Consider the following 54,697-nt stretch of genomic DNA (forward strand, 5'->3'; position numbering starts at 1 on the left):
GGGCGTCGGCCACGGCGTTTTATGAGCGGTTTGGCTTTGTGGTGGACGGGGAGCGGTTTTACAAGCATCGGGTGGCGTATTACCGCATGAGCATGGTGTTGTGAGGTTTTTGAGTTTTTATTTTACATAAAGTTTGGTGGTGTGAAGTTTTTTGTCCCAATAAATTGGGGCCTACAGGCGGATCAACAGCTCATAGAGGAGGGTGCGGGGTATCTGCTTCACGACCGATCAAATGCCATGGCCGAAAATTGCTCCTGCATTTTCGGCATTCCCACCATCCATGGCGGTCAGATGCATTTGCCGAGCGACCCAGGGAGGGGCTTGAAGCGTGTCGTGAAGTAGTGCCCCGTGCCCGACGATGTGGCACGGCTTTGCAGCTCATCATCAGCAGGCTTGCGAGCAACGGGGGAGTGTGGAGCAAAGACGGGTTGCCGCGCTGCGGCAAGTTGCGGGCGGGCCGCCCGCGCTCCAGTGATTGGCGTTACTTTTATGGCTGGTGTGCATTCCCACGCGGAGCGTGGGAACGAGGAGAGGTTACCGCGTTGCGGCAAGTTGCGGGCTGGCAGCCCGCGCTCCAAACTGGCTTATTTACTGTGGCGCTCTTTGAGTTTGGCCATCACGTCGGTCAGTTCCAGGCCTTCCTGTTGCAGCAGCACGGTGAGGTGGTAAAGCAGGTCGGCAGACTCATTTACCAGCTCGTCGTGGTCGTGCACGGTGGCGGCCAGGGCCGTTTCCACGCCTTCTTCACCCACCTTTTGCGCAATGCGCTTGGTGCCCTTGGCATACAGGCTGGCGGTGTAGCTGGATTTGGGGTCTGCGCCCTTACGGCTGGCGATCACCTGTTCCAGCTCGGCGAAAAAGGTCAGCGCCGGGGCCTGTTGCTCGTTAAAGCAGGACACGGTGCCCAAATGGCAGGTGGGGCCCACCGGCTCGGCCATCACCAGCAGGGTGTCGTTATCGCAGTCGGTGGAGATGTCTTTCAGCTTCAGCACATGGCCGGAGCTTTCGCCCTTGGTCCACAGCCGGTTTTTGGTGCGGCTGAAAAAGGTCACATGCCCGGTTTCCTGGGTTTTGGCCAGGGCATCCTGGTTCATGTAGCCCAGCATCAGCACCCGGCCGCTGCGGCAGTCTTGCACAATGGCCGGCATCAGGCCGTCTACCTTGCTCCAGTCCAGTTTGGCGGCATCAATCACGGATCACGACTCCTTCCTGCTTGAGATATTGCTTGAGCTCACCAATGTTGATGATGCCCTTGTGAAACACGGAGGCGGCCAGGGCGCCGTCCACGTCCGCGTCCAGAAACGCATCGCGAAAATGCACCATTTCGCCGGCACCGCCCGAGGCGATCAGCGGCACATTGCAAATGGCCCGCACCCGCTGCAGCTGCTCCAGGTCATAGCCCTGGCGCACGCCGTCCTGGTTCATCACGTTCAGCACAATCTCGCCGGCGCCGCGCCGCTGCACTTCTTCCACCCAGTCAAAGGTGTTCCAGCGGGTTACCTGGGTGCGGCTTTCGTCACCGGTAAACTGGTGCACCTGATACTGGCCGGTGGCCTCATCAAAGTAGGAGTCAATGCCCACCACGATGCACTGCACGCCAAAGGTGTCGGCCAGCTCGGTAATGAGCGCCGGATTGGCCAGGGCGGGGGAGTTGATGGAAATCTTGTCGGCGCCGAATTCCAGAATGCGGGCCGCGTCTTCCACCGATTTAATGCCGCCGGCCACGCAGAAGGGAATGTCGATCACCTGCGCCACCCGGCTCACCCAGCTCTTGTCCACCACCCGGTCCTGGCTGGAGGCGGTGATGTCGTAAAACACCAGCTCGTCGGCGCCCTCGGCGGCGTAACGCTCCGCCAGCGGGACTATGTCGCCGATGATTTCGTGGTTGCGGAATTTCACACCTTTAACCACCTGGCCGTCTTTCACGTCCAGGCAGGGGATTATGCGTCTTGCCAGCATGCGATAGCCTCCTTGACGGTGAATTTGCCTTCCAGCAGCGAGCGGCCGAGGATCACGCCGGCCACGCCGGTGCTCTTGAGCGCCTCAATGTCGCCGATGTTGCCGATGCCGCCGGAGGCCTGCCACAAAATGGTGGGGTAGCGGGCGGCCAGCTCACGATACAGCGCCACGTTGGAGCCGGTGAGAGTGCCGTCCTTGGAGATGTCGGTGCACAGCACATGGCACAGGCCTGCGGGCAGGTAGTGCTCGAGCAGGGCCTCAATGGTGATGCCGCTGTCTTCCTGCCAGCCGGCGATGGCGATTTTTTTCTCGCCGTCGGCGGTGATGTTGATGTCCAGCGCCAGCACAATGCGATCAGGGCCGTACTGTTTGATCCAGCCGGCCACCATTTCCGGGTTCTTCACCGCGGTGGAGCCAATCACCACCCGCTGGGCACCGATGTCGAGCAGGTCTTTCACGTCCTGCTCGGTACGGATGCCGCCGCCAATCTGTACCGGCACCGGGGTGTTTTCAATCAGGCTTTTAATCACGTCCAGCTGGCGCTCGCTGCTGTTCTTGGCGCCGTCCAGATCCACCAGGTGCAGCTGGGTGGCGCCCTCGGCCACATAGAGGTCAAACCGCTCCTGGGGGGAGGCGGTGTATTCGGTTTTCTGCTGGTAGTCGCCCTGATACAGGCGCACCACCTTTCCACCGATAAGGTCTATCGCAGGAATGATCATTACAGCTCCAGAAAGTTTTTCAGCAGTTGGGCGCCGGCGGCACCGGAGCGCTCCGGGTGAAATTGCACGCCAAAGAAGTTTTCCTGGCCAATGGCGGCACTGAAGGCCTGGCCATGCTGGCTGGTGGCCAGGGTATATTCGCCCACCGGCACCGCGTAGGAGTGCACGAAATAGAAGAAGCTGCCTTCGGGAATGTCCTTGAACAGCGGGTGGCCGGGCATGGGGGTGATTTGGTTCCAGCCCATGTGGGGCAGGCGGATGCCGTCGCCCCCTTCCAGGTGCACACAGTCGGCGTCCACCTTGCCCAGGCAGTCCACGTCGCCCTCATCCGAGTGCTTCACCAGCATCTGCATGCCAAGGCAAATGCCCAGCACCGGCTGGTGCAGCTGGTCAATCAGCTCCACCAGGCCGCGCTCGTGCAGGTTTTTCATCGCCTCTTTGGCGGTGCCCACCCCGGGCAGCAGCAGCTTGTCGGCGGCCAGCACCACCTCCGGGTCGCGGCTCACGGTCACCTCATAGCCCAGGCGCTCAATGGCGTAGCGCACGGAAGAAAGGTTGGCGCAGCCGGTATCAATAATCACAACCTTCACAAAACCCCCTTGCTCGACGGCAGCTCATTGCCTTCCACCCGCACGGCCTGGCGCAGGGCGCGGCCAAAGCTCTTGAACACGCTTTCCACCATGTGGTGGGTGTTGTCGCCGGTCACCTTGAGGTGAATGTTGGCGGCCAGGCTGTCGCTCAAACTGCGGAAGAAGTGGGGCACCATTTCCACGGTAAGGTCGCCGGCCTTGGGCTGTTTGAACTCGCCTTCAAACTTCATGTAGGGCCGGCCGGAGAGATCCAGGGTCACCGCCGCTTCGCATTCGTCCATGGGCAGCACAAAGCCAAAGCGGCCAATGCCGCGCTTGTTGCCGAGTGCCTTGCGCAATGCCTCGCCCAGGGCCAGGGCGGTGTCTTCCACGGTGTGGTGATCGTCAATGTGCAGATCGCCGTCCACCTTTACGGTCAGGCGAAAACCGCCGTGAGTGGCGATTTGATCCAGCATGTGGTCGAAAAAGTGCAGGCCGGTGCTGATCTGGCTGCCGCCGGTCTGATCCAGATCCACACTCACGCGAATATCGGTTTCCTTGGTGGTGCGGGTGACTTCGGCAATGCGGCCACGGCTGGTGAGCCGGGCCACGATTTCATCCCAGCCCAGATCGTTATGGCCGTAGTGCAGGCCGGGCAGGCCCATGTTCTCCGCCAGCTGCATGTCGGTGTGGCGGTCGCCAATTACCCAGGAGTCGGTAAAGTCGATTTTGCCCTGCTGCAGGTAGTCTTTTACCAGGCCGAGGCGCGGCTTGCGGCAGGCGCAGTCGTCGTGCTGAAAGTGGGGGCAGATCAGCACATCGTCAAAGCGCACGCCCTGAGAGGTAAGGATCTGCATCATCAGGTTGTGGGGGGCGTCGAAGTCTTCCTGAGGGAAGCTGTCGGTGCCCAGACCGTCCTGGTTGGTGACCATCACCAGCCGGTAGCCGGCGTTTTGCAGGGTCAACAGGGCTGGGATCACGTTGGGCAGAAAGGCCAGCTTGTCGAGCCGGTCCAGCTGTTTGTCCACCGGCGGCTCTTCCACCATGGTGCCATCACGGTCAATAAAAAGAATGCGTTCCTTAGACACTTATTGCTCCTTTTGCAGTACGTCGCGTACCGCGTCCATTTCGGCACGGCTGCCGATAGTGATGCGAATGCAGTCGGCCAGTCCCGGCCTGCTGGCAAAGTCGCGCAATATAATACCGGCCCGGCTCATGCGGGCAAACATGTCGCTGCCCGGGGTAAAGCGCACCAGCAGGTAGTTGCCGTTAGGGGCGAACACTTCGTTCACCTGGGGGTGCTGCAAAAGCTCCTCGGCCAACTCCGCCTTCAGCTGGTTGATTTCATCCACGCGTTGGCGCATCAGCAGCAGGCCTTCTTCGCTTAAGGCCTGGGCGGCAATCTGGGCCACCGGATCCGGCACCGGATAGGGGGCAATCACCTTCAGCAGCAGGCCAATCACCTCGGGGCAGGCAAGGGTAAAGCCGCAGCGAATGCCCGCCAGGCCAAAGGCCTTGGACAGGGTGCGAATGATCACCAGCTCGTCAAACTCGGCCAGCAGGTCGGCCTGGCTGTGCTCGGGGCAAAATTCGATGTAGGCCTCGTCCACCACCACCAGGGCGCGGCCCTTGGCGGCGTTCAGCAAACGCAGCAAGCCGGCTCTGTCCACCAGATCCCCGGTGGGGTTGTTGGGGGAGCACAAAAACACCAGTTTCACCTCGCCGAGGCGGGCAATGATGGCGTCGAAGTCGGGCTGGCGGCTGTCGGTGAGCGGCACTTCCACCACGTTCACGCCATTGGTTTCGGCGCTGATGGCATACATGCCGTAGGTGGGCGGGCAAATCAGAATGCTGTCGCGACCGGGTTCACAAAAGGTGCGAATAAGCAGTTCAATGCCCTCGTCGCCGCCCCGGCTCACCAGCACCTGCTCGGGGGCCAGGCCAGCATAGGCGGCGTAGCGTTCAATCACCTGGGGCGGCTGGCATTCCGGGTAGCGGTTCAGCCGCTCGCAGTTCAGGCTGAACTGGCCGCTGTCGGCGGCTTCGTTGGCGTTCAGCCAGACGTGGCCCTGGCCACCGATGCGCCGGGCGGACTGATAGGGAGTCAGTTGCTGTACCCGGGTGCGGGCCAGTTGGGTAAGGCTCATGCTTGTTTCTCCAATTTTGCCAGGCGCAGGCTGACGGCATTCTTGTGGGCATCCAGGGTTTCGGTGGCGGCCAGCAGCTCCACCGCCGGGCCAATGGCGCGCAGGCCTTCGGGGCTCAGCTCCTGCACCGTGTAGCGGCGCTGGTAGTCGGCCAGCCCCAGGCTGGAATAGGTGCGCGCATAGCCGTAGGTGGGCAGGGTGTGGTTGGTGCCGCTGGCGTAATCCCCCACCGACTCCGGGGTCCAGGCGCCCAAAAAGATGGAGCCGGCGTTTTTCAGGCGCGGCAGCAGGGCGCGGGGGTGTTCGGTCTGCACAATCAAGTGCTCGGGGGCGTAGGCATTGGAAATGGCGGCGGCCTGCTCCAGATCCCGGCAGATAAAGGTGCGGCTCTCGGCCAGGGCCTGGCGGGCAATGTCGGCCCGGGAGAGGGCACTGAGCTGGCGCGCCAGCGCTTCGTCCACCTTGCCGGCAAAATCCCGGCTCGGGGTCACCAGGATCACCTGGGAGTCCGGGCCGTGCTCGGCCTGAGACAGCAGATCGGCGGCAATAAAGTCGGCGTCGGCAAATTCGTCGGCAATCACCAGCACTTCCGAGGGGCCGGCGGGCATGTCGATTGCCGCTCCGTCCACGTCGCCGGACACCTGCTGCTTGGCCTCGGTCACCCAGGCGTTGCCCGGGCCGAAGATTTTGTCCACCTTGGTCACGGTCTCGCTGCCGTAGGCCATGGCGGCAATGGCCTGGGCGCCCCCAAGAGTGTAAATGGCGTCCACGCCGCAACGCTTGGCGGTGTAGACAATGGCGTCGTTGATGGGGGGCGGGGAGCACAGCACTACCCGGGCGCAACCGGCGAGGCGCGCCGGAATGGCCAGCATCATCACGGTCGACACCAGGGGCGCACTGCCGCCGGGCACGTACAGGCCCACTTTTTCAATGGGCTGAAAGTGCAGCTCGCAGCGCACGCCGGGGCTGGTGTCCTGGATCACGGCTTCGGGCAGCTGGGCCCGGTGAAAGGCCTCGATGTTGCCGATGGCCAGCTCAATGGCGGCTTTCAGCTCGGGGCTGACTCGCTCAGCGGCGGCGGCAATTTCGGCGTCGGTGAGTTCAAGGCAGTCGCGCTCGGCGCGGTCCAGGGTGCGGGTGAGATCCAGCAGGGCGGCGTCGCCGCCATCGCGCACACGAGCGATAATATCGGCCACCTGGGCCTCGCGGCCGCTTTGCGCAAGGGCCGGGCGGCGCAGGGCGGCGGCCTGCTCGGCGGCACTCAGTTGGTTCCAGTCCAGGGTGTTCATGGTTTACTCCATCATCTTCTCAATGGGCAGCACCAGAATGGATGACGCGCCCAGGCTCTTCAGGCCTTCCATGGTTTCCCAGAACATGTCTTCGCTGCTCACCATGTGAATGGCCACCTGATTGGTGTCGCCGGCCAGCTGCATGATGGTGGGGCGCTCGGCGCCGGGCAGCAGGTCAATCACGTCTTCCAGCTTGTCTTTGGGGGCGTGCAGCATGATGTATTTGCTTTCCCGCGCCTGTTGCAGGCCCTGAATGCGGGGCAGCAGTTTGTCGACGATTTGCTGCTTGCCGGCGGGCAGGGCGTTGCCGCTTTGAATGAGCACCGCCTTGGAGCGGAAAATCACGTCGGTTTCCACCAGGCCGTTGGCTTCCAGGGTGGCGCCGGTGGAGACCAGATCACAGATGGCGTCGGCCACGCCGGCGCGGGGTGCGACTTCCACCGAGCCGTTCAGCATCACGCTTTTGAACTTCACGCCCTGGTTGTCCATGTAGCGCTTCAGCAGCCAGGGGTAGGAGGTGGCGATGCGCTTTCCTTCCAGGCTTTGCGGGCCCTGGTAGTCGAAGTCGTCGGCCACCGCCAGCGACAGCCGGCAGCCGCCGAAGTCCAGGCGCTTGAGCACGCTGTAATCGGCGGCCTCGCCCTGGGCCTGGCGGTCCATCAGGGTTTCTTCCAGCACGTTTTCACCCACCACGCCCAGATCCACCACGCCGTCCATCACCAGGCCGGGAATGTCGTCGTCACGCACCAGCAGCAGATCGATGGGCATGTTCTCGGCGTGGGCGATCAGCCGCTGCTCGCGCAGGTTGAGCTTGACGCCGCAGCCCTTGAGCAGCTGCTGGCACTCGGTGCTGAGGCGGCCGGATTTTTGGATGGCGATGCGCAGGCGGTTTTTATCTAGCGTCATGGTACTGTTCCTTGTCTGTCAACGTAAAAGCGGTAAAAACGAAAAACCCCCGGAAGGGAAGCTTCCGAGGGTCTGGTATTTCTGTCCTGCTGGAAGCCGCCAAGCACAAGGTCTTCCAGAATAACTATCCTGAAAGACTAGTCGGGATGATGATGGTGCTTGGCGTTGCGCAGGATGTTCATAAAGGCGGTAAACCTGAATCTCTCAAATGGTCTGGGCTCACCTTAGCAAGCCGGCACGGCTTTGCCAACCCCAAAACAAAAGATTTTCAAGGCCGCCGCCGGTCGGGACGGTGATGCGTATAAATGTAAATTTTATGTATGCTTATGCGCTTGTTCAAGAGGCTGCCCCGGGCCGGCCGCTTTTTGGTACACTTCGGTTTTTCGCCACCGGATATTCCCGCCCGTGAACCAAGACGCCAGCCCTTCCCTTTTTTCCGAACAGGGCCCCCTGGCCCGGGCCATCGACGGCTTTCGTCCCCGCGCCGCCCAGGTCGAGATGGCGGCGGCGGTGGAGCTGGCCCTGCACGATCAGATCCCCCTGGTGGTGGAGGCCGGCACCGGCACCGGCAAGACCTATGCCTACCTGGCCCCGGTGCTGGCGGCGGGCAAGAAGGTGGTGGTCAGCACCGGCTCGCGCAACCTGCAGGAGCAGCTGTTTCACCGGGATTTGCCGACCCTGGCCAGGGCCATGGAATATCACCAGCCGGTTGCCCTGCTCAAGGGGCGGGCCAACTATCTCTGCCTGGAGCGGATGGCGTTGCTGGACGATGCCGTGCCCGGGCTTTCGCCCGAAGGCCTGGCCGATTTGCAAAAGGTCAGGCGTTTCGCGCCGATGACCACCAGCGGCGATGTGGGCGATATTCCCGGCCTGCCCGAGCGCAGCGAAATACTGCCGCTGGTGACCAGCACCAACGACAACTGCCTGGGGCGCGACTGCGGTCATTATCAGGACTGCCACCTGGTCAAGGCCCGTACCCGGGCGATGGAGGCCCAGGTGGTGGTGGTCAATCACCATTTGTTCTTTGCCGACATGGCGGTGCGCGACACCGGCTTTGGCCAGCTTATCCCCGACGCCGAGGCCTATATCCTGGACGAGGCCCACCAGTTGCCGGAGATTGCCGGCCAGTATTTCGGTCAAAGCCAGTCCAGCCGCCAGTTTATCGAGCTGGCGCGGGACCTGCGCCTGGCCCAGAAGGTAGAGGCCAGGGACATGGCCCAGCTGGGCAAGGCGGCGGATCAACTGGAGCGCAACAGCCTGGATTTGCGCCTGGCCTTCGGGCTGGGAGCGGGCCGGGGCCAGCTCAGGCCCGCCCTGGCCCGGCCGGAAGTGGGGCAGGCGCTGGCCCGGTTGAAGGACAGCCTGGGATTTTGCCATGAAGTGCTCAAGCTGTGCCTGGGGCGGGGCGAGCAGCTCGACCAGTGCTTCGAGCGGCTGATCGGCCTGCGTACCCAGCTGGAGTCGGTGACCCGGGTTGAGGAAAACGGCTATTCCTATTGGTATGACTGCAGCCGGCTGCATGTCGGCCTGCACAAAACGCCGCTGTCGGTGGCCGAGCGGTTCTCTGCCGAACTGGCCAGGGAGGGCGTGAGCTGGATTTTTACCTCCGCCACTTTGGCCGTGGGAGAGAGTTTTGCCCACTTTTGCGCCGATCTCGGGCTCGAGCGCTGCCGTACCTTGCAATTGGACAGCCCTTTTGATTACTCTCGCCAGTCCCGTTTGTGTGTGCCCCGTTACCTGCCCGAGACCAACGGGCCCGGCCGGGGCCGGGTGCTGGCGAACAGCCTGGTCAGTACCCTGGAGCGGGTGCCCGGCGGCAGTTTTTTCCTGTGCACCAGCTATCAGGTGATGAACGAAGTGGCCGAGGTGCTGCGCGCCCGGCTGGACCGGACCATACTGGTGCAGGGCGAAGACAACAAGGTGCGGCTGCTGGAGCAGTTTGGCCAGGACGGCCGCGCCGTGCTGGTGGCCACCGGCAGTTTCTGGGAAGGTATCGACGTGCGCGGCAATGCCCTGCAGTGTGTGGTGATCGACAAGCTGCCCTTCAGCGCGCCGGACGATCCCCTGCTCAGTGCGCGGCTGGAAGACTGCCTGCGCCGGGGCGAGGACGGTTTTGCCCGGGTCCAGTTGCCCAAGGCCATTATCACCCTCAAGCAGGGGGTGGGCCGTCTGATCCGTGATGTCGAGGACAGGGGCGTGCTGGTGATCACCGACAACCGTCTGGTCAACCGGGCCTACGGCGCCGACTTTATCCGCAGCCTGCCGGCCATGCCCCGTACCCGCAGCCTGGCCGGGCTGGCTGAATTTTTGTCAACCTTGGAGTAATACCCCATGACCCGAATCCTGGCCATCGACACCGCCACCGAAGCCTGCTCCGCGGCCCTGTGGCAGGATGGCGCCATCCTCGAACGCTATCAGGTCGCCCCCCGTGGCCATACGGACTTGATCCTGCCGATGGTCGAGGCGTTGCTGGCCGAAGCCGGCCTGGTGCTGGGCCAGCTCGATGCCCTGGCTTTCGGCCGGGGGCCGGGATCCTTCACCGGGGTGCGCATTACCCTGAGTGTTGCCCAGGGCCTGGCTTTCGGTACCGGCCTGCCCTTGTTGGGTGTCTCCAACCTGCAGGCCCTGGCCCAGGGCGCCCACCGCCATGACGGCTGCGAGCGGGCCCTGGCCGCCATCGACGCCCGCATGGGCGAGATCTACGTCGGCGGCTTTGCCCTGTGCGACGGGGTGATGGAAGCCGATACCGCCGAGCAGGTGCTGGCGCCGGAGACTTTTCTTACCGCGACCACAGGCCACTGGCAACAGGGCGTGGGCAGTGGCTTTGTTACCTATCCGGCCCTGGCCGGCCGGGTTGACGGCCTTTGCGAGGCCCAGCCCTATCCCCGGGCCGGCGACATGTTGCCCAAGGCTGTGCGTGACTGGCAGGCCGGCCTGGGTATCGACGCCGCCGAGGCCAGGCCGGTATACCTCAGGGACAAGGTGACCTGGCAGAAACTGCCGGGCCGGGAATAGGACCGTCGTGGGCAACCGGGAGCCGCCACCGGAGCAGGAGCCTGCCGACGAGGGCGCCAATACGTTGATTTATCCCCAAAGGCCCTACCACAGGGTGCTGTTCTACCAGCGCCGCCGCAAGCGCAGCATACAGCGGCGTATCCGGCACTGGCACCACCGCCGGCGCTGATGGGCGGCCTGGTCAGCGGTCACATTGTTGTTAAGATATTGTTGCCATTGACCCGCCGCGCGGTTAGATTGCGCTAGAGTTAAAACTTCAAACAAGTGTATGACCCTTGCCTTGCTCTTGCAGGAGACTGATATGGAACACACCCTGTCGGGTGCCGAGCCGGCGCCGCTGTCCGTCAAACCCTGGCTGAACCGCTACCCGCCGGACGTGCCCGCCGAGATAGATCCGGATCGGTTTTCGTCACTGGTGGCCATGTTCGAACAGAGTGTTGCGGACTTTGCCGGCCGGCCGGCCTACACCAACTTTGGCCGTACCCTGAGCTATGCCGAGCTGGATACCCTGTCCCGGGACTTTGCCGCTTACCTGCAACAGGGCCTGGGGCTGGCGCCCGGCGAACGCATCGCGCTGATGATGCCCAACCTGCTGCAATACCCGGTCTGCCTGTTCGGCGCCCTGCGGGCCGGCCTGGTGGTGGTTAACGTCAATCCCCTTTATACCGCGCGCGAGCTGGAGCACCAGCTCAAGGATTCGGGTGCCGAAACCATCGTCATTGTGGAGAATTTCGCCCACACCCTGGACAAGGCCATCCGCCAGACCCGAGTGCGGCACGTGATCCTGACCCGGATGGGCGATCACCTGGGCTGGTTCAAGGGAACCCTGCTGAACCTGGTGGTCCGGCACGTGAAAAACATGGTGCCCAGGCATCATCTGTCGTCCTGGATTGACTATCGCGAAGCCATGGCCAGGGGGCGCACCATGAGCTACCGCCGGCCCGAACTCAACGGCGACAGCCTGGCGTTTTTGCAATACACCGGCGGCACGACCGGCCTGTCCAAGGGCGCCATGCTCAGCCACCGCAACATGCTGGCCAACGTGGAGCAATGCCTGGGTGTTTATGGTCCTTGCCTGACCCCGGGGGAGGAAAAGGTGGTCACCGCGCTGCCGCTGTACCATGTGTTCGCCCTGACCGTGAACGGCTTGCTGTTCCTGCGGCTGGGCGCGCAAAACCTGCTGATCACCAACCCCAGGGACATCCCGGCCTTCGTCAAGGCGCTCAAGTCCTATCCCTTCACCTGCCTGACCGGGGTCAATACCCTGTTCAATGCCCTGGTGAACAACACCGATTTTCAGGGCAGCCATTTCTCCCGGCTCAAGCTCACCATAGGCGGCGGTATGTCGGTGCAGCGGGCGGTGGCCGAGCAATGGGAGGCCATTACCGGTTGCAAGCTGCTGGAGGGCTACGGCCTGACCGAGTGTTCGCCGCTGGTGACGGTGTGTCCCTATGACATGGAAGGCTACAGCGGCTCCATCGGCCTGCCGGTGTGTTCGACCGAGGTCCGCTTGGTGGACGATGAAGGCCGCGAAATCCGCCTGAGCCACACGCCGGGGGAAATGGAAGTGCGCGGTCCCCAGGTGATGCAGGGCTACTGGGGCCAGCAGGAGCGCGACGAGCGCAGTTTCCATGACGGCTGGCTGCGCACCGGCGACATTGCCACCATGGACGAACAGGGCTTTCTGAAGATAGTGGATCGCAAGAAGGACATGATACTGGTGTCCGGCTTCAACGTGTTTCCCAACGAAATCGAGGAAGTGGCCATGCTGCACAAGGCGGTGCTGGAGGCCGCGGCGGTGGGGGTGCCGAGTGGCGAAACCGGCGAAATGGTCAAGCTGGTGGTGGTCAAAAAGCCTGGCGGCGAGCTGGACGAGCGGGCGCTGATCCGCCACTGCCGGCAATATCTCACTGCCTATAAGGTTCCCAAGATGGTAGAATTTCGCGACGAACTGCCCAAAACCAACGTTGGCAAAATACTGCGCCGGGAGCTGAGAGATCAGGCTGCCTGAGCGTTGTCCCCGGCGGGCCGCCGCCGGGGTTGCCCCTAACCAGAGCCTTCATGAATTACATACAGATCACCGACAATCAGACCCTCGCCGGGTTCTGCACCACTGCGGCCACCCTGCTGGCGGTGGACACCGAATTTGTCCGCACCCGAACCTTTTACGCCAAGCCGGGCCTGTACCAGCTATATGATGGTCAGAAGACCGCGCTGATCGATCCCCTGGCGGTGACCGACCTGTCCCCTCTGTGGCGACTGCTGCACGACCCGGCACGGATTTGCCTGCTGCATGCGGGAGGGGAAGATCTCGAGCTGTTCCAGCACCAGAGCGGTGCCCTGCCGGCGCGGGTGCACGATACCCAGCTGGCGGCGGCCTTTCTCGGCATGGGAACCCAGCTCGGCTTTGCCCCTCTGGTGGAGCGAGTGCTCGGTGTCAGCCTCGACAAGGCCCACGCCCGCACCGACTGGCTGGCCCGCCCCCTCTCGGCGGAGCAGCTGCGTTATGCCGCCGATGACGTTATTTATCTTTACCCCCTTTACCAGCGCCTGTGGGCACAACTGGAGCAGCGTGGCCTGTGCTCCTGGTTTGAGCAGGAGTGCGAATGGGCGGTGCGCCGGCGCGGCATCAGCACCGAGCCGGCGCTGGCCTATCTGGATATCAAGAACGCCTGGTTGCTCGACTCGCGGGCTTTGGGCATATTGCAGGGCTTGTGCCAGTGGCGGCTGGAGGAAGCCCGGCGGCGGGATTTGGCGGTGAATTTCGTGGTCAAGGAAGCTCACCTGTTCGAGGTGGCCATGCAGGCTCCCGACAGCCTGGCCGAGCTTAACCGCCTGGGGCTGGATCCCATGGAGATCAAGCGTCATGGTGACACCCTGCTGGCGCTGGTGCGCCAGGCCCTGGCCCGTCCCGAGAGCTGGCCCCAGCCGGTGCGCCGGCTGGTGGATTATCCCGGCTACAAGGCGGAACTCAAGCGCATCAAGGCCATCGTTGAGCAGGCGGGGGCGGCGGCCGGAGTGCCGGCGGAGCTGATTGCCTCCAAACGGCTAATCCATCAGTACCTGAGCTGGAAATGGCGGCTGGAAGAGGATACCGAGGTGGTACCGGCCCTGCTGCAGGGCTGGCGGGGCGAGCTGTTGAGCACCCGGCTCTGACCATAAAGAAGGGAGGCGATGCCTCCCTTCTTTATGGTTCCATCCGCCCGGGTTCAGGGGGCGGCGGGTTTGGCCTTGTCCTTGTCATCGTGCTCGGGCAGCATGATGTTGAGCTCGAGCACCGACAGGTTGTCTCCCTTCTGGTCGAGCTGGACCGAGATCTGGTCCAGATCGATTTCCACGTATTTGCGGATCACCGCCAGGATGTCCTGTTGCATCTGCGGCAAATAATCCGGGGTATCCCGCTGGCTACGTTCGTGAGCAACGATGATCTGCAGACGCTCCTTGGCGAGCTTGGCGCTGTTCTGGTGTTTCTTGGAACGAAAATAGTCCAGTAGAGACATGAGTTAACTCCCAAAAAGTCGGCTGAAAAATCCCTTCTTTCCCTCCTCGAGGAAACGGAAATCGCGTTCTTCGCCCAGCAGGCGGGCCACGGTGTCGGCATAGGCCTGGCCGGCGTCCGAGTCTTCGTCGAGAATGACCGGCTCGCCGGCGTTGGAGGCTTTGAGGACGGCCTGGGATTCGGGGATCACCCCCAGTAGGGGAATGGCCAGTATCTCCTGTACGTCCTGCACGCTCAGCATGTCGCCGCGGTTGACCCGCTCGGGTGAGTAGCGGGTCAGCAGCAGGTGTTCACGGATCGGCTCTTCGCTCTGCTCTGCCCGGCGCGACTTGGAGGACAGGATACCGAGGATGCGATCGGAGTCGCGCACCGAGGACACTTCCGGGTTGGTGGTCACGATGGCCTCGTCGGCGAAATACAGCGCCATCAGGGCGCCGGTTTCGATGCCGGCGGGAGAGTCGCAGATAATGTACTCAAAGCCCATGGTGGCCAGATCGTTGAGTACCTTTTCCACGCCGTCCCGGGTGAGGGCATCCTTGTCCCGGGTCTGGGAGGCGGGCAGTATGTAGAGCTGCTCCACCCGCTTGTCGCGGATCAGGGCCTGGTTGAGGTTGGCGTCGCCATTGATGACGTTGACGAAGTCATAAACCACCCGGCGCTCGCAACCCATGATGAGATCCAGGTTGCGCAGGCCGATATCGAAATCGATCACCACCGTCTTGTGGCCGAGCTTGGCCAGTCCGGCGCTGATGGCTGCACTGGAGGTGGTTTTGCCCACGCCTCCCTTACCAGATGTGACGACGATAATTCGTGCCATGATGGGTTCCTAAAAAGTCGTGAAATTAGAGCCTGTCGAACTTTAACTGCTCGCCCGCCAGGGAAATACTGACCGCCTGCTCCCAATGGGGACCCTGCAGGCCGTCGCTGAGCTGGTAATGGCCGGCCACGGAAACCAGCTCGGCCATCAGCTGCTGGCAATAGATGCGGGCGCTGTCGTTGCCTTTGGCTCCGGCCACGGCACGGCCGCGCAACGGACCGTAAATATGAATGCTGTCATCGGCAATGACCTCGGCGCCATTGCCGACCGCGCCCAGTATCACCAGGGAGCCGTTGGGAGCATACACCTGCTGGCCCGAGCGTACCGGGCCACGGTGTACCTTGGTGCCGGGCTGGTTGAGCAGGGCGGGGGGAGGGGACTGGGCCGGGATCTTGCCCGAGGTCATGACCGCGAGGCCGGCGGCACGGACCGCGCGACGGGTGTCGTCATCCACTACGCCACTCACCCCCACCGGTACCAGATCCAGTTCCCGAATGGCGGCTGCCAGTGACGGAAAATCGGGCTGTTCCGCCAGTTTTTCAATATTGATGACCAAGGGCGCTGAGCGGAAAAAATCCGGCGCCTGGGCAATTTTTTCGGAAAGTTGCTGTTTTACCCGATCGACACGGGTATCGGTAATATGAACCACCGACAGGGTAAAACTACTGCCTTTTAATTCGATGCCACGCTCCGCCATAAGCGGCTTTCCCCCGAGGATCCAATCCTTTTTGTTATTGGTCGTGCTGATGTTATAGTTTGCCATCCCCACTGGCAATAAACCCGACGGATTATAGCAATTTCCATGTTGTGTGTAGTGTATAAAAGCCTCAAAAAGGCGGAGACCTATCTTTTCGTCGAGCGGCGCGACGACTTCTCTCGCGTTCCCGCCCCCCTGCTCGATACGTTCGGTACCCCGCAACTGGCGATGATCGTCAACCTGGCCAACCGCGACCGCCTGGCCCAGGCCGATATCGACAAGGTCCGCGATGCCTTGCGCAGCCAGGGTTACTACCTGCAACTGCCGCCCCCTCCGGAAAACCTGCTCAAGGCCCATCTGGCCGGGCAGGCCAGCACCCGGGACTGAGCCTCACAGGAGAAGGTCATGTATCAGCATCTGGATTTACAGGGACATCCCCTGCCGTTGGCGGCGGGCAAGGCGGTGTGCGTCGGGCGCAGTTACCGCGAGCATGCGGCCGAGTTGAACAATCCCGTGCCCGAGCAGCCGCTGCTGTTCATCAAGCCGGCCACCAGCCTGGTCGGGCTGGATGACCCCCTGGTTCTGCCCCAGGGCCTGGGGTCGGTGCATTATGAACTGGAGGTGGCGCTGCTGATAGGACGCCGCCTGTGTCACGCCGAGCCCGGTCATACCCTGGACGCCATTGCCGGCGTTGGGCTGGCGCTTGACCTGACCCTGCGCGAGGTGCAGGACAGGCTCAAGGCTCAGGGACATCCCTGGGAGCGGGCCAAGGCCTTCGACGGCAGTTGCCCGCTGACGCCCTTTGTGCAACCCGAACAGCTGGGTGATCTGCAGCGTCTGGATTTTTCCCTGAGCATCAATGAAGTACCGCGTCAGCAAGGCAACACCGCCCTGATGTTGTGGCCCATCAGCGAACTGCTGGCGCAAATGAGTCGTTGTTTTACCCTCAATCCCGGTGATGTGATCCTGACCGGCACGCCCAAGGGGGTCGGTGAGCTGAGTCCCGGCGATCGCCTGGCGCTATCGCTCGGCAGTCAGTACGGGTTTACGGCCCGGGTGGCGGGATAACCAGATGCAGGCGGATTTCTGGCAACGCAAACGGCTCGACGAGATGAGCGATGAGGAATGGGAAGCGCTGTGCGATGGTTGCGGCAAGTGCTGCCTGAACAAGCTGATCGATGAGGAAACCGAGGAACTGGTGCACACCAATGTCGCCTGCGAGCTGCTCAATACCCACAGCTGTGCCTGCAGCGATTATGCCAACCGGTTTTCCCGGGTGCCCGATTGCCTGAAGATCACCCGGGACAAACTACAGCAATATTATTGGCTGCCTTCCACCTGTGCCTACCGGCTGCTGGCCGAAGGCAAGTCGCTACCGTCCTGGCATCCACTGCGCACCGGCTCTAAAAGCGCCATGCACAAGGCCGGCCAGTCGGTGCGGGGCAAGGTCGTGCACGAGTCCCGGGCCGGGGACTGGGAAGATCACATCATCACCTGGGCCGGCTGACGCCGACCTTTTTATCTCCGTACGGCGGCCAGCAGCCGGGCCCCGAGAAAGAGAGCGGCAAGCAGGGCCAGGACGGCAAAAATCCCCATCAGCCACTGGGGCATGCTCAGGCCCAGCCAGGACCAGTCGATTTGCGAGCAATCGCCGCTGGGATAGAACAGGGCGGGCAGCCACACATCCAGCTGGAACCAGGCGGGAAACTCGGCGAAGGTCGAGCACTGGTTGAAAGGTGAGGGGTCGAGCTGGTAGCCCACATGCTCCCTTGCCAGCAGATAGCCCTCGATCGAGGCCGCCAGCCAGCCGAGCAGGGCCAGCGGGCCGGCCATCGAATGGGCCGGCGCCAGCCAACCGAGCAGGGCGGCGGCGATCACACCGACCAACGCCGCCCTTTGATAGACACACATTACGCAGGGGGCATAGCCCTGCACATACTGGAAAAAGAGCGCAATCAGCAAGAGTGCTGTGCTGCCGGCGGCCAGCAGGCCCCAGGCAAGACGGGTGCGGGAAAAGGCATTCAAGAACAAATCCTCGTCGGGTTAAAGCGGGCAGGGAGCCATGGGTTGCGCTTGTGAGGCACTGGTCCGCTCTGTTATTATCGTCGCCAGTTATGCCATCCTTAACATATTTGACACAGAGTGGTTGCATGGTCATCAAGGCACAAAGCCCTGCCGGTTTCGCGGAAGAATATATCATAGAGTCGATCTGGAACAGCCGCTTTCCGCCAGGTTCTATTCTGCCCGCCGAGCGCGAACTGTCCGAACTTATCGGCGTGACCCGCACCACTCTGCGTGAAGTGCTGCACCGCCTGGCCCGGGATGGCTGGCTGACCATACAGCATGGCAAACCGACCCGGGTCAATAATTTCTGGGAAACCTCGGGGCTCAATATTCTCGAAACCCTGGCCCGGCTAGACGAAGAAAAGGTTCCTGAGCTGATCGAACACCTGCTGTCGGCGCGCACTCATATCAGCAGTATCTTTATTCGGGGGGCGGTCAAGCAGTCGCCTGACAAGGTGCGTGAAGCGGTGGCGGGTCTGGCGGGGCTGGCTGACGAGGCGGACGCTTTCGCCGCTTTTGATTACCGGTTGCATCACCAGCTCGCCTTTGCCTCCGGCAACCCCATCTATGCCCTCATCCTCAATGGGTTTCGCGGACTCTATTGCCGTGTTGGGCGTTATTATTTCTCCCGTTCCGCCGCCCGTCATCTGGCTCGGGACTACTACCAGACCCTGGCCGAGCTGGCCGAACAGGGCCGGGTGGACGAGGTGGCCGAACGGGTACGTGAATACGGCAAGGCCTCCGGCCGGCTTTGGCATGAGATGCGGGAGTACATGCCCCAGACCCTGGTCCATAAATAAAACACAGCGCCTCCCCTGGGAGGCGTTGTGTTTTTGGCTTGCGCGGCGGCAATCAGGATTTTTCCGGGCAACGGGCCACTATGCTGGCGCTGCCGTCGGCTTCCTCCTGCTCAAGAATAACGTCAAACCCCCATAACCGGTGAATATGTTTGATCACCTCGTGGCGGGAATCCGCCAGCGGGATGCGGTTGTGGGGCACATGGCGCAGGGTAAGGGAGCGATCGCCTTTGACTTCCACGTTGTACACCTGAATGTTGGGCTCGAGATTGGACAGGTTGTACTGGTTGGACAGGGTCTGGCGCAGTTGCCGGTAGCCGACCTCGTCGTGGATGGCGGAAATCTCCAGGTAGTTGCGGGTATCGTCGTCGGCCACCGCAAACAGGTGAAAGTCGCGCATGACCTTGGGTGAAAGAAACTGGCTGATAAAACTCTCGTCCTTGAAGTTCTCCATGGCAAAGTGCAGCGTCTTCAGCCAGTCGGAGCCGGCGATATCGGGGAACCAGGCCTTGTCTTCCTCGGTGGGGTGTTCACAGATCCGGCGTAAGTCCTGGAACATGGCAAACCCCAGGGCATAGGGGTTGATACCCGAATAATAGCGGCTGTTGTAGGCCGGCTGGTAGATGACGTTGGTATGGCTGTGCAATATCTCCATCATAAACCGATCGCTGACCAGGCCGTCGTCGTACATATGCTGGCAGATGGTGTAATGCCAGAAGGTCGCCCAGCCCTCGTTCATCACCTGGGTCTGTTTCTGGGGATAGAAGTACTGGCTTATCTTGCGTACGATGCGCACGATTTCCCGTTGCCAGGGTTCGAGCAAGGGAGCATGTTTTTCAATGAAATACAGTATGTTTTCTTCCGGCTCGCTGGGGTAGCGCAGCTTTTTTGCCTGTTTGGTGTCGTCCATGCGCGGTAAAGTCCGCCACAGCTCGTTGACCTGGGTTTGCAGGTAGGCCTCGCGCGCCTTCTGCCGCCGCCGCTCTTCGGCCAGGGAAAGCTTTTGTGGCCGCTTGTAACGGTCCACTCCGTAGTTCATCAGGGCATGACAGCTGTCGAGGATGGCCTCGACCTCGGCAATGCCGTATTTTTCCTCGCATTCGTTGATGTAGTGTTTGGCGAACAGCAGATAGTCGATGATCGACTCGGCGTCGGTCCAGGTTTTGAACAGGTAGTTGTTCTTGAAAAAGGAGTTGTGGCCGTAGCAGGCATGGGCCATTACCAGGGCCTGCATTGGCATGGTGTTTTCTTCCATCAGGTAGGCGATGCAGGGGTTGGAGTTGATAACGATTTCATAGGCCAGCCCCATTTGGCCGCGCTTGTAGGTCTGTTCGGTCTGGATGAATTTCTTGCCGTAAGACCAGTGGTGGTAACCGATGGGCATGCCGATACTGGAATAGGCGTCCATCATCTGTTCGCCGGTGATGATTTCTATCTGGTTGGGATAGGTATTGAGCCCGTAGCCGGCGGCGATGCGGGCGATTTCCCTGTGGTATTGTTCGAGCAGCTCGAAGGTCCAGTCAGGACCGTCACTGAGCGGCCGGGTTTTTGCTATCGCGTCTGCCATGGACTCACCTCATGCCGCTTGTTTCTTGAACAGTTCCCGGAACACCGGGTAGATGTCTTCCACCGAGCGAATATGCTCCATGGCAAAATTGGAAAAGCCGCGCGCTACGGTTTCGTATTCGTGCCAAAGGCTCTGGTGGGCCCGGTTGGTGATTTCGATGTAGGCGTAATAACGCACCAGCGGCATGATGTCGTTGTGCAGCAACTGCCGGCAAAGGGGAGAATCATCGGCCCAGTTATCGCCGTCCGAGGCCTGTGCCGCATAAATGTTCCACTGATCTGCCGGATAGCGTTCCGCCATCACTTCCTTCATCAGTTGCAGGGCGCTGGAGACGATGGTGCCGCCGGTTTCCTGGGAATAGAAAAATTCCTGCTCGTCCACCTCCTTGGCCTGGGTATGGTGGCGGATGAACACCACGTCCACGTTTTTATAGCTGCGGGTCAGGAACAGGTAAAGCAGCAGGTAGAAGCGCTTGGCCATGTCCTTGGTGGCCTGATCCATGGAGCCGGATACGTCCATCAGGCAGAACATCACCGCCTGGGTGGAGGGAACGGGACGTTTGACGAAGTTATTGAAACGCAGGTCGAAGGTATCGATAAAAGGCACGGCGGCGATGCGCCGGCGCAGCTCGGCCAGTTCATCCTCCAGCTCCTGGATGCGGGCGTAGTTCTCCGCCGGACGCTTGCCGAGTTCGGCCAGCTCCCGTTCGAGCTGCAGTACCGTTTTTTTCTTGCCGGCCTGCAGCGCGGTACGCCGGGCCAGAGACTGGCGCAGTGAGCGCACCACGTTGATGTTGGCCGGCACCCCGTCGGCGGTATAGCCGGCACGGAAGGTCTTCAGCTCGCTTATCTTGTTGAGCTTGTTTTTTTCCAGGTTGGGCAGCTCTAGGCCGTCGAACAGCAGGTCCAGATACTCGTCCTTGGAAATCTGAAACACAAAGTCGTCCTGTCCTTCGCCCTGGTTGCCGGCTTCGCCCTGACCGCCGCCCTTGCCGGCTCCCCCCAGCGGCCGATCAACCTTGTCCCCGGCCACAAACTGGTCGTTGCCCGGATGGACCTGGTCGCGCCGACCGCCCTTGCCCTGGTGGAAGAAGGGCTCGGAAATATCCCGGGTGGGAATGGAAACGCTCTCACCCTTGTCGATATCCTGGATGCTGCGCTTTAAGACCGCGTCCGACACCGCCTTTTTGAGTTGCTGTTTATAGCGGCGGATAAAGCGCTGCCGGTTGACAGCGCTTTTGTTGCGGCCATTTAGTCGTCTGTCGATAAAATGCGCCATGGTTTCCCCCAACGGATTTTCATCAGGTTGACTTGCGTACCCTCAGGTACCATTCCGAGAGCAGGCGCACCTGCTTGCGGGTATAGCCTTTTTCCATCATGCGGGCGACGAAGTCGTCGTGCTTTTTCTGCTCCTCGGCGCTGGTCTTGGCATTGAAGGAAATGACCGGCAGCAGCTCTTCGGTGTTGGAGAACATCTTTTTCTCTATTACCGTCCTGAGCTTCTCATAGCTGGTCCAGTTGGGATTTTTGCCGGCATTGTTGGCCCGGGCGCGCAGCACGAAATTGACGATTTCGTTGCGGAAGTCCTTGGGATTGCTGATACCGGCGGGTTTTTCGATTTTTTCGAGTTCGGCATTGAGCGCCGAGCGGTCGAACAACTGACCGGTTTCCGGGTCCCGGTATTCCTGATCCTGGATCCAGAAGTCGGCGTAGGTGACATAGCGGTCGAAAATGTTCTGGCCGTACTCGGAATAGGATTCCAGGTAGGCGGTCTGGATTTCCTTGCCGATGAACTCCACGTATTTTGGGATCAGGTAGCCCTTGATGAACTCCAGGTAACGATCGTGGACATCCTGGGGAAATTGCTCCCGCTCAATCTGCTGTTCGAGCACATAAAACAGGTGGACCGGGTTGGCGGCCACTTCGGCATGGTCGAAGTTGAATACCCGCGACAGTATTTTGAAGGCGAACCGGGTCGACAGCCCTGTCATGCCTTCGTCCACGCCCGCGTAATCGCGATATTCCTGATAGGACTTGGCCTTGGGATCCGTATCCTTGAGGGTTTCGCCGTCATACACCCGCATCTTGGAATAGATGCTGGAGTTTTCCGGCTCCTTCAGCCTCGACAAGACGGTGAACTGCCCCAGGGTCTCCAGGGTGCCTGGGGCACACTTGGCGCGGGACAGCTCGCTGTGGGTCAGCAGCTTTTTGTAGATTTCGACTTCTTCGGTCACCCTCAGACAGTAGGGCACCTTGACGATGTAAACCCGGTCGAGGAAGGCCTCGTTGTTTTTGTTGTGTTTGAAGTGCTGCCATTCGGACTCATTGGAGTGGGCCAGGATGATGCCTTCGAAGGGCAGGGCGGAGAGTCCTTCGGTCCCGTTGTAGTTGCCTTCCTGGGTGGCGGTCAGCAGGGGATGAAGCACCTTGATCGGCGCCTTGAACATCTCCACGAATTCCATCATACCCTGGTTGGCCTTGCACAACGCGCCCGAGTAGGAATAGGCGTCAGCGTCATCCTGGGCGAAGTGCTCAAGCTTGCGGATATCCACCTTGCCGACCAGGGAAGAAATATCCTGGTTGTTGTCGTCACCGGGCTCGGTCTTGGCGATGGCGATTTGATCGAGCACGGAAGGATAGACTTTCTCGACCCGGAAGCGAGTGATATCGCCGCCATATTCATGCAGTCGCTTCACCGCCCAGGGCGACATAATGGGCCTGAGGTAACGGCGGGGTATGCCGTATTCCTGTTCCAGCACCGGGCCATCCTCGGCCATGTCGAACAGGCAGAAGGGGTGGTCGTTGACCGGCGAGCCCTTGAGCCGGTAAATGGGCACTTTTTGCATCAATGACTTGAGGCATTCGGCCAGGGAAGATTTGCCGCCGCCCACCGGGCCGAGCAGGTAAAGGATTTGTTTTTTCTCTTCCAGTCCCTGGGCCGCGTGCTTGAGATAGGACACGATCTGCTCGATGCTGTCCTCCATGCCATAAAATTCGGCAAAGGCCGGATAACGGGCGATTACCCGGTTGGAAAACAGCCGGCTGTATCTGGGTACCTGAGCCGTGTCTATCATTTCCGGCTCGCCGATGGCCATCAGCAGGCGTTCGGAGGCAGAGGCATAGCAGGCCTTGTCTTCCCGGCACATATCCAGGAACTCCTGCAGGCTGTACTCTTCTTCCTTGGCCTTTTCATAGCGCGTTTGGTAGTGCTCGAAAATTCCCATAGTCAGTCCCCCAATCAATCCAGGCTCGCACATTATTGTAGACAGAGCCTTGCGCACACAACTTTCACATCCTTTACCGATAAGGTTAGTCGCGAATCTGTCATCTTGCTGGTGTAAGGTTCGGAAAAGACAAAGATTTTGTGGTGAGCCCGGTTCCCGGTGTTTTTCGGCTGCGCGAACGGTAAAGCGCAGTTTGAGTTTCTTATGAGTCCTTTTTTGGGGCGCAGGGCCGGGTCTGAACAGAATGAAAGGGAAGGTCCTTTTATTTACGTTAACGTAAATGACATTCATCTGGTTATTTGGTGAGCGGTTACATGATTTGTGATTTTTTTACGTTGACTTCACATTTGGCGGCGGTTACATTGAAGGCGCATCAAGGTCTAGCCATTTGCTCCAGCCCAAATCAGGCAACTTGTTAGGTAAGATGCGTAGCTCTGTTTAAGCACGTTTCCGTTTGTTTGACCCTCGCCTGCGAGGGTTTTCTTTTTTGTGATAAAACAACACCTCTTTCTTTACGTTTACGTAATCCTGGTGGCCCCTTTGGGCTGGATTCAATTTTTTTGAATATCATGGCCGCCAATTTCCGATATAAATTCTCCCGTTCATCCCATACAGTACTTCCAACGAAGGCGATAACCCTGTTCTACTCGGTAGAGTTTGCCTGTTATGTCAAAGATAAACCCACAGGAGCACAACAAGATGAGCAAGACACTGGTTCTGAAATCCAGCATTCTGGGTGAGCATTCACAGTCAACCAAATTGATTGATTTTATGGTGGAGCAGCTTGATGTAGCTCAGGTCAAGGTAAGGGATCTGGCGGCCGAGCCGCTGCCAATGCTTGATGGTGACGGTGCCTTTGCCTTGCGCGGCGGTGAGGACCTGAACCCCCGCCAACGGCAGTTGCTGACGTTGTCCGATGCGCTGGTGGCGGAAGTGCAGGCAGTGGACACCCTGGTCATTGCCGCTCCCATGTATAACTTCCACATCCCGGTTCAGCTCAAGGCATGGATAGATCTGATCTGCCGCGCCGGTATTACCTTCCGCTATACCGAGCAGGGGCCTGAAGGCTTGCTCAAGGGGAAAAAGGCCGTGGTGGTCACCACCCGTGGCGGTATGCACAAGGATGCCCCGACCGATTTGATCACGCCCTATCTGAGCACAGTGCTGGGATTTGTCGGTATCAGTGAGGTGGAATTTGTTTATGCCGAGGCGCTGAACATGGGAGAGGAGGCCCAGCAGAGCGGGCTGGCGCAAGCGCGCCGCAGCCTGGAAGCTCTGGTGGCCTGAAGTTTTTATGCCAACATACAAAACGGGCTGCCATCGCAGCCCGTTTTCTTTTAGTTGTACAGCTGTCGGATGCTCTTTTCCAATATGCCGATAGTCTGGTCGACATGGTGTTTTTCAATGATGAGCGGAGGCGACATGGCGATGGCGTCACCGAGGGAGCGCAACATCATGCCCTGCTCCCAGGCCATGGACTGGACGGCGCTTCCGCTGGCGCCGGGCTTGCCGGCCAATGGCTCGAACTCAACGGCGGCGATCAGTGAATAGTTGCGGATGTCGATGACGCCGGGCAGGCCTTTCAGGCTGTGCAGCCCCTGCTCGAAGTAATCGGCAATCTCGCCGCCCTGGGCAGCCCGGTACAGCAGGCCGTCCTGCTCGTAGACATCCAGCGTAGCCATGGCGGCGGCACAGGCGAGTGGGTGGGCGGAATACGTATAGCCGTGGAAAAACTCGACCCCGGCTGCAGCCGACGCCATCACCGCATCATAAATGTGGTCCCCGGCAAACACCGCGCCCATGGGAGCGGCACCATTGGTCAGTCCCTTGGCGGTGGTCATGATGTCGGGCAGTACATCAAAGGTCTGGCTGGCAAAGGCGTTGCCGGTTCGGCCAAAACCGCAGATAACCTCATCAAAAATCAGCAGGATATCGTGCTGATCGCAAATCTCGCGGATCCGCTTGAGGTAGCCGACCGGCGGCGGCAGGACGCCGCCGGCCCCGGTGATGGGTTCGATGATAACGGCGGCGATCCGGCTGGCATCATGCAGTTTGATCAAGCGCTCCAGCTCGTTGGCCATCTCGATGCCGCCATACTCCGGCAGGCCCTTGGAAAAGGCGTTGCGGCCCAGGTCCTGGGTGTGGGACAGGTGATCCACCGCCAGCCACTGGCCGAATGCCTTGTAGTTATTGGTGATGCCGCCAACCGCAATACCACCGAAGTTGACCCCGTGGTAGCCACGCTCCCGGCCGATGAACAGCTGGCGCCCGGCCTGGCCGCGGGCGTGATGATAGGCCAGGGCCATTTTCAGCGCTGTATCCACTGACTCCGAGCCGGAGTTGGTGTAGAAAACCTTGTTCAGGTTACCCGGAGCCAGCTCGGCCAGACGCTCGGACAACTCGAATGACAAGGGGTGGCCAAAGCCGAAGCAGGGGGCGTAGTCAAGCTCACGGGCCTGGCGGGCAATGGCTTCGGCAATGTGCGGATGCCCGTGGCCGGCATTACAGCACCACAGGCCGGCGGTCATGTCCAGGACCTGGCGCCGGTCGTCCGTGGTCCAATACATGCCCTTGGCGCCGGTAAGCATGCGTGGTTGTGCCTTGAATCCCTTGTTGGGGGTAAAGGGCATCCAGTGGGCGGCCAGATTCTGATGGTTCATGGTTTTCTCCGTCTGTCTGAATACACCTGGCAGGGCAGGTGAGGTGTTGCAGACAGTGTCGTCAAAGCGTAAAGGTTTAAAAATCACATCCTTTCAACGTTCAGTTTGACGAAGTCGCACATAAGACGACAGAGAACTGCAGGCACAAAAAAAGCGCATCCGAGGATGCGCTTTCTGGTTTGGTGCGTTCTAGTGGATTCGAACCACCGACCCCCACCATGTCAAGGTGGTGCTCTAACCAACTGAGCTAAGAACGCCTGCACTGGCAAACTGGTGCGTCCTAGTGGACTCGAACCACCGACCCCTACCATGTCAAGGTAGTGCTCTAACCAACTGAGCTAAGGACGCGAAATCTGGTGCGTTCTAGTGGATTCGAACCACCGACCCCCACCATGTCAAGGTGGTGCTCTAACCAACTGAGCTAAGAACGCGGACTGCCTTCAGGCGCTGCGTATACTAGCCAAGGGGCTGGGCCGGGGCAAGCGTTTTTTCCGCGTAAACAAACGGATGGGGAAGTATTGTTCAAGTCGGTGAAATATCGCACCGGGCCAGAAAGCGCTGCCAGCGGCGGGCGTGCTCCAGGGTCAGCTGGCGGTAACGGACATAGATCTGGCTGTCGAGGCCGGAGGCGTACCAGCTCAGGTAATCGGCCATGACTGCGGTACGCTCCGGTGGCGGTAGCAGGCTTTGCTGCAGCAGGGGCGCGAGCTGGACAAAGCGGCGATCGAGTTCGCCCAGCCGCGGCTGGATGCGGCCGATATAGTAATGCTGCATGGCATTGCGCAGGCGTTCGGCATCGGGCCGGGCCCGGGGGCCGCAATCCAGGGTCTCGAGCCGCTCCAGAAAAGCAAGGCTGAGGGACAGATAATGGGCGGCGCTGTGCAGCGAATAAAATAACCGGCCCAGGTAATCATTGTCGTACAGCCCCCCCAGGTGTCGGTGGAGTTGCCGGGAGTCGGCCTGTGCCGGATGGGCCGACTGTGGATGCAGCCGGGCAAACAGGTTGAAGGCTTCATAGGTGGTCTGGAAACCCGGTTGCAGATCGCGGCCCAATGGCCGGCGGCGAGGTGTCAGGGCCTGGCGGATCTCCGGTTCGGCCACCATCATGTTCCAGTGATAGCCGGACAGCAGCGGCGCCTTTTGCCGTTGCAGGCGGTATAGCCAGTCGCGCAGGGCTGTATCGTCGGTGTTTGCCAGACAGGTGTTCAGCCCCTGCTGGAACCGCAGGTGGTAGATCAGGTCCGCGGCGGCCCCGCCGCTTTTGCCGACCGGACCGTTGTGTTCTCCTACCAGGGCCAGCAGGCGGCATTCACCCAGCCGCAGGGTGTCCAGCAGGCCGGCGGTCACGCGCGGCTGTTCCAGTTGCAGGGCTCGCTGGGGCGGCAGGGGAGGCAGCTTGGCAGGCTCGCCGAGCACGGGAGGCTCTACCTGCAACACAGTGGCCAGGCGCGCCAGGTAGGTGGTAAAGTCCTGCTCAAGTTGCCGGGGCGGGCTACATGCCGTCAACCAAAGGCAAGCCAGCCCGATCGCGATGATCGACCTTTTCATAAATGATGCGTAACCGCCGTATCAACAGAATTGCCGCTACCGACAAGCCTACCAGAAAACCTATCCAGAATCCGTGGGGTCCCATGGCCGGTACCAGCCAGTCTGTCAGTCCCAGCACCATGCCGACCGGCAGGCCGCACAGCCAGTAGGCAAACAGGGTAATGTAGAAAATCATCTGAGTGTCCTTGTAGCCGCGCAGGGCTGCGGCACCAATGACCTGAGCGGAATCGGAAATCTGGTACAGCGCTGCCAGCAGCAGCAGGCTGGAGGCAAGTTCGAGTACCCGTGGGTTGTCCGTATAGATGGCACCGATGGCATCCCGTCCCAACACGGTGGCCAGGGCGGTAAACACCGCCAGCAGGCAGCCAAAGCCAATGCCGGCAAGGCTGGCGATACGGGCCTGGCTCGCCTGGTTTTCACCCAGGCGGTGACCAACTCTGATGGTCAGTGCCATGCCGAGACTCAGGGGCAGCATAAACACCATGCTGGAGAAGTTGATGGCAATCTGATGCCCGGCCACGACTTCGGAACCCAGGGGGGCGAGCAGCAGGGCGACCACGGTAAACAGGGTAACTTCGCAGAAAATGGCCATGGCGATGGGAAATCCCAGGCGAAAGATGCGGCCGATGCGAGCCGGGTCAGGGGCCGACAGCCGTGAAAAAATGGCAAAACTCCCGAGCAGGGCTGAACGGCGGGTATAGAGGATCATGGCTCCCAGCATGGCCCAGAACACCAGGGCGGACGCATAGCCGCAACCCACGCCCCCCAGAGCCGGCAGGCCGAACTTGCCATGGATAAGGGCGTAGTTGGCCGGTATGTTCACCGCCAGGCCGACAAAGCCGATGATCATGGTGGGCAGGGTATGGGACAGCCCCTCGCTGAAGTTGCGCAGCACCTGGTAGAGCGCATAGGCCGGCATCCCCCAGAGAATGCCGTGCAGATAGCCGGTGGTTTTTTCCGCCAGTACCGGATCGACGTCCATCCAGTGCAAGGCCTGCGGAGAATAATACAGGGCCAGCATGGCGGGCAGGGTTACCAGCAGGGTCAGCCAGAACCCCTGATGGACGGCCCCGGCCACTTCGCCGTGACGACGGGCGCCGTTGAGCTGGGATATGATGGGAGTCAGGGCCATGACGATCCCTTGTACCAGCAGGATAATGGGCAGCCAGAAGCTGGTGGCCACCGCCACCGCCGCCATGTCGGTGGCGCTGACCTGGCCGGCCATGACGGTGTCGACGAAGCTCATGGTGGTCTGGGCTATCTGGGCCACCAGGATAGGGGCACAAAGGCGCAATAAGTGCACCGTTTCAGCAAAAAAAGGCTTGAAGGCCATGATATTCTCACTCGGGAAGATGCCGGCCAGTTGCGGCCGGAGGTGGAGCCGGTTGCCGAGGGTGATGGCAATATAGAACGTTGTCGGCAAGCCTTGGCAATATAGCGGCTAAAAACGTATTTTCCCATTATTTTAAACTGTTATTTTAGAGGTTGGCGCTATGTTTACCGGAATTGTGCAGGGCCAGGGTGTCCTGCTGGAGATCGCCGAACAGGCGGATTTTCGTACCCATGTGGTGGCCATGCCCACCGAGCTGTTGCCAGGTCTTGCCCTGGGCGCCTCCGTGGCACACAACGGCTGCTGCCTGACGGTGACCGCAATCGAAGGCGAGCGGGTTACCTTTGATTTAATGGCTGAAACCCTGAGAGTGACCAACCTGGGCCGACTGGTCGTGGGCGACAGGGTCAACCTGGAGCGGGCAGCGCGTTTTGGTGACGATATCGGTGGCCATGCCATGTCCGGCCATATCATGGGGTTGAGTGAACTGATTGAACGGCAGGACAGTACCACCAATACCACCCTCTGGTTCGCGATGCCGGCAGGGCTGGGAAAATACCTTTTTCATAAGGGATATGTGGGCATTGACGGCATCAGCCTGACCCTGGGTCAGGTTGGCGACGGACGTTTTGCGGTCCACCTTATCCCGGAAACCCTGGCCAGGACCAACCTGGGCCGGGTAATGCCGGGCTATATCGCCAACCTGGAAGTGGACCCCCAGACCCAGGCTATCGTCGATACAGTGGAAAGGGTGTTGGCACAACGGGACGGGGAGTAGGAACAGTTCTTTATTATGCCAACATACATATTGCCGGACAGATTGCCCGGTCAAAAATACTGCTCGTCGTCAGCATCGGCGCGCACCTCGATATCGCCGGTCTGCTCATGGCGGATAACGGTGATATGGATAGAGTTGCAGCAGGCCAGGCAGTCTTCATAGTAATCCTGATCGCCTTCCGAGGCGTCCACCACGATACGGGTATGATGCCCGCAGTGGGGACAGACGATGTTTTGTTCAAAATAGTCACGCATGGAGGTTCTCCTCGTCCGGTACGGAATCAGGCTTCGGGCAGTCCCTGGCTGGAGCGGCCGCCGTCCAGCGCGATGATTTGTCCGGTCAGGTAGCCGGGGCCCTTGAGCAAAAAAAGTGCGGTGTCGGCAATGTCGGTCGGAGATCCGAGCCGCCCCATGGGAATGGAGGCCAGCACCTTTTCTTTTTGTTGTGGGTCCAGTTCATGCTCCGGCCAGATGATGGCGCCGGGTGCTATGCCATTAACCCTGACCTGCGGAGCCAGCTCGGCCGCCAGCGCCCGGGTCAGCGTGGCCAGGGCGTTTTTGGCCATGCTGTAGGGGAGGTGATGACGCAGGCCCTTTTCCCCGTGAATATCCACCAGGTTGATAATGCAGCCCTCGCGATGGCGCAGCTCCGGTACCAGTGCCTGGCTCAGCAGCAGGGGAGCGGCGGCATTGGTGGCGGACAACTCCAGCCACTGGGCTGGGGTGATGGTGCCGAGGGGACTGGGATAAAAAGTGGAGGCATTGTTGATCAGGGCATCGAGGCGTCCGAAACAACCAACGGCCCTGTCTGCCAGGGCATTGAGTTGGTCGAGCCGGCTCAGATCCTGCTGCAGCAGGGCCACACTGCCGGGCCGTGACAGTTCAAGGCCGGCGGCCAGGGCCCGCGCCTCCCGTTCGCTGCGATGATAATGCAGCACCAGCCGGTATCCCTGCTCGTGCAGGCGGCGGCTTATCTCGGCACCGATGCGCCGGGCGGCACCGGTAATCAATACCACGGGTGGGGGCATGGTTTCTCCTAGCTGGCAATAATCCGGTACAGGCTGTCCTTGGCCTGGCCGGCGTAGGGCTCGCCGAACAGGCAGACATGGTTGAGCAGGTGGTAGAGGTTATAAATGTCGCGCCGTTCGGCATAGCCCTCTTCCCTTGGCCAGACCGCATCGTATCCCTGGTAGAAGACCCGGGGGAACTGGCCGAACAATTCGGTCAGGGCGAGATCCGTCTCCCGGTCGCCGAAGTAACTGGCCGGATCGAACAGCACGCCCTGATGCTCGCAAAATCCAAGGTTGCCACGCCACAAATCGCCATGCAACAACGAGGCCCTGGGGTGGTGATTGGCCAGCCTGAGTTTGATGACGGCCACGATTTCCTCGATATCGCCAAAGCGTATGCCTTTTTCTTCCAGCAACTTAAGCTGCCAGCCAATGCGCTGTTCGGCGAAAAAGGTGGCCCATTTTTTGTGCCATGCATTGGGTTGCAGATTGATGCCCAGGTAGTTGTCCTCGTCGGCGCCGTACATCGGCTGGCTGTGGCTCAGGTGCAGATGGGCAAGCTGGCGGCCGAACATGTGCCAGTCCTGTTCGTCCGCCTCGCCCCAGACCAGCAGTTCCAGCACCAGAAAACTGCTGCCAAGGGTGGTGCCGCAGCAGACGGGACGGGGAATGCGGACGGTTTCAGTGGCGCTCAGCCGTTCCAGGCTGCTCCATTCCGCACGGAACATATCCAGCCTGGCACGGTCATTTAACTTGACGAAGAAGGAGGCATTGTCGTCAGAAACCCTGAACGCCTGGTTGTTTTCGCCGCCTGTCAGCGGCTGTTTGTCCAGGATCCTGAAGCTGGTTCCGGTTGCCTCACTAATCTGGCTGGCGATGTATGGCCACATAATGCCTCCACGGACACGGGGGATGCCAACAGTATAGGCGATCCCGCCGGTGCGGCGGCTGGGCCCCGATAAAATGGAAGTGTGCATGATAGACCGACTGAAGAAATGGCTGGCCGACAGCCGGCCGCAAGCCCAGCTTGAACAGGACGAGGAAGTGGCGGTCGCCGCCCTGCTCAGCGAAGTCATGCTGGCCGATGGCCAGTGTTCGGCACAAGAGCTGCGGCGCCTCGAGCAACTGCTGGCCCGCCTGTTTGGACGGCGGATTGACGAGATCCACCATTGGCTGGAGCAGGGACGGGCCCGGCAGGAAGAGGCGGTGTCCCTGTACGAGTTTACTTCCCGCCTCAAGGCGTTGCCCGCCGTCCGTCGCGAAGACATCCTGCTCGCCCTGTGGCACATGGCTTACACCGACGGTGAACTGGATCCGCTGGAGGAGGCGGTGATCCGCCAGGTTGCCGAGCTGCTTTATATTCCCCACAGCCGCTTCATCCAGCTCAAGCACCGGGCCCAGCCCTGAACGGTCCGGGCGTGGCGGTCGAGGGCTGCTTCTGTTACAGTATCGGCCCGACCTGTGCCGCCGGGTAGCACCGCAAGGCGTGCCAGACTGGCAAGGTAAAGCCAGATGGTCGGGCAGTTTTCTTTCCCCTTTGACACACTACACGTGCACTTTGGTAGGGTGCACCACTGTTAAGGACATTGCATGCCGACAATTACGCTTCCCGATGGCAGCCAACGCCACTTCGACAATCCCGTTACCGTACTCGATGTTGCCCAGGACATAGGGCCTGGCCTGGCCAAGGCCTGCATCGCCGGCCGGATAAATGGTGAACTGGCCGACGCCTGCGAGCTCATCAGCCATGACGCCCAACTGGCCATCATCACCGCCAAGGATCAGGACGGCCTGGAGATCATCCGCCACTCCTGCGCCCACCTGTTGGGTCATGCCATCAAGCAACTGTGGCCCCAGACCAAAATGGCCATAGGCCCGGTGATCGACAACGGCTTCTATTACGATGTGGACTTGGACCATACCCTCACCGAGGAAGATATCGAGCGGCTGGAGAGCCGTATGCAGGAGTTGGCCAAGACCGAATACCCGGTGATCAAAAAGAAGGTCAGCTGGCAGGAAGCGCGGGAGACCTTTGCCCGTCGGCACGAACCCTATAAGATCGAGATCCTGGATCAGAATGTCAGCCAGCAGGACAGGCCGGGGCTTTATCACCACGAAGAGTATATCGACATGTGCCGGGGGCCGCATGTGCCCAACATGCGCTTTTGCCAGCATTTCAAGCTGCAGAAGGTATCCGGCGCCTACTGGCGGGGTGATTCCAAAAACAAGATGCTGCAACGCATCTATGGCACTGCCTGGGCCGATAAAAAGGCGCTCAAGTCCTACCTGACCCAGTTGGAGGAAGCGGCCAAGCGCGATCACCGCCGCATCGGCAAGCAGCTTGACCTCTACCACATGCAGGAAGAAGCGCCGGGCATGGTGTTCTGGCACAACGACGGCTGGACCATTTTCCGTGAGCTGGAGCACTTTGTGCGTACCAAGCTCAAGGAATACAGCTATGAAGAGGTCAAGGGACCCTTCATGATGGACCGGGTATTGTGGGAAAAATCCGGCCACTGGGACAAGTACGCCGAGAACATGTTCACCACTCATTCCGAAAGCCGGGATTATGCCATCAAGCCGATGAACTGCCCGGGGCACGTGCAGATCTTCAACCAGGGCCTCAAGTCCTACCGGGATCTCCCCCTGCGCATGGCCGAATTCGGCTGTTGTCATCGCAATGAACCCAGCGGTGCACTGCATGGCCTGATGCGGGTTCGCGGTTTTACCCAGGACGACGCCCACATTTTCTGTACCGAAGATCAAATCCAGAGCGAAGTCGCCGCCTGTATCCAGATGGTGTACGACACCTACGCGACCTTCGGCTTCACCAATATCGCGGTCAAGCTGTCTACCCGGCCCGAGCATCGCATCGGCAGCGACGAGATCTGGGACAAGGCTGAACTGGCTCTGGAGCAGGCGCTTAAGGCCAAGGACATCGCCTACGAACTGCAGCCGGGGGAGGGGGCTTTCTACGGACCCAAGATCGAATTTACCCTTTACGACTGCCTCAACCGGGCCTGGCAGTGCGGCACCGTCCAGCTCGACTTTGCGTTGCCGGGCAGGCTGGGAGCCAGCTATGTGGGCGAGGATAACGAACGGCACGTTCCGGTGATGATCCACAGGGCCATACTGGGCTCCATCGAGCGCTTCATCGGTATCCTTATCGAAGAATACGCCGGCCTGTTCCCGACCTGGCTGGCCCCCACCCAGGTGGTGGTGCTCAATATTACCGACAACCAGGCGGAATACGCCCGCGATCTGGCTCACCGGCTGAATAATGTTGGCATTAGGGCCAGGGCGGACTTGAGAAATGAGAAGATAGGCTTTAAAATCCGCGAGCATACTCTGAAGCGGGTACCTTTCATGCTGGTTTGCGGCGATAAAGAAGTCGAAGCCGGCCAAGTTGCGGTTCGTACCCGGAAAGGACAAGATCTGGGTACTTTCAATGTCGATGAGCTCGTTGAGCTTATCCAGCAGGAGATCCGGACCCGCGGCAAGAACACAGTGGAGGATAGGTTATAAAAGGCGCTAAAAAAGGGGGCAAACCGGCTCCCCGCAATCGACTGAACGAAGAAATTCGACTGAAAGAAGTCCGTCTGGTAGGACTGGAAGGCGAAGCATTAGGTGTAGTGTCCATCAGTGAGGCACTCGAAGCCGCCGCCGCCGCCGGTGTAGACCTGGTGGAAATCAGTCCCAATGCCGAGCCGCCCGTCTGCCGTATCATGGATTACGGCAAGTTCCTCTACGAGAAGAGCAAGGCTACCAAGGAACAGAAGAAAAAGCAGAAACAAATCCAGGTCAAGGAAATCAAATTCCGGCCTGGTACCGATGATGGCGACTATCAGGTAAAACTACGCAACCTGATTCGCTTTTTGGAAGAGGGTAACAAAGCCAAGGTCACGCTGCGGTTCCGCGGTCGTGAAATGGCGCATCAGGAACTCGGTTTCGATTTGCTCAACCGCATCAAAGCGGATCTGGATGAATTGGCCGTGGTCGAGGCCTTCCCCAAGCTGGAAGGGCGTCAGGCCGTCATGGTGCTTGCCCCGAAGAAAAAACAGTAAGGCCCTGCAAGTAGTCGGGCAATCCGTTTGCCCGGCTCGCCTTGTTGTTTGTTGTTATTAACAATGCGGAGTTTTTTATGCCGAAAATGAAATCGAACAAAGGTGCTGCCAAGCGCTTCAAGAAAACCGGCTCCGGTGGCTTCAAGCGCAAGCAATCCCACCTGCGTCACATCCTCACCAAGAAAAGCACCAAGCGCAAGCGCCAGCTGCGCGGTAAGTGTCTGGTTGCGGCGTCTGACGTTGCCCAGATCAAATCCATGCTGCCGACTGCTTAAGAGGAGAGTGAACCATGCCGAGAGTTAAACGTGGTGTGACTGCCCGCGCTCGTCACAAGAAAGTACTGAAACAGGCCAAAGGTTATTACGGTGCCCGTTCACGCGTTTATCGCGTTGCCGTGCAGGCCGTAACCAAAGCCGGCCAGTATGCCTACCGTGACCGTCGCCAGAAGAAGCGTCAGTTCCGTCAGCTGTGGATTGCCCGTATCAACGCGGCCGCCCGTCAGAACGGTCTGTCCTACAGCCGTTTCATCGATGGCCTGAAAAAGGCTTCCGTTGAAATCGATCGCAAGATCCTGGCCGACATCGCCGTTCACGACAAGACCACCTTCACCGCTCTGGTTGCCAAAGCGAAAGAAGCCCTGGTGTAAGTCGCCCGGCGACAGCAAATGAAAAAGGAGGCTCCGGCCTCCTTTTTTGTTGTCTCCGGTTCGGCTCAGTGGTGGAAGCAAAAAAGCATTTCCTTTATTATCAAGGCCTTTCCATTCATTTAGCGTCCGTGTATACGGGCAAGTCAACGAGGAATACATGGATCAGCTGGAAGACGTGATCGTCAAGGCACAGGCGGAGATCCAGGCTGCCGCCAATGCCGTCGAACTGGATGAAATCCGGGTCCGTTACATGGGTAAAAAGGGCATTTTTACCGAACAGTCCAAGGCCCTCGGTCGGCTTTCGGCCGAGGAGCGCCCCGCCGCCGGCCAGGCCATCAACCATGCCAAACAGGTCGTCAACGATGCCCTCAACGGCAAGCGCGATGCCCTGCAACTGGCCGAACTGAACCGAAAGCTGGCGTCCGAGACCCTGGACATCAGCCTGCCCGGACGCCGCCAGTCGGCCGGTGGCCTGCATCCGGTCACCCGTACCATCCGCCGCATCGAGTCCCTGTTTGGCGAGCTGGGTTTTGCGGTGGCCGAGGGTCCCGAAATCGAGGACGATTTCCATAACTTCGACGCCCTCAACATACCGGCCCATCACCCGGCACGCACCGATCACGATACCTTCTATTTCAATCCGGCGCTGATGCTGCGTACCCATACCTCAGGGGTGCAGGTGCGCACCATGGAGCGGCAACAGCCGCCCCTGCGCATCATTGCGCCGGGACGGGTTTACCGCAACGATTACGATCAGACCCACACCCCCATGTTCCACCAGGTGGAGGGGTTGCTGGTGGACGAGAACGTCAGCTTCACCCAGCTCAAGGGCGTCCTGCACGATTTCCTGCATCATTTTTTCGAAGAGGATCTGCAGATCCGCTTCCGGCCGTCTTATTTCCCCTTTACCGAGCCCAGTGCCGAAGTGGATGTGATGGGCAAGAACGGCAAATGGCTGGAAGTGCTGGGCTGTGGCATGGTGCACCCCAATGTGCTGCGGGCCGTGGGCATTGATCCCGAACGCTACAGCGGCTTCGCCTTCGGCATGGGGGTCGAGCGCCTGACCATGCTGCGTTACGGCGTCAACGACTTGCGCGCCTTCTTCGAAAATGATCTGCGTTTTCTCAAGCAATTCCGGTAAGCGGCAGGAGCAATAATGAAATTTTCTAAATCATGGCTGGATGAGTGGGTCGATACCGGTCTGGATGCCGAGGCGCTTGCCGAGCAGATCACCATGGCCGGCCTGGAAGTGGATGGCATTGAGCCGGTAGCCGGCGATTTCACCCAGGTGATGGTGGGCGAGGTGGTGGAATGCGCTCAGCATCCGGATGCCGACAAGCTGCGCGTCACCAAGGTCAATGTGGGCAGCGGCGAACTGCTCGATATCGTCTGTGGCGCCCCTAACTGCCGTCAGGGCCTGAAAGTGGCGGTGGCCGTGGTCGGTGCCGTGCTGCCCGGTGATTTCAAGATCAAGAAAGCCAAACTGCGTGGCCAGCCTTCCCACGGCATGCTCTGCTCCTACAGCGAATTGGGGATGGACGTCGACTCGGACGGCATCATCGAGCTGCCCGCCGATGCCCCCATCGGTGCCGAGGTGCGTGATTACCTCAAACTTGACGACGCCATCGTCGAAGTGGACCTGACTCCCAACCGGGCCGACTGCCTGAGCCTGGCCGGCCTGGCGCGGGAAGTGGGCGTGCTGAACCAGCAGGACGTAAACTGGCCGGAAATCCCCGTGGTATCGGCCAGCATCGATGACAAGGTCGAGATCCGGCTGGATGCCCCGGCGGCTTGCCCGCGCTACCTTGGGCGGGTGGTGAAGAATATCGACGTCAAGGCCGAGACCCCCTTGTGGATGCAGGAAAAACTGCGCCGCTGCGGTATCCGCAGCATCGATCCTGTGGTGGACATCACCAACTTCGTGCTGCTCGAGTGGGGCCAGCCCATGCATGCCTTTGATTTGAATACCCTGAATGGCGGTATTCAGGTGCGTATGGCGGAGCAGGGCGAAAAGCTGACCCTGCTCGACGGCAATGAGGTCAGCCTGAACGAAGATACCCTGGTGATTGCCGACAGCGAGCGTCCCGTGGCCATGGCCGGCATCTTTGGTGGCGAGGCCACCGGTGTCACCAACACCACCCGCAACGTCCTGCTGGAATGCGCCTTCTTCAGCCCGCTGGCGATCACCGGCCGGGCCCGCAGCTACGGCCTGCATACCGATTCTTCCCACCGCTTCGAGCGGGGCGTGGACTATCAACTGCAGCACAAGGTAATGGAGCGGGCCACGGCCCTGTTGCTGGCCATCTGCGGTGGCGAGGCCGGCCCGGTGGTCGAGGCGGCATCCGAAGCGCACCTGCCCGTGCGCCAGCCCATTACCCTGCGCCACGGCAAGCTGACCCGGCTGCTGGGCATCAATATCCCGGCCACCCAAATTACCGATATGCTCACCCGCCTGGGCCTGGCCGTGACACCGACCGGAGACGACTGGCAAGTGGAGGTACCGAGCTATCGCTTTGATATCGCCATCGAAGAGGATCTGATCGAGGAAGTGGCCCGTATCTACGGCTATAACCGGATCCCCAATGTGGCGCCGATGGCCCGGCTCGATATGTCCTCCCAGCGAGAGGCCAGCCTGTCGTTGGGCCGCCTCAAGGACGCCCTGGTCGACCTGGGGTACCAGGAAGCCATTACCTACAGTTTTGTTGATCCGGCCCAGCAGCGGTTGCTGTTCCCCACCCATGAACCCCTGGTTTTGCCCAACCCCATTTCGGCCGACATGTCCGCCATGCGGGTGTCCCTGTGGCCTGGGCTGATCCAGGCCGCGGTGTATAACCAGAATCGCCAGCAGTCCCGGTTGCGCCTGTTCGAGCAGGGGTTGACCTTTATCCCCGATGCCAGTGCCGAAAACGGTGTGCGCCAGACGCCGGTGCTGGCGGGGCTGCTGCTGGGCCCGGTTGTGGACGAACACTGGGACATGGCCGCCAGGGGGGTGGACTTCTTCGACCTCAAGGGCGACCTGGAAAGCCTGCTGGCCCTCGGCGCCGACGAGCAGAGTTTTAGCCTGGCGCGCGCCGACATTGAAGCCCTGCATCCGGGCCAGTCCGCCGCTCTGCTGCGGGACGGGCGCCAGGTGGGCTTGTTCGGCGCCCTGCATCCCAGCCTGCTGAAGAAACTGGGCCTTAAGTCCCAGGCTTACCTGTTCGAGCTTGAGCTGTCGGCCCTGACCGAGCGCAAGGTGCCACACGCGGCCGATGTATCCCGTTTTCCCGCCAATCGCCGGGATCTGGCACTGGTCGTCGATCAGGCTACTGCGGCCGGGGATATCCTTGATTTGGTTAGGAAAGTTGGCGGAGAACAACTGGTTGGCTTAAACTTGTTCGACGTATACCAAGGACAAGGTATTGCCGACGGCAAGAAGAGCCTGGCGCTCAGCTTGGTGTTGCAGGATACCCGACGGACTTTGGAAGAGAAGGAAATCGCCGATACCGTGGCCCGCATCGTGTCCGCGCTTTCCGACGAGTTTAATGCTTCCTTGAGGGATTGAGCGTATGGCGTTAACCAAGGCCGACATAGCAGAACACCTGTTCACTGAGCTTGGCATGAGTAAACGTGATGCCAAGGAGATGGTGGAAGCCTTCTTTGAAGAAATCCGCAGCGCGCTTGAGCAGGGTGAACAGGTCAAGATTTCCGGCTTCGGCAATTTTGAGCTGCGTAACAAGGGGGAGCGCCCGGGGCGCAATCCCAAGACCGGGGAGGATATCCCCATTTCGGCCAGGCGGGTTGTGACCTTTCGCCCCGGCCAGAAACTCAAGGCCAGGGTAGAAAACGCAACATTGCTCGACGACACCGAATGATCCCAAGCCAGGCAGCCGCCTGGCTTTTTCTTTTATAGACTAAGGCAGCATTGGCCTGGTGGTCCTGTTGCTGTTAGCCTGTGACCAGGATGATTCAAGCAGAGGCATGCCGGGCGTGCGCAAAGGAAATATTGTTATTCTTACCGGGGCCGGCATTTCGGCAGAGTCGGGGATCCGTACCTTCAGGGCCAGCGACGGCCTGTGGGAGGAACACCGTATCGAGGATGTGGCCACGCCCGAGGGCTACCGGCGGGATCCCGAGCTGGTGCACCGTTTTTACAATGCCCGCCGGGCCCTGTTGCAAACGGTAGAGCCGAATGCGGCCCATTTTGCCCTGGCGAGGCTGGAAGCGGAATGGCCCGAACAGGTTACCCTGGTTACCCAGAATATCGACGATCTGCACGAACGCGCCGGCAGCCGTAATGTGCTGCATATGCACGGCGAACTGCTCAAGGCGCGCTGTCCCCATTCCAACCAGACGGTATCCTGGAACGGTCCTTTGCACACCACGGATCTGTGCCACTGCTGCCAGTTTCCCGAGCCATTGCGACCCCACGTGGTCTGGTTTGGCGAGATGCCGCTGCTGCTCGATCGTATTTATCAGGCCCTGAGCGAGGCGAGCCTGTTCATCGCCATCGGCACCTCGGGCAACGTCTATCCTGCCGCCGGCTTTGTGCACGAGGCGGCCATGCACAGTGCCCATACCCTGGAGATCAACCTGGAGCCGAGCCAGGTCAACAACCATTTTGACGAACACCGCTACGGTCCGGCGACCCGCATGGTCACCGGCTATGTGGAGGAGCTGCTGGCAGGCCGGAAAAAGTAGCTGGGCGAAGAACAACAAAGCCCGCGGCTGCGGGCTTTGAGATTGAGGGGAGGCTCCCTACTGGGAACGCAGTTTGACCCAGTATTGTTCGTAAACCGCCAGCACTTCGTCGCCCAGATCGTCCTGGAAATGTCCCTTTGCCACAGTCTCGGAGGAGGGGAACAGCACGGGGTTGTCCGCGACATCGGTCGGCAGCAGGGCCCGGGCGCCCTGGTTGGGCACGGCGATACCCAGCTCCTGGATGATCATGGCGGCCACGTCCGGACGCATCAGATAGTCCATGAACTGGTGAGCGGCGTCTGCCGACTTGGCATTGGCGGGCACGGCAGCGCTGTCCACCCAGAAGATGGCGCCTTCTTCCGGATAGACATACTCCAGATTCATGCCGTCCTGCTGAGTCTTGTAGGCCTGGTCGCTCCAGATCAGGCCAAGCGAAACCTCACCGGCGACATAGGGCATGCGCGGGTTGTCGGAGTTGTACAGCAACACGTTGTCCTGCAGGGTCAGCAGTTTCTCGTAGGCGGCCTTGATCTCCTCCGGCTCGCGGCTGTTGGCGGAGTGGCCCAGGGTCAGCAACGCCATCTGGAAGTTCTCGCGGATATCGTCGGTCAGCATCAGTTGGCCCTGCCACTGGCTGTCCCACAGATCCTGCCAGGCGGTGATGTTGGCGTCGGCCAGATCGTCCCGGTTGACGGCGATGGCGGTACTGCCGAAGGCGTAAGGTACGCTGAAGCGGTTGCCCGGATCGAATTCCCGATCCAGCAGGCTCGGCTCCAGTTGCGACAGGTTGGGCAGCTTGCTCTTGTCGAGCGGTTGCAGCATGCCTTCGCGGGCCATCTTGCTCAGCATATAGCTGGAGGGGAAGATGAGATCGTAGCTTTCGCTGGCACCACTGGTTTGCAGCAGTTTCAGCTTGGCATAAAGCGCCTCGTTGGAATCGAAGGTGGCATAATCCACCTTGATCCCGGTTTCCTTGGTGAAGGACTGCAACACGCCGTCGGGCAGGTATTCCGCCCAGGCGTAGACGGACAGGCGGTCTTGGGCCTGCGCCATCACGGGCAGGGTGGCGGCCACCGCAATGGCCAGAGGACGAAACCAGGATTGCATATCAGCGTTTATCCCTTAACAGAAGTTGAGACAACACCACCAGCACCAGCGATACTGCCAGCATGATGGTGGCCAGGGCGTTTACCTCGGGGGAAACGCCCACCTTGACCATGGAATAGATCTTCAGCGGCAGGATTTCATAAGCCGGTCCGGTCACGAAGGAGCTGACGATCACATCATCCAGGGACAAGGTGAAGCTCAGCAGCCAACCGGCGGCAATGGCGGGCCTGGCCAGCGGAAAGATGATTTTCCGGAAGGTCACTAACTCACTGGCACCCAGATCCTTGGCGGCCTCCAGCATGCGCAGATCAAATCCCTTGAGGCGCGAATAGACGGTGATCACCACAAAGGGAAGGCAAAAGGTAATGTGGGCAAACAGCAACGACCAGAAGCCGAGCGAAATACCCAGCACCACAAACAGGGCCAGCAGCGAAATGGCCATGACGATATCCGGCGACATCATCACCACAAACAGCATGCCGCCCACGAAACCCTTGCCGCGAAAGCGGTAGCGGTACAGAGCCACCGCCGCCAGGGTGCCGATCAGCGCCGCCAGGGTGGCCGATACCAGGGCAATGGTCACCGAATGGCGGGCCGCCTCCATCAGGCTGGCGTTATTGAGCAGACGGCTGTACCAGTCCCAGGTGAAGCCGTCCCAGCGGATGCCATAGCGGGAACTGTTGAAGGAATTGATGATCAGTACGCCGATGGGAATGTACAGATAGGCGAACACCAGCAGCAGGTAAGCGCCCTTGAACCACTTAGTCATCGATGGACACCTTCTTGTTCAGCAGCTTGCCGGCCCGGTAATAGACGAAGATCAAGGCCGCCATCAGCACCGTCAGGGTCACGCTGGTCGCCGAGCCGAAGGGCCAGTCACGGATATTGAGGAACTGGGTCTTGATGATATTGCCGATCAGCAGGTTCTTGGCCCCGCCCAGCAGGTCGGAGATATAGAACATGCCCATGGCCGGCAGGAACACCAGCAGGCAGCCGGCCACAATGCCGGGCATGGTCAGCGGTAAAATCACCCGCACCAGGCGCGACCAGGCGCCGGCGCCGAGATCCCGGGCAGCTTCCAGCAGGCGACCGTCGAGTTTCTCGATGGCCGAGTACAGGGGCAGGATCATGAAAGGCAGCAGTATGTAAACCAGGCCGATGATCACCGCCACCTCGGTGAACATAATGCGCAGCGGCTGGTCGATCAGGCCAAGTCCGAGCAGGGCGTTGTTGAGCAGCCCCTTGGTACCCAGCACCACCTTGAGTGCATAGGTGCGGATCAGGGAGTTGGTCCAGAACGGCACTATCACCAAAAACAGCAGGAAAGGCCGCCAGCGCGCCGGCAACTGGGCGATGATAAAGGCGAAGGGGTAGCCCACCAGCAGGCAGATCAGGGTGGCGGTGCCGGCCATGAATACCGAGTGCCACAGCACCTGGAAGTACAGGGGATCAAACAGCCGTGCGTAGTTTTCCAGGGTGAATACCAGGCTCACCAGGCTGGCATGATCGCGCGTCAGGAAACTGGTGGCGATGATCATCAGGTTGGGCAGAAACACAAACAGCAGCAGCCAACCGACGATCAGGCTGATGGCCAGGTTGCGAAAACCGTTAGTGCTGTTCATAGGGCAGGACCACCTCCCAGCTGTCGACCCAGGTGATATCCACCTGTTGTCCGAGGCGATAGTCAAAGTCCGGATCGTCCTCGTCGAAGAACTCGGAGATCAGGATCTGCTGGCCGGAGGTCAGCTCCACCAGGGAATCCAGGGTCGCACCCTTGTACTGGCGGTCCAGGATGCGGCCGGCCACGCCCCTGGCCTGCTCGCCGACCTTGAGCATCGACATGCGCAGATCTTCCGGGCGCAGCAGTACGCAGACCCGGTCGCCGGCACTGAAACTGTCCTGGGTATGGACCAGGCACTCGCGGCCCTCGACCCGGGCGCGCCAGGCGCCGGCGGTATCGGCGGGGGCGAGCAACTCGCCGTCCATGATGTTGATTTCACCGATGAAACGAGCCACGAACAGGTTGGCCGGCGACTCGTAGATATCCCGGGGCGCGCCGTCCTGCACTACTTTGCCACCCTGCATCACCACAATGCGGTCGGACATGGACAGGGCTTCTTCCTGGTCGTGGGTGACGAACACAAAGGTGATGCCAAGCCGGCGCTGCAGCGCCTTGAGCTCGGTCTGCATCTGCTTGCGCAGTTTATAGTCAAGGGCACTGAGGGATTCGTCGAGCAGCAGCACCTTGGGCCGGTTGACCACGGCTCGGGCAATGGCGATACGCTGCTGCTGGCCGCCGGACAGCTGGTGCGGATAACGGGCCGCCATCTGCTCCAGTTGCACCATCTTTAGCGCTTCCAGCACCCGGGGCCGGATCTCGTCCGCCGCCACGTTTTGCATCCGCAGGCCAAAGGCCACGTTGTCGAAAATGGTCATGTGGGGGAAGAGGGCATAGCTCTGGAACACGGTATTGACGTGGCGCTGCTCCGCCGGAACCCGGGTCACGTCTTCGCCGGCCAGGGTGATACGCCCCGCGTCCGCCTCTTCCAGTCCGGAAATCAGGCGCAATACCGTGGTCTTGCCGCAACCGGAGGGGCCCAGGATAGTGAGGAATTCGCCGTCATAAATGGATAAATCCAGGTTTTCTATGATAGCTTTGCCGTCAAACTGTTTGCCGATACCGGTCAGGGAGACGATGGGTGCTTTGTTGTCGGCCATTTGCCCTTATTCACCTCGATGAAAACGCGCCGCGTTCTGGTAGTAAAATGAGCGCGCATTCTAGACCCCGTACTCTATAAATCAAAGTGAATTTTTGTCGTCGGAACATGTTGATTTACTGTTTCTGGTCTGACAAAAATCCCCAAATTTTATAACGGCTTAGCACGGGTTACCGGAAGCGGTGCATCCGTTATAATGGGGCCAACCAATGAATGAGAATGCATTATGAACGAATCAGGATATAACCGGCTGCGCCAGTCCCTGGAACAGGGTTTTACATTGACCCCCAGGGCGGTGTTCCAGGAAGCCTGGCAGCGTATTTACGGCGCCAAGTTGACCATGCTGCTGGCCGCCATCGGCGTGGTCGGCAGCTGGCTGCTGCTTAACCAGCTGTTGGTGCTGACTGCCGGGGAAGGGGACGAATCCGTGTGGAGCACCAGCCTGCTCGGCCTGCTGATCTCCATGATCATGGCGCCGATGAGCGGCGGCCTGGACATGATGGGGATCCATCGCGCCGCCGGCCGGCCCATTCGGCCCAGCCAGATTTTCGATTATTTCCGCTACCTGCTCCCCCTGGCCCTGGCCAGCATGATCATGGGCCTGCTCACCAGCCTGTTCCTGCCCCTGGGCCAGAGCCTGGGGCTGCCGCCCATGCTGTCATTGCTGCCGACCCTGATCCTGAGTGTGGCGCTGATGTTCACTTTTCCGCTGATCCTGGAAAAAGGCATGACGCCGCTGCAGGCGATACTGACCTCGTTACGGTTGTTTGCCCGCCAGTGGCTGGCGATGATGTTGATCCACATGCTGCTGGTGCTGCTGTTCATGGCAGCGGTAATGAGTTTTGGCATCGGACTTATCTGGGTAGCGCCGCTCTACATCGTGGTGAAGGGCATTATCTACCGGGAGGCCTGCGGTATCGAAGGGGACGCCGCCACCGGGCCAATGCCCTCCGCCGGTCAGGCCGGTACCGACAGCAAGGATCATTTCGAAGCATGAAGGCCATTATTTGCTGCGCCACCCTGGCGCTGTTTGCCGGCTCGTCCTGGGCCGGTACCCTTAACCTGGGATACAGCGGGTTTTACAAGCACCTGGACACCGTGGCCAAGGCCAGGGTGGAGCAGGCCCACCTGGGATTTTATCTGATTCGCCAGAACGGGGATGGGATGTGCCGGATTGAATCCGGTGAAGTGCGGGTCGCCCAGGACATCCGCGGCCAGGTGGAAGTGCTGCCCCATGGCCAGTTCCGCTTGCCCTACGACAAGCAGCTCGATCTGGACAAGGCGGTGGTGGCACTGGAAGTGGAGGATCCCGAACGTTGCGATATCGCCATCAAGATTCAGGCTGAGCTGGACGCCGGCGAGATATCGCTGGCCCGGCTGCGCGAGGTACGGCAGGAGATGGACCTGCTGCTGAAAAAAATGGCGGGCTGGCCGGGCCGTTACTTTGTGCCCGAACTGAAGGGGCTGCATCTGGTGGCCGCCGAGCCAGGGCAACAACTCGGTGGCAAGGAGCGGCTGGAGCTTTCCGATTCACAACTGGCCGAGGAGCGGAGCCTGACGCTGCCGGCGGTGCGGATCAGCCCCTGGCTGTAACTCAAAAAGGCGCCTCGGCGCCATTCGGTTTGTTGACAAAGTCGTCTGTTCCTCAGGCATGAGTCGGCCAAAGGGCCCACTCCGCCGACACGCTACAAGTACCTCAATGTAAGCTCGCACATGCCATCCATGGCATGTGACGGTCGGCGGAGCGGTTCCCTTTGTCCTCTGCTCGGGCATAGGTGTTGTCAGTTCAGATCAGCCAAGAAATTTGCCGGCTATCAAAAAGGCGCCGAGGCGCCTTTTCTTATTTCAGTTCGATAATCTGCAGCCGCTCGCCGAAATCGGCGTCGTTTTCTTCATCATCCTCGTCGACAAAGCGGGGCGAGAACTCCGCTTTGTCAAAGGCGAGATCGCCGCCGTCGATGACGCCGGAGTTGCGGTCGATACCCTTGAAATCGAACAGCTGGTGATCCAGCAGGTGGGAGGGCACCAGGTTCTGCAGCGAGCGGAACATGCTTTCGATGCGGCCGGGGAAGCGGCGATCCCATTCCTGCAGCATGCTCTTGATGGCCTGGCGCTGCAGGTTTTCCTGAGAGCCACACAGGTTGCAGGGGATGATGGGAAAGGCCTTGGCTTCGGCGTAGCGCACCAGATCCTTTTCCTTGCAGTAAGCCAGGGGACGGATCACCACATGCCTGCCGTCGTCGCTCACCAGTTTGGGCGGCATCGATTTCAGGGTACCGCCATAGAACATGTTGAGCAGCAGGGTTTCCAGAATATCGTCCCGGTGGTGGCCCAGGGCTATCTTGGTCGCGCCCAGCTCGCTGGCGGTGCGGTACAGTATGCCCCGGCGCAGCCGCGAGCACAGGGAGCAGGTGGTTTTGCCCTCGGGGATCTTGTCCTTGACGATGGAATAGGTGTCTTCCTCGACAATTTTGTATTCCACCCCCAGCTGGTCCAGGTAGGCGGGCAGCACATGCTCGGGAAAACCGGGCTGCTTCTGGTCCAGGTTGACGGCAACGATGTCGAAGCGGATGGGGGCATGGGCCTGCAGGTTGCGCAGTATGTCGAGCAGGGCATAGCTGTCCTTGCCGCCGGACAGGCAGACCATGATCTTGTCGCCGTCTTCAATCATGTTGAAATCGGCAATGGCTTCACCCACGTGGCGGCGCAGCCGCTTCTGCAGCTTGTTGAAGTTGTACACTTGCTTGGCGGTTTGAACAGACATGATGACCCCGGCGAAAAAACTGGGGGCTATTATAGTGACTGGCGCCCCGAGGGCAAGGCGCCAGTGGCGGGATCAGGCGTCGGGGCGCAGGACCAGGACGTCGCAGTCGAGCTTGTCGATGACGTGCTCGGCGGTGTTGCCGAGCAGAGCGGCGGACAGCCCGGTCCGGCCCACCGAGCCCAGGATCACCAGGCTGGCGTCAATGTCGCCGGCACAGGCCGGGATGACTTCCTCGGCCAACCCTTCCTGCAGGTGCAGTGCCCGGGACTCGAGATCGAAGCGCACCGCATACTCGTACAGAGCCCGTTCGTGATGCTTGCGCACCGCGGCATTATAGGCATGGGGATCAAAATCAGGCAGCTCCAGCGCCATGTTCACCGGGGTAACCGGGTAGGCGTTGACCAGGTGCAGCTCGGATGACAGCAGGCGTGCCACCTCGGCACTTTCACCGATGATTTTGTTGTTGAGCGCTTCCTGGGCCGGATCGTCGCTGCAGCAGTTGACCGCCGCCAGCACCTTGCCGCCCATGGGCCAGTCCCGCTCCTTGACCAGCAGCACCGGACAGGGGCACTTGCGCAGCAGGTGCCAGTCGGTGGGGGTGAAGATAAAGGACTGGATAAGGGCATGCTTGTGGGTGCTTTTCACCACCAGATCGTGGCCGCCGTCCTGCACCTGCTGGATAATGGCCTCAAAGGGGCGGCTGTGCCAAACTACCTTGAGGTTGAAGCGGATCTTGCTGTCCTTATAGGGATCCAGCAAGGTCTTAAGCCATTCCTCCCGCCCCTGGACCACACCTTCGCGCATTTCGTCCCGCTCTTCGCTAGAGAGCATGGAGGTCATTTCATAGGAAAAATCGTAGATGGGCAGGAACAGGGTGATGGCGGCGTCATCTTCCAGTGCCGCGACCGAGACCGCCCGGTGCAGCGCGGGCTGAACCTCGGCCACCGGATCGACCACCACCAGAATATGTTGATACTTGATCATAACAGGCTCCCTCCCGGGTGGTTCAGGACGCCGCCGGCACACCGGCCAGACGGGCCAGCAGAGGCAGATCCAGGATACGGATATACTTGCCGTCCACTTCAATCAAATCGCTTTTCTGGAAACGGCCGAGCAGCCGGCTGACGGTTTCGACGGTCAGGCCGAGGTAGTTACCGATGTCGCCACGGGTCATGGTCAGGCGGAATTCGCGGGGCGAGAAGCCGCGCTGGGCATAGCGGCTCGACAGGCCATGGAGGAAGGCGGCAAGCCGTTCTTCGGCGGTCTTTTTAGACAGCAACAGTATCATCTGCTGGTCGCCATTGATTTCATTACTCATCAACCGCATGATCTGTTGCCGCAGCCGGGGCATCTTGCCGGACAGATCGTCCAGGATTTCGTAGGGGATCTCGCATACCATGGCGGTTTCGAGGGCCTGGGCGAAAGAGGGGTGGGAGCCGGTATTGATGGCATCGAAGCCCACCAGATCGCCGGCCAGGTGAAAGGCGGTGATTTGTTCGTCGCCCTGTTCGGTAATGGTGTAGGACTTGACGGTGCCGGCGCGGATGGCATAGAGCGATTTCAGCGGCTCGCCCGCCTTGAACAGCTCCTGTCCCTTCTGGATGGGTTTCTTGCGTTCGATGATGTTGTCCAGCTCGTCCAGCTCGTCGGAATTAAGACCGAGCGGAATGCACAGCTGGCTGATGCTGCAATCCTGACAGTGGATGGCGCGGCCGGCGGGGGCCGGCTTGCTGATTTTAGTCTGATTTCCCATGTGCCCGACGCGTTGTTGATATCACGCCTCAATCATAGCACCAAAGACCGGCACTTAATAGCTTAGTAAAGCAGCACCAGGGCCTGATAAAAGGTGAACAATCCGTAAAGAATCAACAAGATGCCTGAGACGCGCCGGAAGCCGGCATGATTGAGCCAGTGACGCAGCGAGCCCGCCAGTCCGCCCAGCGCCAGCAGGGTCGGCAGGGTGCCCAGGCCGAACAACGCCATCACCAGGGCACCTTGCGCGGCGCTGCCCGACACCGCGCTCCAGGTGAGGGCGGAATAGACCAAGCCGCAGGGCAACCAGCCCCATACCATGCCAAAGGGCAGGGCGGACAGGGGATGGCGAAAGGGCACCCAGCGTCCGGCCAGGGGCTTGAGATGCCGCCACAGCCGCTGGCCGATGCGCTCCAGGTGCAGCAGGCCGCTCCACCAGCGGGCCAGGTAAAGCCCGAGCAGTATCATCATTACCCCGGCCAGTACCCGCAGCAGGCCCAGCCCCTGCCGTCCTGGCCCCAGCTCCGCCAGCCCGGCGAACAGGCCACCGACCAAGGCCCCGGCCAGAGCGTAGCTGGCGATGCGGCCAAGGTTGTAGGCCAGCAGGTAAAGCCAGTGCCAGCGCCGTTGGCCGGCGGGTATGGCCAGGGAAAAGGCGGCCGCCACGCCGCCGCACATGGCGATGCAATGGCCGGCGCCGAGCAAACCGATGAGCAGCGCCGCGCCGGCGTCAAGCTGACCGGTCATCACTATCGTCGGCTGTGGTGCGGGACTGGGCCCGGTGATGGGAGTCGCTGTCGTCGTCGAACAGGATGTTGTTGCCCTGGCGATCCAGGTCTTCGAACTGATCGCTTTTCACCGACCAGAAGAACAGGGCGATGGCAATGGCCACGAAAATCATGGCGATGGGGATGATCAGGTACCAGATTTCATTATCGTTCATCAGCGGGACAACCTCAGGGAGTTGGACATCACCACCAGCGAGCTGGCGGACATGCCGAGCATGGCGAACCAGGGCGAGACATGGCCGGTGGCGGCCAGGGGCAGTATCACCAGGTTGTAGCCGAGCGCCCAGGAAAAATTCTGTTTGATCACCCGGCGACAGCGTACCGCAATATGGCGGGCGGTCAGCAGCCGTTGCAGATCATCGCCCAGCAGAATGGCGTCGGCGCTGTTTTTGGCGATGTCGGTGCCGCCGGCCATGGCGAAGGAGGCATGGGCACCCGCCAGCACGGGAGCGTCATTGATGCCATCGCCCACCATCAGGCAAATGTCGCCGGCGGCGTCGCGCCGGCGCAGATAAGCCAGCTTGTCGTCGGGGTCGGCGTTTTTGACCAGTTCGTCCACTCCCAGGCTGTCGGCCACCTGATCCGCCTGGCCGGAGCCATCGCCGGTCAGCAGCGTGGTGGCCAGCCCCAGCTCCCGGCAGCGACGGACCAGGAGGGCGGCGTCTTCGCGCAGGGGGTCTTCCAGCAGGAAGCGGGCCTGCAGGCCCGCATCATCGGCCAGATATACGCACAGGCCGGGATCGGTGGCGTCCGGATTGAGCCAGCGGCCACTGCCCAGGCGCCAGCGGCGGCCGTCGATCAGGCCGCTGACGCCGCGCCCGACCCGGTTTTCCCGTCCGGTCACCACCATGGCCGTATCCTGAAAAGGGACAAAGGCACGGGCGATGGGGTGCTCCGACCCGGCCTCCAGGGCGGCGGCAATGGCCAGGGCCTGCTCAGTAGTCAGGTTTCCCAGCGATTCGGTGGCGGTCAGCGCCACCCGGCCCTGGGTGAGGGTGCCGGTTTTGTCGAATACCATGCGGCTGGCCTTGGGCAGGGTGTCGAGCACATGGGCACGGCGCACCAGCACGCCGCTGCGGGTCAGCCGGGAGGTGGCCACGGTCAGGGCCGTGGGGGTAGCCAGGGAAAGGGCGCAAGGGCAGGTGGCCACCAGCACCGACAGCATGACCCAGAATGCCTTGTCCGGATCCAGTTGCAGCCAGATAAGCCAGGTACCCAGGGTGGCCAGCAGCAGGGCCGCGACAAAATAGCGGGACAGCTGGTCGGCGAGAATGGCGACCCTGGGCTTGTCTGCCAGGGCGTCATCCTGGGCGCGCAGGATTTCCGACACCCGGGCATCGGCCAGGGCGCGGCTGACCCTGAGCCGCAGCGGCGACTCCACATTGGTGGTGCCGGCAAATACCGCCTCGCCCGGTCCCCGGGTCACCGGCAGGTGCTCGCCGGTGAGCATGGACTCGTCGACGCTGGTGCGTCCCTCCAGGATATGGCCGTCGGCGGGGATCACGGTGCCGGGAGAGACCCTCACCACCTGGCCCGGCAGCAGGGTGCGGGCGGCTACCTCCTGCTCGCCGCCGGCGGTTTCCAGCCGGGCCAGCAGGGGAATGTGGTGAGTCAGGTTGGCCGTGGTTTCCGAAGCCTTGCGCTTGGCCCGCATTTCCAGAAAACGGCCGGTCAGCAACAGAAAGGCAAACATGGACACGCACTCGTAATACACCTCGCCGGTGGCGGTGACGGTGGCATAAACCGAGGCCACAAAAGCGAACACCATGGCCAGGGAGACCGGCAAGTCCATGTTCAGCGCCCGGTTTCTGACGCCCCGCCAGGCGTTGCGGTAGAAGGGCAGGGCCGAGTAGGCCATGACCGGCACCGATAACCACAGGCTTATCCAGCGAAAATACTGCACCAGCTCGCCGTCGATATCCGGAAACAAGTCCTCGTACAGGGCAAAACCCACCATCATCACCTGCATGCTGGCAATGCCGGCCACGCCCAGGCGCAGCAGATAGGATTTTACCTCCCGGTTGTAGGCCTGCTCGTGCTGGTGGGGGAGGAAAGGGCGGGCCTGATAGCCAATATGGGTAAAGGCGGCAAGCAGGGTACTGAGCCGGGTCTGGCGGCCGTGCCAGCGCAGCCGGGCCCGCTCCGTGGTGGTATTGACCTGGATTTGCACCACCCCCGGCACCTGGGACAGGTGGCGTTCGATAAGCCAGGCGCAGGCGGCGCAGCTCAGGCCACCGATGGACAACTGCACTTCCCGGATATCCTGCTCCCGGACCTGGACGAAATCCTGCTGGATTTCGTCCAGGTCATAGTGCTGCAGCCGTTGCAGTTCATCGGGCAGCGCCTCGGCCCGGGGGGCGGTGCCGGTTCTGTGCTGGTAGTAGCTGCCGAGGCCGCAGGCGATGATGGTTTCCGCCACCGCCCGGCAACCGGGGCAACAGAATTGGCGGGATTCGCCGTCCAGGGTGGCGCTGAAGGCGGCGTCGAGGGGCAGCGGCTCGCCGCAGTGGAAACAGCCCGCCATGCCTAGCCTCCGGCGCGGACGAGGAGGCGGTCGGCGATGGGCAGGACAATGCGCTGGTGCAGGCGCCAGCGACCGTCGAAGGCTTCAATTTGCAGGTTCCAGGAGCCTTCCATCAGCGCCTGCTCGGGACGGTGGCGATAGACACCGGCGGCATCGCTGGTCAGCAGCAGATCCAGATCCTGGTCGGCCAGGGTGGGATGGCTGAAGCGCAGGCGAACCGCCTCGCCGTTATTGTGCTCGCCCTGCATGACCAGCGCCAACTGGCCGTCCCGGTAGCTGAGTTCGGCCAGCAGGCCGAGCTGCTCGGCGCGCTGCAGCTCGCTCAAATCCTGATTGATGGCCCGGCCTTTTTTGTAGTAGTCATCCACCACCATGCTGTCGGCACCGGAGCTGGCCAGGTGCAGGGTATAAATACTGGCCACCACGGCGCACAGGGGCAGGGTGATCAGAAACCAGGGCCAGAACTGCCGATACCATTGACGTTGTTGCATATGGATTCCTACTGCGAAAAAGAACGGCTTACTATAACAAAAGCCCCGGCGAGCGGGGCTTTTAATTCAAGCCCGGGGGCCTTGTCAGTTGTTGTTCAGGCTGTACACATAGGCGGACAGCAACTGCACTTTGTCTTCACCCAGGATGTCCTTCCAGGCGGGCATGACGCCGGCGCGGCCATGGCGGATGGAGTCTTCCACCGCGGCGCGGGAGCCGCCGTACAGCCAGATGCCGTCGGTCAGGTTGGGCGCACCCATGGCCACGTTGCCGGTACCGTCCATGCCGTGGCAGGCGGCACAGACCGCGAAGCGGGCCTGGCCCTTCTGGGCTTCCACTTCGTCCACCTTGCGGCCGGACAGGCTCAGCACATAGGAAGTCACCTCGCGCACACCGTCCTCACCCAGGCTGTCGCCCCAGGCCGGCATGGCGCCCTGGCGGCCGTGCATGATAGTGGCCTTGATCTGGTCCGGAGTGCCACCCCACAGCCAGTCGGCGTCCGCCAGGTTGGGGAAGCCGCGGGCGCCGCGGGCATCGGAGCCGTGGCACTGGGCACAGTTTTGCAGGAACAGGCGCTGGCCTACCTTGGTGGCTTCCTCGTCCTGGGCGATGTCGGCGATGGCGCGGTAGGTCTGGCCATCGGCCTCATAGGCCAGTTCGCGGAAACGGGCGCCGAACACTTCATCGGCCTTCACCATCTCGCGCTCGTACTGCACCAGGCGACCTTCTTCCCGGGCTGCCGCCGAGGCGGCGCGGGATTCCTCAAGGGAACGGATGTCCTGGTTGGAACTCTGCCAGCCGAGCAGGCCCTTGAAGTTGCCAAGACCGGGATACAGCGCCAGGTAGATCAGCGAGAACACGATCATGAAAACAAACAGGTAGCTCCACCACTTGGGCAGGGGGTTGTTGATTTCGGAGATGCCGTCGAAGGTGTGGCCGGTGGGGGCGCCTTCTTCTATCCCCATTTTGTCACGGGTGCACCAGATGAGCAGTGCCAGGCAGCCGAAAATGGTGCCCAGACTGATCACGGTTACAAATACACTTAGAAAAGTATTCATTTTTTGTTAGCTCCTGCGCGATCCTGCTCAGTACCCTGGCGACGTTGCTCGCCCTGCTCCTCCTCGAAGATGGAGTTGGCGGCGTCATCGAATTTTCCCTTTCGGCGCTTGCTGTAGGCCCACCATACGATGCCTACAAACAACACCAGCAAGGCCAGGGTCTGAAAGCTTATCAGCATAGGCTTCAGGGCTTCCAAGGTACTGATATCCATCATCGACTCCGGTTATTTAAGGGCGTGTCCCAAGGATTGCAGATAGGCGATAATGGCGTCCATTTCGGACTTGCCCTTCACAGCCGCTTCGGCACCTTCAATATCGGCATCGGTATAGGGAACGCCGAAGCTGTCCCGGAACAGACGCAGTTTGTCGGCGGTGTGCTTGCCGTCCAGCGTGTTGGTTTCCAGCCAGGGGAAGGCGGGCATGTTGGACTCGGGCACCACGGCACGGGGGTCGATCAGGTGAACCCGGTGCCACTCGTCGGAGTAACGGCCACCCACCCGGGCCAGATCCGGACCGGTACGCTTGGAGCCCCACAGGAAGGGGTGCTCCCACACGCTTTCACCGGCAACCGAATAATGGCCGTAGCGCTCGGTTTCGGCGCGGAACGGACGGATCATCTGGCTATGGCACACGTGGCAGCCTTCGCGGATGTAGATGTCGCGGCCTTCCATTTCCAGCGCGGTGTAGGGACGCAGGCCCTCGACCGGCTCGTTGGTTTGCTGCTGGAAGAACAGCGGCACGATTTCTACCAAACCACCGAAGCTGATGGCGACAACGGTCAGAATTGCCAGCCAGGTGACATTCTTTTCGACCAGTTCATGACGGTTTTTCATTCACGAGTCTCCTCAGGCCGGTTGGGGGATAGCTTGCAGGGAGCCTTTCGGCGCCTTGATGGTACGGTAAGCGTTGTACAGCATCAGCAGCATACCGGCGACAAAGAAGCAACCGCCAAGGAAACGGACGAAGTAGAACGGATAGGACGCCTGCAGACTCTCGACAAAGCTGTAGGTCAGGGTGCCGTCCTCGTTCACCGCACGCCACATCAGGCCCTGCATTACACCGCTTATCCACATGGCGACGATGTACAGCACGGTGCCGATGGTGGCCAGCCAGAAGTGGACGTTGATCAGGCGTACGCTGTACATGCGTTCCTGGCCGAACAGGTTGGGGATCAGGTGGTATACGGAGCCGATAGACACCATGGCAACCCAGCCCAGGGCACCGGAGTGCACATGGCCGACGGTCCAGTCGGTGTAGTGGGACAGGGCGTTGACCGTCTTGATCGCCATCATGGGGCCTTCGAAGGTGGACATGCCGTAGAACGACAGGGACACGATCAAAAAGCGCAGAATGGGGTCATAGCGCAGTTTGTGCCAGGCACCGGACAGGGTCATGATACCGTTGATCATGCCACCCCAGGAGGGCACGAACAGGATCAGCGACATCACCATGCCGAGGGACTGGGCCCAGTCGGGCAGGGCAGTGTAGTGCAGGTGGTGCGGACCGGCCCAGATA

General features: G+C 60.7%; 60 protein-coding genes, 3 tRNA genes and 1 other annotated feature (2 of these 64 cut by a window edge). Of the genes, 24 read left to right on the forward strand and 39 right to left on the reverse strand.

Annotated elements, in window-relative coordinates:
* Positions 1-104, forward strand: the end of a protein-coding gene (locus C7I36_RS17655) for a GNAT family N-acetyltransferase (protein WP_245880000.1). It extends 157 nt beyond the left edge of the window; the window shows 104 of its 261 coding nt (coding positions 158-261); the start codon falls outside the window, past its left edge; the stop codon is at positions 102-104.
* A 480-nt stretch (positions 105-584) separates the two neighbouring features.
* On the opposite strand, the gene hisIE is transcribed toward C7I36_RS17655, so the two are convergent.
* Genes hisIE through hisG form a run of 8 tightly spaced genes read right to left on the reverse strand, consistent with a single transcriptional unit; the run spans position 585 to position 7,589 of the window.
* Positions 585-1,193 (reverse strand): bifunctional phosphoribosyl-AMP cyclohydrolase/phosphoribosyl-ATP diphosphatase HisIE, encoded by a 609-nt coding sequence (hisIE, locus tag C7I36_RS01620; protein ID WP_106452007.1) that lies wholly within the window; start codon positions 1,191-1,193, stop codon positions 585-587.
* Complete coding sequence (gene hisF, locus C7I36_RS01625; RefSeq protein ID WP_106452008.1) at positions 1,186-1,959, reverse strand: imidazole glycerol phosphate synthase subunit HisF; 774 nt, start codon at positions 1,957-1,959, stop codon at positions 1,186-1,188. Before hisF ends, hisIE begins: the two co-directional genes overlap by 8 nt.
* Positions 1,941-2,678: a 1-(5-phosphoribosyl)-5-[(5-phosphoribosylamino)methylideneamino]imidazole-4-carboxamide isomerase gene (gene hisA / locus C7I36_RS01630; protein ID WP_106452009.1), complete on the reverse strand. Its 738-nt coding sequence runs from the start codon at positions 2,676-2,678 to the stop codon at positions 1,941-1,943. The genes hisF and hisA overlap by 19 nt, the downstream gene beginning before the upstream one ends.
* Entirely contained in the window at positions 2,678-3,268 is a 591-nt protein-coding gene (hisH, locus tag C7I36_RS01635; protein ID WP_106452010.1) for an imidazole glycerol phosphate synthase subunit HisH, read from the reverse strand. Before hisH ends, hisA begins: the two co-directional genes overlap by 1 nt.
* Positions 3,265-4,335: a bifunctional histidinol-phosphatase/imidazoleglycerol-phosphate dehydratase HisB gene (gene hisB, locus C7I36_RS01640; RefSeq protein ID WP_106452011.1), complete on the reverse strand. Its 1,071-nt coding sequence runs from the start codon at positions 4,333-4,335 to the stop codon at positions 3,265-3,267. Before hisB ends, hisH begins: the two co-directional genes overlap by 4 nt.
* Positions 4,336-5,394, reverse strand: coding sequence for a histidinol-phosphate transaminase (gene hisC / locus C7I36_RS01645; RefSeq protein WP_106452012.1), 1,059 nt, complete (start codon positions 5,392-5,394; stop codon positions 4,336-4,338). It lies immediately after the preceding gene.
* Positions 5,391-6,683, reverse strand: coding sequence for a histidinol dehydrogenase (hisD, locus tag C7I36_RS01650; RefSeq protein WP_106452013.1), 1,293 nt, complete (start codon positions 6,681-6,683; stop codon positions 5,391-5,393). The genes hisC and hisD overlap by 4 nt, the downstream gene beginning before the upstream one ends.
* A gap of 3 nt (positions 6,684-6,686) precedes the next feature.
* Positions 6,687-7,589 carry an ATP phosphoribosyltransferase gene (hisG, locus tag C7I36_RS01655; protein ID WP_106452014.1) on the reverse strand — a complete coding sequence of 301 codons (903 nt, stop codon included), beginning with the start codon at positions 7,587-7,589 and terminating at the stop codon, positions 6,687-6,689.
* Between the two features lie 11 nt (positions 7,590-7,600).
* Here hisG and C7I36_RS17195 point away from each other — a divergent pair, with 11 nt between their 5' ends.
* The 6 genes from C7I36_RS17195 to rnd all read left to right on the forward strand — a co-directional run bounded on the left by C7I36_RS17195 (position 7,601) and on the right by rnd (position 13,760).
* Positions 7,601-7,885, forward strand: a complete 285-nt coding sequence (locus C7I36_RS17195; RefSeq protein WP_146137293.1) for a hypothetical protein — start codon at positions 7,601-7,603, stop codon at positions 7,883-7,885.
* Positions 7,627-7,751, reverse strand: a sequence feature (His leader region). Its footprint overlaps the gene before it by 125 nt.
* A 109-nt stretch (positions 7,886-7,994) precedes the next feature.
* On the forward strand, positions 7,995-9,914 hold the full coding sequence (gene yoaA / locus C7I36_RS01660; RefSeq protein WP_106452015.1) for a DNA repair helicase YoaA: 1,920 nt from the start codon (positions 7,995-7,997) through the stop codon (positions 9,912-9,914).
* A gap of 6 nt (positions 9,915-9,920) precedes the next feature.
* Entirely contained in the window at positions 9,921-10,604 is a 684-nt protein-coding gene (gene tsaB / locus C7I36_RS01665; protein WP_106452016.1) for a tRNA (adenosine(37)-N6)-threonylcarbamoyltransferase complex dimerization subunit type 1 TsaB, read from the forward strand.
* A 7-nt stretch (positions 10,605-10,611) separates the two neighbouring features.
* Positions 10,612-10,773 (forward strand): hypothetical protein, encoded by a 162-nt coding sequence (locus C7I36_RS17365; protein ID WP_181256266.1) that lies wholly within the window; start codon positions 10,612-10,614, stop codon positions 10,771-10,773.
* Positions 10,774-10,905: 132 nt separating this feature from the next.
* Positions 10,906-12,615, forward strand: a complete 1,710-nt coding sequence (fadD, locus tag C7I36_RS01670) for a long-chain-fatty-acid--CoA ligase FadD (RefSeq protein WP_146137294.1) — start codon at positions 10,906-10,908, stop codon at positions 12,613-12,615.
* 50 nt (positions 12,616-12,665) lie between these two features.
* Positions 12,666-13,760: a ribonuclease D gene (gene rnd / locus C7I36_RS01675; protein ID WP_106452018.1), complete on the forward strand. Its 1,095-nt coding sequence runs from the start codon at positions 12,666-12,668 to the stop codon at positions 13,758-13,760.
* Positions 13,761-13,813: 53 nt separating this feature from the next.
* On the opposite strand, the gene minE is transcribed toward rnd, so the two are convergent.
* The 3 genes from minE to minC are packed head-to-tail and all read right to left on the reverse strand — an operon-like array spanning position 13,814 to position 15,617.
* The gene (minE, locus tag C7I36_RS01680) at positions 13,814-14,104 is read right to left on the reverse strand and encodes a cell division topological specificity factor MinE (RefSeq protein WP_106452019.1); all 291 of its coding nucleotides are present in this window, start codon (positions 14,102-14,104) and stop codon (positions 13,814-13,816) included.
* 3 nt (positions 14,105-14,107) lie between these two features.
* Positions 14,108-14,920, reverse strand: a complete 813-nt coding sequence (gene minD, locus C7I36_RS01685; protein WP_106452020.1) for a septum site-determining protein MinD — start codon at positions 14,918-14,920, stop codon at positions 14,108-14,110.
* Between the two features lie 25 nt (positions 14,921-14,945).
* Positions 14,946-15,617 carry a septum site-determining protein MinC gene (gene minC / locus C7I36_RS01690; RefSeq protein ID WP_106452021.1) on the reverse strand — a complete coding sequence of 224 codons (672 nt, stop codon included), beginning with the start codon at positions 15,615-15,617 and terminating at the stop codon, positions 14,946-14,948.
* Positions 15,618-15,722: 105 nt separating this feature from the next.
* Between minC and C7I36_RS01695 the strand changes: the two genes are divergently transcribed.
* The 3 genes from C7I36_RS01695 to C7I36_RS01705 are packed head-to-tail and all read left to right on the forward strand — an operon-like array spanning position 15,723 to position 17,124.
* Positions 15,723-16,004, forward strand: coding sequence for a YcgL domain-containing protein (locus tag C7I36_RS01695; RefSeq protein ID WP_106452022.1), 282 nt, complete (start codon positions 15,723-15,725; stop codon positions 16,002-16,004).
* 18 nt (positions 16,005-16,022) lie between these two features.
* Positions 16,023-16,685 (forward strand): fumarylacetoacetate hydrolase family protein, encoded by a 663-nt coding sequence (locus tag C7I36_RS01700; RefSeq protein WP_106452023.1) that lies wholly within the window; start codon positions 16,023-16,025, stop codon positions 16,683-16,685.
* 4 nt (positions 16,686-16,689) lie between these two features.
* Entirely contained in the window at positions 16,690-17,124 is a 435-nt protein-coding gene (locus tag C7I36_RS01705) for a YcgN family cysteine cluster protein (protein ID WP_106452024.1), read from the forward strand.
* Positions 17,125-17,135: 11 nt separating this feature from the next.
* Here C7I36_RS01705 and dsbB read toward each other — a convergent pair whose 3' ends face one another.
* Positions 17,136-17,642: a disulfide bond formation protein DsbB gene (dsbB, locus tag C7I36_RS01710; RefSeq protein WP_106452025.1), complete on the reverse strand. Its 507-nt coding sequence runs from the start codon at positions 17,640-17,642 to the stop codon at positions 17,136-17,138.
* Between the two features lie 125 nt (positions 17,643-17,767).
* Between dsbB and fadR the strand changes: the two genes are divergently transcribed.
* Positions 17,768-18,481: a fatty acid metabolism transcriptional regulator FadR gene (fadR, locus tag C7I36_RS01715; protein ID WP_106452026.1), complete on the forward strand. Its 714-nt coding sequence runs from the start codon at positions 17,768-17,770 to the stop codon at positions 18,479-18,481.
* A 52-nt stretch (positions 18,482-18,533) separates the two neighbouring features.
* Here fadR and C7I36_RS01720 read toward each other — a convergent pair whose 3' ends face one another.
* From C7I36_RS01720 to C7I36_RS01730, 3 genes are read right to left on the reverse strand one after another with little or no spacing between them, the layout of a single operon-like run.
* Positions 18,534-20,045 (reverse strand): SpoVR family protein, encoded by a 1,512-nt coding sequence (locus tag C7I36_RS01720; RefSeq protein ID WP_106452027.1) that lies wholly within the window; start codon positions 20,043-20,045, stop codon positions 18,534-18,536.
* A gap of 9 nt (positions 20,046-20,054) precedes the next feature.
* The gene (locus C7I36_RS01725) at positions 20,055-21,323 is read right to left on the reverse strand and encodes a YeaH/YhbH family protein (RefSeq protein ID WP_106452168.1); all 1,269 of its coding nucleotides are present in this window, start codon (positions 21,321-21,323) and stop codon (positions 20,055-20,057) included.
* A gap of 22 nt (positions 21,324-21,345) precedes the next feature.
* The gene (locus C7I36_RS01730; protein ID WP_106452028.1) at positions 21,346-23,268 is read right to left on the reverse strand and encodes a PrkA family serine protein kinase; all 1,923 of its coding nucleotides are present in this window, start codon (positions 23,266-23,268) and stop codon (positions 21,346-21,348) included.
* 699 nt (positions 23,269-23,967) lie between these two features.
* Here C7I36_RS01730 and C7I36_RS01735 point away from each other — a divergent pair.
* Positions 23,968-24,555 (forward strand): FMN-dependent NADH-azoreductase, encoded by a 588-nt coding sequence (locus tag C7I36_RS01735; RefSeq protein ID WP_106452029.1) that lies wholly within the window; start codon positions 23,968-23,970, stop codon positions 24,553-24,555.
* 50 nt (positions 24,556-24,605) lie between these two features.
* Here the strand turns inward: C7I36_RS01735 and aptA are convergent, their stop codons facing one another.
* The 6 genes from aptA to C7I36_RS01765 form a co-directional block, all read right to left on the reverse strand.
* A complete protein-coding gene (aptA, locus tag C7I36_RS01740; RefSeq protein ID WP_106452030.1) occupies positions 24,606-25,928 on the reverse strand; it encodes an omega-aminotransferase AptA in 1,323 nt (440 codons plus the stop codon).
* Positions 25,929-26,108: 180 nt separating this feature from the next.
* Positions 26,109-26,185 (reverse strand) — tRNA-Val (locus tag C7I36_RS01745).
* A 14-nt stretch (positions 26,186-26,199) separates the two neighbouring features.
* Positions 26,200-26,276, reverse strand: a tRNA-Val gene (locus C7I36_RS01750).
* Positions 26,277-26,282: 6 nt separating this feature from the next.
* Positions 26,283-26,359: transfer RNA gene (locus C7I36_RS01755), tRNA-Val, on the reverse strand.
* A gap of 91 nt (positions 26,360-26,450) precedes the next feature.
* Positions 26,451-27,434 carry a DUF3080 family protein gene (locus C7I36_RS01760; protein ID WP_245880001.1) on the reverse strand — a complete coding sequence of 328 codons (984 nt, stop codon included), beginning with the start codon at positions 27,432-27,434 and terminating at the stop codon, positions 26,451-26,453.
* Positions 27,421-28,809 (reverse strand): MATE family efflux transporter, encoded by a 1,389-nt coding sequence (locus tag C7I36_RS01765; protein ID WP_106452032.1) that lies wholly within the window; start codon positions 28,807-28,809, stop codon positions 27,421-27,423. Before C7I36_RS01765 ends, C7I36_RS01760 begins: the two co-directional genes overlap by 14 nt.
* Positions 28,810-28,969: 160 nt before the next feature.
* Between C7I36_RS01765 and C7I36_RS01770 the strand changes: the two genes are divergently transcribed.
* Positions 28,970-29,584: a riboflavin synthase subunit alpha gene (locus C7I36_RS01770; protein WP_106452033.1), complete on the forward strand. Its 615-nt coding sequence runs from the start codon at positions 28,970-28,972 to the stop codon at positions 29,582-29,584.
* Positions 29,585-29,634: 50 nt separating this feature from the next.
* Here C7I36_RS01770 and C7I36_RS01775 read toward each other — a convergent pair whose 3' ends face one another.
* The 3 genes from C7I36_RS01775 to C7I36_RS01785 are packed head-to-tail and all read right to left on the reverse strand — an operon-like array spanning position 29,635 to position 31,483.
* Entirely contained in the window at positions 29,635-29,838 is a 204-nt protein-coding gene (locus tag C7I36_RS01775) for a CPXCG motif-containing cysteine-rich protein (protein WP_106452034.1), read from the reverse strand.
* A 26-nt stretch (positions 29,839-29,864) separates the two neighbouring features.
* Entirely contained in the window at positions 29,865-30,611 is a 747-nt protein-coding gene (locus C7I36_RS01780) for a pteridine reductase (RefSeq protein ID WP_106452035.1), read from the reverse strand.
* A gap of 8 nt (positions 30,612-30,619) precedes the next feature.
* The gene (locus tag C7I36_RS01785) at positions 30,620-31,483 is read right to left on the reverse strand and encodes a fructosamine kinase family protein (protein WP_106452036.1); all 864 of its coding nucleotides are present in this window, start codon (positions 31,481-31,483) and stop codon (positions 30,620-30,622) included.
* A gap of 85 nt (positions 31,484-31,568) precedes the next feature.
* On the opposite strand from C7I36_RS01785, the gene C7I36_RS01790 reads away from it, so the two are divergent.
* From C7I36_RS01790 to cobB, 9 genes are all read left to right on the forward strand, one after another.
* Positions 31,569-32,000, forward strand: coding sequence for a tellurite resistance TerB family protein (locus tag C7I36_RS01790; protein ID WP_106452037.1), 432 nt, complete (start codon positions 31,569-31,571; stop codon positions 31,998-32,000).
* A 183-nt stretch (positions 32,001-32,183) separates the two neighbouring features.
* Positions 32,184-34,118, forward strand: a complete 1,935-nt coding sequence (gene thrS, locus C7I36_RS01795) for a threonine--tRNA ligase (RefSeq protein WP_106452038.1) — start codon at positions 32,184-32,186, stop codon at positions 34,116-34,118.
* Between the two features lie 41 nt (positions 34,119-34,159).
* Positions 34,160-34,657, forward strand: a complete 498-nt coding sequence (infC, locus tag C7I36_RS01800) for a translation initiation factor IF-3 (protein WP_281258112.1) — start codon at positions 34,160-34,162, stop codon at positions 34,655-34,657.
* Between the two features lie 77 nt (positions 34,658-34,734).
* On the forward strand, positions 34,735-34,932 hold the full coding sequence (gene rpmI / locus C7I36_RS01805) for a 50S ribosomal protein L35 (RefSeq protein WP_014292509.1): 198 nt from the start codon (positions 34,735-34,737) through the stop codon (positions 34,930-34,932).
* 14 nt (positions 34,933-34,946) lie between these two features.
* Positions 34,947-35,303, forward strand: coding sequence for a 50S ribosomal protein L20 (rplT, locus tag C7I36_RS01810; protein ID WP_094038210.1), 357 nt, complete (start codon positions 34,947-34,949; stop codon positions 35,301-35,303).
* Between the two features lie 157 nt (positions 35,304-35,460).
* Positions 35,461-36,444, forward strand: coding sequence for a phenylalanine--tRNA ligase subunit alpha (gene pheS / locus C7I36_RS01815; protein ID WP_106452040.1), 984 nt, complete (start codon positions 35,461-35,463; stop codon positions 36,442-36,444).
* 15 nt (positions 36,445-36,459) lie between these two features.
* Positions 36,460-38,847 (forward strand): phenylalanine--tRNA ligase subunit beta, encoded by a 2,388-nt coding sequence (gene pheT / locus C7I36_RS01820; RefSeq protein WP_106452041.1) that lies wholly within the window; start codon positions 36,460-36,462, stop codon positions 38,845-38,847.
* A 4-nt stretch (positions 38,848-38,851) separates the two neighbouring features.
* Positions 38,852-39,157, forward strand: a complete 306-nt coding sequence (gene ihfA / locus C7I36_RS01825) for an integration host factor subunit alpha (protein WP_106452042.1) — start codon at positions 38,852-38,854, stop codon at positions 39,155-39,157.
* Positions 39,158-39,263: 106 nt separating this feature from the next.
* A complete protein-coding gene (gene cobB, locus C7I36_RS01830; RefSeq protein WP_106452043.1) occupies positions 39,264-39,983 on the forward strand; it encodes a Sir2 family NAD+-dependent deacetylase in 720 nt (239 codons plus the stop codon).
* Between the two features lie 57 nt (positions 39,984-40,040).
* Here cobB and C7I36_RS01835 read toward each other — a convergent pair whose 3' ends face one another.
* The 4 genes from C7I36_RS01835 to potA are packed head-to-tail and all read right to left on the reverse strand — an operon-like array spanning position 40,041 to position 43,808.
* Positions 40,041-41,090: an extracellular solute-binding protein gene (locus C7I36_RS01835; protein ID WP_106452044.1), complete on the reverse strand. Its 1,050-nt coding sequence runs from the start codon at positions 41,088-41,090 to the stop codon at positions 40,041-40,043.
* Position 41,091: 1 nt separating this feature from the next.
* Positions 41,092-41,859: a spermidine/putrescine ABC transporter permease PotC gene (gene potC, locus C7I36_RS01840; protein ID WP_106452045.1), complete on the reverse strand. Its 768-nt coding sequence runs from the start codon at positions 41,857-41,859 to the stop codon at positions 41,092-41,094.
* Positions 41,852-42,712 carry a spermidine/putrescine ABC transporter permease PotB gene (gene potB / locus C7I36_RS01845; protein ID WP_106452046.1) on the reverse strand — a complete coding sequence of 287 codons (861 nt, stop codon included), beginning with the start codon at positions 42,710-42,712 and terminating at the stop codon, positions 41,852-41,854. The genes potC and potB overlap by 8 nt, the downstream gene beginning before the upstream one ends.
* Complete coding sequence (potA, locus tag C7I36_RS01850; RefSeq protein ID WP_106452047.1) at positions 42,699-43,808, reverse strand: spermidine/putrescine ABC transporter ATP-binding protein PotA; 1,110 nt, start codon at positions 43,806-43,808, stop codon at positions 42,699-42,701. The genes potB and potA overlap by 14 nt, the downstream gene beginning before the upstream one ends.
* A gap of 225 nt (positions 43,809-44,033) precedes the next feature.
* Here potA and C7I36_RS01855 point away from each other — a divergent pair, with 225 nt between their 5' ends.
* Both C7I36_RS01855 and C7I36_RS01860 read left to right on the forward strand, forming a co-directional pair.
* Positions 44,034-44,804 (forward strand): DUF2189 domain-containing protein, encoded by a 771-nt coding sequence (locus tag C7I36_RS01855; protein ID WP_106452048.1) that lies wholly within the window; start codon positions 44,034-44,036, stop codon positions 44,802-44,804.
* Positions 44,801-45,400, forward strand: a complete 600-nt coding sequence (locus C7I36_RS01860; RefSeq protein ID WP_106452049.1) for a DUF2987 domain-containing protein — start codon at positions 44,801-44,803, stop codon at positions 45,398-45,400. The genes C7I36_RS01855 and C7I36_RS01860 overlap by 4 nt, the downstream gene beginning before the upstream one ends.
* Before the next feature lie 247 nt (positions 45,401-45,647).
* Here the strand turns inward: C7I36_RS01860 and ttcA are convergent, their stop codons facing one another.
* The 11 genes from ttcA to ccoN all read right to left on the reverse strand — a co-directional run.
* Positions 45,648-46,571 (reverse strand): tRNA 2-thiocytidine(32) synthetase TtcA, encoded by a 924-nt coding sequence (gene ttcA, locus C7I36_RS01865; protein WP_106452050.1) that lies wholly within the window; start codon positions 46,569-46,571, stop codon positions 45,648-45,650.
* Positions 46,572-46,643: 72 nt separating this feature from the next.
* The gene (uspE, locus tag C7I36_RS01870) at positions 46,644-47,555 is read right to left on the reverse strand and encodes a universal stress protein UspE (protein WP_106452051.1); all 912 of its coding nucleotides are present in this window, start codon (positions 47,553-47,555) and stop codon (positions 46,644-46,646) included.
* A gap of 22 nt (positions 47,556-47,577) precedes the next feature.
* A complete protein-coding gene (locus tag C7I36_RS01875; protein WP_106452052.1) occupies positions 47,578-48,324 on the reverse strand; it encodes a fumarate/nitrate reduction transcriptional regulator Fnr in 747 nt (248 codons plus the stop codon).
* Between the two features lie 62 nt (positions 48,325-48,386).
* The gene (locus tag C7I36_RS01880; protein ID WP_106452053.1) at positions 48,387-49,070 is read right to left on the reverse strand and encodes a sulfite exporter TauE/SafE family protein; all 684 of its coding nucleotides are present in this window, start codon (positions 49,068-49,070) and stop codon (positions 48,387-48,389) included.
* Complete coding sequence (ccoS, locus tag C7I36_RS01885) at positions 49,054-49,266, reverse strand: cbb3-type cytochrome oxidase assembly protein CcoS (RefSeq protein ID WP_106452054.1); 213 nt, start codon at positions 49,264-49,266, stop codon at positions 49,054-49,056. The genes C7I36_RS01880 and ccoS overlap by 17 nt, the downstream gene beginning before the upstream one ends.
* Positions 49,266-51,635 carry a heavy metal translocating P-type ATPase gene (locus tag C7I36_RS01890; protein WP_106452055.1) on the reverse strand — a complete coding sequence of 790 codons (2,370 nt, stop codon included), beginning with the start codon at positions 51,633-51,635 and terminating at the stop codon, positions 49,266-49,268. The genes ccoS and C7I36_RS01890 overlap by 1 nt, the downstream gene beginning before the upstream one ends.
* 2 nt (positions 51,636-51,637) lie before the next feature.
* Positions 51,638-52,126 carry a FixH family protein gene (locus tag C7I36_RS01895; protein ID WP_106452056.1) on the reverse strand — a complete coding sequence of 163 codons (489 nt, stop codon included), beginning with the start codon at positions 52,124-52,126 and terminating at the stop codon, positions 51,638-51,640.
* A gap of 84 nt (positions 52,127-52,210) precedes the next feature.
* On the reverse strand, positions 52,211-53,182 hold the full coding sequence (ccoP, locus tag C7I36_RS01900; protein ID WP_106452057.1) for a cytochrome-c oxidase, cbb3-type subunit III: 972 nt from the start codon (positions 53,180-53,182) through the stop codon (positions 52,211-52,213).
* Positions 53,179-53,394 (reverse strand): cbb3-type cytochrome oxidase subunit 3, encoded by a 216-nt coding sequence (locus C7I36_RS01905; protein ID WP_106452058.1) that lies wholly within the window; start codon positions 53,392-53,394, stop codon positions 53,179-53,181. Before C7I36_RS01905 ends, ccoP begins: the two co-directional genes overlap by 4 nt.
* Before the next feature lie 12 nt (positions 53,395-53,406).
* The gene (gene ccoO, locus C7I36_RS01910) at positions 53,407-54,015 is read right to left on the reverse strand and encodes a cytochrome-c oxidase, cbb3-type subunit II (RefSeq protein WP_106452059.1); all 609 of its coding nucleotides are present in this window, start codon (positions 54,013-54,015) and stop codon (positions 53,407-53,409) included.
* Between the two features lie 12 nt (positions 54,016-54,027).
* Positions 54,028-54,697, reverse strand: the end of a protein-coding gene (gene ccoN, locus C7I36_RS01915; RefSeq protein ID WP_106452060.1) for a cytochrome-c oxidase, cbb3-type subunit I. Its footprint extends 755 nt past the window's final position; only the last 670 of its 1,425 coding nucleotides appear in the window; its start codon lies beyond the right edge, outside the window; the stop codon is at positions 54,028-54,030.

Source organism: Zobellella taiwanensis, assembly GCF_003012795.1.
Classification (GTDB): Bacteria; Pseudomonadota; Gammaproteobacteria; order Enterobacterales; family Aeromonadaceae; genus Oceanimonas; species Oceanimonas taiwanensis.

Coding starts and splice junctions, on each gene's coding strand:
- hisF (WP_106452008.1), bottom strand. CDS start 1,959: ATGCTGGCAAGACGCATAATCCCCTGCCTGGACGTGAAAGACGGCCAG.
- hisA (WP_106452009.1), bottom strand. CDS start 2,678: ATGATCATTCCTGCGATAGACCTTATCGGTGGAAAGGTGGTGCGCCTG.
- hisC (WP_106452012.1), bottom strand. CDS start 5,394: ATGAGCCTTACCCAACTGGCCCGCACCCGGGTACAGCAACTGACTCCC.
- hisD (WP_106452013.1), bottom strand. CDS start 6,683: ATGAACACCCTGGACTGGAACCAACTGAGTGCCGCCGAGCAGGCCGCC.
- hisG (WP_106452014.1), bottom strand. CDS start 7,589: ATGACGCTAGATAAAAACCGCCTGCGCATCGCCATCCAAAAATCCGGC.
- tsaB (WP_106452016.1), top strand. CDS start 9,921: ATGACCCGAATCCTGGCCATCGACACCGCCACCGAAGCCTGCTCCGCG.
- fadD (WP_146137294.1), top strand. CDS start 10,906: ATGGAACACACCCTGTCGGGTGCCGAGCCGGCGCCGCTGTCCGTCAAA.
- rnd (WP_106452018.1), top strand. CDS start 12,666: ATGAATTACATACAGATCACCGACAATCAGACCCTCGCCGGGTTCTGC.
- minE (WP_106452019.1), bottom strand. CDS start 14,104: ATGTCTCTACTGGACTATTTTCGTTCCAAGAAACACCAGAACAGCGCC.
- minD (WP_106452020.1), bottom strand. CDS start 14,920: ATGGCACGAATTATCGTCGTCACATCTGGTAAGGGAGGCGTGGGCAAA.
- minC (WP_106452021.1), bottom strand. CDS start 15,617: ATGGCGGAGCGTGGCATCGAATTAAAAGGCAGTAGTTTTACCCTGTCG.
- C7I36_RS01695 (WP_106452022.1), top strand. CDS start 15,723: ATGTTGTGTGTAGTGTATAAAAGCCTCAAAAAGGCGGAGACCTATCTT.
- C7I36_RS01700 (WP_106452023.1), top strand. CDS start 16,023: ATGTATCAGCATCTGGATTTACAGGGACATCCCCTGCCGTTGGCGGCG.
- C7I36_RS01705 (WP_106452024.1), top strand. CDS start 16,690: ATGCAGGCGGATTTCTGGCAACGCAAACGGCTCGACGAGATGAGCGAT.
- fadR (WP_106452026.1), top strand. CDS start 17,768: ATGGTCATCAAGGCACAAAGCCCTGCCGGTTTCGCGGAAGAATATATC.
- C7I36_RS01720 (WP_106452027.1), bottom strand. CDS start 20,045: ATGGCAGACGCGATAGCAAAAACCCGGCCGCTCAGTGACGGTCCTGAC.
- C7I36_RS01725 (WP_106452168.1), bottom strand. CDS start 21,323: ATGGCGCATTTTATCGACAGACGACTAAATGGCCGCAACAAAAGCGCT.
- C7I36_RS01730 (WP_106452028.1), bottom strand. CDS start 23,268: ATGGGAATTTTCGAGCACTACCAAACGCGCTATGAAAAGGCCAAGGAA.
- C7I36_RS01735 (WP_106452029.1), top strand. CDS start 23,968: ATGAGCAAGACACTGGTTCTGAAATCCAGCATTCTGGGTGAGCATTCA.
- aptA (WP_106452030.1), bottom strand. CDS start 25,928: ATGAACCATCAGAATCTGGCCGCCCACTGGATGCCCTTTACCCCCAAC.
- C7I36_RS01765 (WP_106452032.1), bottom strand. CDS start 28,809: ATGGCCTTCAAGCCTTTTTTTGCTGAAACGGTGCACTTATTGCGCCTT.
- C7I36_RS01770 (WP_106452033.1), top strand. CDS start 28,970: ATGTTTACCGGAATTGTGCAGGGCCAGGGTGTCCTGCTGGAGATCGCC.
- C7I36_RS01775 (WP_106452034.1), bottom strand. CDS start 29,838: ATGCGTGACTATTTTGAACAAAACATCGTCTGTCCCCACTGCGGGCAT.
- C7I36_RS01780 (WP_106452035.1), bottom strand. CDS start 30,611: ATGCCCCCACCCGTGGTATTGATTACCGGTGCCGCCCGGCGCATCGGT.
- C7I36_RS01785 (WP_106452036.1), bottom strand. CDS start 31,483: ATGTGGCCATACATCGCCAGCCAGATTAGTGAGGCAACCGGAACCAGC.
- C7I36_RS01790 (WP_106452037.1), top strand. CDS start 31,569: ATGATAGACCGACTGAAGAAATGGCTGGCCGACAGCCGGCCGCAAGCC.
- thrS (WP_106452038.1), top strand. CDS start 32,184: ATGCCGACAATTACGCTTCCCGATGGCAGCCAACGCCACTTCGACAAT.
- rpmI (WP_014292509.1), top strand. CDS start 34,735: ATGCCGAAAATGAAATCGAACAAAGGTGCTGCCAAGCGCTTCAAGAAA.
- rplT (WP_094038210.1), top strand. CDS start 34,947: ATGCCGAGAGTTAAACGTGGTGTGACTGCCCGCGCTCGTCACAAGAAA.
- pheS (WP_106452040.1), top strand. CDS start 35,461: ATGGATCAGCTGGAAGACGTGATCGTCAAGGCACAGGCGGAGATCCAG.
- pheT (WP_106452041.1), top strand. CDS start 36,460: ATGAAATTTTCTAAATCATGGCTGGATGAGTGGGTCGATACCGGTCTG.
- ihfA (WP_106452042.1), top strand. CDS start 38,852: ATGGCGTTAACCAAGGCCGACATAGCAGAACACCTGTTCACTGAGCTT.
- cobB (WP_106452043.1), top strand. CDS start 39,264: ATGCCGGGCGTGCGCAAAGGAAATATTGTTATTCTTACCGGGGCCGGC.
- C7I36_RS01835 (WP_106452044.1), bottom strand. CDS start 41,090: ATGCAATCCTGGTTTCGTCCTCTGGCCATTGCGGTGGCCGCCACCCTG.
- potC (WP_106452045.1), bottom strand. CDS start 41,859: ATGACTAAGTGGTTCAAGGGCGCTTACCTGCTGCTGGTGTTCGCCTAT.
- potB (WP_106452046.1), bottom strand. CDS start 42,712: ATGAACAGCACTAACGGTTTTCGCAACCTGGCCATCAGCCTGATCGTC.
- potA (WP_106452047.1), bottom strand. CDS start 43,808: ATGGCCGACAACAAAGCACCCATCGTCTCCCTGACCGGTATCGGCAAA.
- C7I36_RS01855 (WP_106452048.1), top strand. CDS start 44,034: ATGAACGAATCAGGATATAACCGGCTGCGCCAGTCCCTGGAACAGGGT.
- C7I36_RS01860 (WP_106452049.1), top strand. CDS start 44,801: ATGAAGGCCATTATTTGCTGCGCCACCCTGGCGCTGTTTGCCGGCTCG.
- ttcA (WP_106452050.1), bottom strand. CDS start 46,571: ATGTCTGTTCAAACCGCCAAGCAAGTGTACAACTTCAACAAGCTGCAG.
- uspE (WP_106452051.1), bottom strand. CDS start 47,555: ATGATCAAGTATCAACATATTCTGGTGGTGGTCGATCCGGTGGCCGAG.
- C7I36_RS01875 (WP_106452052.1), bottom strand. CDS start 48,324: ATGGGAAATCAGACTAAAATCAGCAAGCCGGCCCCCGCCGGCCGCGCC.
- C7I36_RS01880 (WP_106452053.1), bottom strand. CDS start 49,070: ATGACCGGTCAGCTTGACGCCGGCGCGGCGCTGCTCATCGGTTTGCTC.
- ccoS (WP_106452054.1), bottom strand. CDS start 49,266: ATGAACGATAATGAAATCTGGTACCTGATCATCCCCATCGCCATGATT.
- C7I36_RS01890 (WP_106452055.1), bottom strand. CDS start 51,635: ATGGCGGGCTGTTTCCACTGCGGCGAGCCGCTGCCCCTCGACGCCGCC.
- C7I36_RS01895 (WP_106452056.1), bottom strand. CDS start 52,126: ATGCAACAACGTCAATGGTATCGGCAGTTCTGGCCCTGGTTTCTGATC.
- ccoP (WP_106452057.1), bottom strand. CDS start 53,182: ATGAATACTTTTCTAAGTGTATTTGTAACCGTGATCAGTCTGGGCACC.
- C7I36_RS01905 (WP_106452058.1), bottom strand. CDS start 53,394: ATGGATATCAGTACCTTGGAAGCCCTGAAGCCTATGCTGATAAGCTTT.
- ccoO (WP_106452059.1), bottom strand. CDS start 54,015: ATGAAAAACCGTCATGAACTGGTCGAAAAGAATGTCACCTGGCTGGCA.